The sequence below is a fragment of the Collinsella sp. AM34-10 genome (assembly GCF_003469185.1).
Taxonomy (GTDB): domain Bacteria; phylum Actinomycetota; class Coriobacteriia; order Coriobacteriales; family Coriobacteriaceae; genus Collinsella.
Genome location: NZ_QSIL01000003.1, coordinates 1 through 57,671 on the forward strand (window position 1 = coordinate 1; position 57,671 = coordinate 57,671).

Below are 57,671 nucleotides of genomic sequence, written 5' to 3' on the forward strand. Positions count from 1 at the left end.
CGGCCCGCGCTGCATGAGCATGCCCTTCTGGCGCGAGGACCTCTAAGTCTTTCCGTTTCCGGTGCGGTCCCCCTACAACCGCACCGGTTTCGCCCGTCAAACGGGCAACACTAATTACTTACGTAATTCATTTCTTCGAAAGGAAACGAACCATGGGTGTTAACCTCTCCGGCCGTAGCTTCCTCAAGCTCCTCGACCTCACCACCGAGGAGATCGAGTACCTGCTCAAGCTCTCCAAGAACTTCAAGGACATGAAGCGCGCTGGCGTTCCGCACCGCTATCTCGAGGGCAAGAACATCGTTCTGCTCTTCCAGAAGACCTCCACTCGTACCCGCTGCGCCTTCGAGGTCGGCGGCATGGATCTGGGCATGGGTGTCACCTACCTCGATCCGGGTTCGTCGCAGATGGGCAAGAAGGAGTCCATCGAGGACACCGCCCGCGTTCTCGGCCGCATGTATGACGGCATCGAGTTCCGTGGCTTTGCCCAGGACGATGTCGAGGAGCTCGCTGCTAAGTCCGGCGTGCCCGTGTGGAACGGCCTGACCACTGAGTGGCATCCCACCCAGATGCTCGCCGACATCCTGACCGTCCAGGAGAACTTCAACTACGACATCAAGGGCAAGACCCTCGTCTTCATGGGCGACTGCAAGAACAACGTTGCTCGCTCCCTCATGGTTGTCTGCTCCAAGCTTGGCATGAACTTCGTGGCCTGCGGCCCCGAGGAGTGCATGCCCGCTGACGACGTCATCGAGGCCTGCAAGCCCATCGCCGAGGCCAACGGCTGCACCATCAAGCTGACCACCGACGTCAAGGACGGCGTCACCGGTGCCGACGTTATCTACACCGACGTGTGGGTCTCCATGGGCGAGCCTGACGAGGTCTGGGCCGAGCGCATCGCTCAGCTCACCCCGTATCGTGTCACCTCCGAGGTCATGGCTATGGCCAACCCGGGTGCCATCTTCCTGCACTGCCTGCCCAGCTTCCACGACACCAACACCACGATTGGCGCCGAGAAGTGCGAGCAGTTCGGCATCACCGAGCAGGAGGTCACCGACGAGGTCTTCGAGAGCCCCGCTTCCAAGGTCTTCGACGAGGCCGAGAACCGCATGCACACCATCAAGGCCGTCATGTACGCCACGCTCAAGTAAGTGCATCTAGCATCTCGCTCGGGGTGTATTGTTGAACACCCCGAGCGGCTTTATCTGGTAAAAATCTCGATCGAGCGGCAGGCACGGCACGGAAGAGCCGCTTCGGGCGAGATCAGTAAATGATTTATGAAGGGGGGATGAGAACTATGACTGAGACCGCTAAGAAAAAGCGCGGTATGCCTTCATCGTTCACCATTCTTCTTGCTCTGCTGGCAATTGTTGCAGTGATTACCGTTATCGTCTCCGGCACGTCCGGCGGCGCGGTTACTGCCGCCCGTCTGAGCGATTTCTGCACCGCCCCGATCAAGGGCTTCGCTGACGCTCTGCCCGTCTGCCTCTTCGTTATGATCCTCGGCGGCTTCCTCGGTATGATGACCGAGACCGGCGCCCTGGACAACGGCATCGCCGTCCTGGTGCAGAAGCTTAAGGGTAACGAGATCATGCTCATTCCCGTGCTGATGCTCATCTTCTCCCTCGGTGGTACCACCTATGGTATGTGCGAGGAGACCGTTCCCTTCTACGCCCTGCTTGCCGCTACCATGATGGCCGCTGGCTTCGACCCGATGGTCGGTGCCGCCACCGTCCTGCTCGGCGCTGGCTGCGGCTGCCTGGGCTCCACGGTTAACCCGTTCGCCGTCGGCGCTGCCGTCGACGCTCTGACCGGCGTTGGCATTGAGGTCAACCAGTCCATCATCATCGGCCTCGGTGCCGTCCTGTGGATTGTTACCACTGCCATGTCCATCTTCTTCGTCATGAGCTATGCCAAGAAGGTCAAGGCTGACAAGGGTTCCACCATCCTGTCGATGCAGGAGCTCAAGGACGCCGAAGAGGCTCACGGCAAGGCTGCTTCCGAGGTTCACAATGAGGTCAAGCTCACTGGTCGTCAGAAGGGTGTTCTGATCGCCTTTGCCTTCACCTTCGTCGTCATGATCGTCGGCTTCATTCCGCTGGCCGACCTCAACGAGGGCGTCGCCAACTTCTTCGACGCTGGCGCTGTCTACGACGCCGACGGTAACGCCGTCGTCCAGGGCTGGTCTGCCCTGATCACCGGCCTGCCCATTGGTCAGTGGTACTTCGACGAGGCTTCCACCTGGTTCTTCCTCATGGCCGTCCTGATCGGTATCATCGGTGGCCTGTCCGAGAAGCAGATCGTTAACACCTTCATCACCGGCGCTGCCGACATGATGTCCGTTGTTCTCGTCATCGCCCTCGCCCGTGGTATCTCCGTCCTCATGGCTAACACCGGCCTCGACGTCTACGTCCTCGACGCTGCCGCCAATGCTCTGGCTGGCCTGTCCGGCGTGATCTTCGCTCCCATGAGCTTCCTGGTCTACTTCGGCCTGTCCTTCCTGATCCCCTCGACCTCTGGTATGGCTACCGTCTCCATGCCTATCATGGGACCGCTGGCTGTTAAGCTCGGCTTCTCGCCCGAGGTCATGGTCATGATCTTCTCCTCTGCCATCGGCGTTGTGAACCTGTTCACCCCGACCTCCGGCGCCATCATGGGCGGTCTCGCCCTGGCCAAGATCGAGTGGACGACCTGGCTCAAGTTTGCCCTTAAGCTCATCGTCGCTCTCTCCGTCGTCTGCGCCATCATCCTGACCGTCGCTTGCGTGATGCTCTAAGTACCCAACGGGTACCCCACGGAAACCTTGACGATCCTGTAAAGGATCACCTGGTCATCGTCTGTCCGGTGGGGTCAACCCACCGGTAGACTCCTACCTTTAGCCCCCTCCCGTTCCGTGCGCGGGAGGGGGCGCTTTTTTGTTCCGCGGTTTTACCAAACCGCGGAACCGGTCGACGCTGCAAACCCGCCAGAGCGGCAATCTGACGTTCAATCGTCGGGCATGGCCAAAAGGCCTATGCCCTCCTCTTTCACGTCACCTTGCTCGCTCTGACGGGCTTTCGCTGACTTATGCTCCACCTGCGACGTTCCCCTTGTTGGTGCAGGGGGAAGCTTGCTCGCTCTGGTGCCCGTTCGCTGGCTTCAGCTCTGCCTGCGACGTTTTCATTGTTGGTGCTGAGTGACTTGTTCCCCGTTCCAAACGAGCTGCCCCGGGTCCCCGGTGGTTGTGGTGAGCGTGTTTGGTTGGTGCCTGTTGATGGTCTGGGTATCGGGGAGGGCGGGCTCCGTTATAATCGCCTAGGACATTAAATGGAAACGGGACGGGAGCCACACATGCGCCAGGGTTTCGACAATGCGAAGTACATCGAGCTGCAGGCTGCTCACATTAAGGAGCGCATCTCGCAGTTTGGTGGCAAGCTCTATTTGGAGTTTGGCGGCAAGCTGTTTGACGACTATCATGCGAGTCGCGTGCTGCCGGGTTTTGAGCCGGACAGCAAGTTCCGCATGCTCAAGAGCATTGCCGACGACGTCGAGGTCATCATCGCAATCAATGCAAACCATATCGAGAAGAACAAGGCCCGTGGCGACCTGGGCATTACCTATGACGAGGACGTCTTGCGCCTGGTCGACCTGTTCCGCGGCAACGGTTTTGCTGTCGCGGCCGTGGTTATCACGCAGTATGCCGGTCAGCCCGCTGCCGACGTCTTCCGCAATCGTCTGAATGCACTCGGCATTCCCGCCAAGCTGCACTATCCCATTGAGGGCTATCCGCACGACGTCGATCTGATCGTTTCTGACGAAGGCTACGGCAAGAACGAGTTCGTCGAGACCACGCGTCCGCTCGTTGTCGTGACGGCGCCCGGCCCTGGCTCGGGCAAGCTCGCCACCTGCCTCTCACAGCTGTATCACGAGCATAAGCACGGCACCGCCGCCGGTTATGCCAAGTTTGAGACCTTCCCGGTCTGGAATCTTCCCCTGACGCATCCGGTCAATATTGCCTACGAGGCCGCCACGGCGGACCTCGACGATGCCAACATCATCGATTCCTTTCACCTTGAGGCCTACAACAAGACCACGGTCAACTACAACCGCGACGTCGAGGCCTTCCCGGTGGTCCGTGCCCTGATGGAAAAGATCCTAGGCAAGAGCCCCTACCAGAGTCCCACGGACATGGGCGTCAATATGGTCGGCTTTGCCATCACCGATGACGATGCCTGCCGCGACGCTTCCAAGATGGAGATCGTCCGCCGCTACTTTACCGCGGTCGAAAATGTGCGCCGTACCGGCGTGGGCGATGAGCAAGTCGACCGTCTCAAGATTATTATGAAGAAGGCCGGCATCGATAAGAACTACTCACCGGCGCGCTCGGCGGCCTTAACCAGGGAGCAACTGACGGGTGGTCCCGTGGGCGCCATGGTCATGCCGGACGGTTCCGTGGTGACCGGTAAGACCTCCACGCGCCTGGGCGCCGCAAGTTCGCTCATTATGAACGCTCTCAAGCATGTTTCGGGCGTCGACCTTGAGCTTGAAGTCATCAGCGACGAGGCGATCGAGCCCATCAGCAAGCTCAAGACGCATTTCCTGGGCAGCAAAAACCCGCGCCTTCACACCGACGAGACGCTTATGGCGCTGTCGATCACCTCGGCTACGAGCGAGACGGCCGCTCGTGTCCTTTCGGGCCTGGAGCAGCTGCGCGGTTGCGATGCCTTCTTTAGCGTGATTATCTCGCCGACGGACGAGACGGTGTTGCGTAAACTGGGCATCAACGTGTGCTGCGAGCCCAAGTTTGAGCGTCGTGGTTTCTTCCATCGCTAAGTTTGAAGTACCGCGGTAATTGCATCGCCTTTTGGCCGTATCGGGTTAGCGCCCGGTACGGCTTTTTGATCAATAAAGCGTCTATTTCGGCGAAAAATAGCCGTTTACCTGCCTAAAAACAATTTGGGCGGTATACAATAATCGTAACTGTTTCATCCTTAGCGGGATGCCGCATGATGGATATTACCTGCCATCGTGAGGTGTGTCGGTCGTGCACGGCGCGCTGGATGCTCGTGCTCGGTTAGAGGAGGCTGCCATGGCGGGCAAGGGTCGTGCGAGTGTCAACGATATGAAGCGTGTCGAAGTGCTGGTGTTGATGGAGATTGCCCAGCAATCCGAAAGTGGCGGGACATATGGCTTCTCGCGCAAAACGCTTGCGGAGCACGTTGGGGTGTCTCCGTATCGAGCCCGCGCCGCAATTGAGCGCTTGGATTCTGACGGTTTGATCGAGGTCGTTTCGCGTTATAGCGAGGATGGCGGCCAGCTTGCAAATGGTATTTGCCTTACCGAGCGTGGCGGGTGGTATCTGAAAGGCATCCGCGCGGGTATGCTCGTTCGGGATATGCTCAGGGACGAGCTTGCCGATCGGTAGCGATCTGCCGCCTAAGTTGTTGCTACGCCGCTCGGGTCCCGGGCGGCGTTTTGTTTCGAGATGGAGAAATGCAAGCACTTTGGTGAAAAATGGCGAACTGCTTCTTTCTCGAGTATTACAATGAAGACCCGTAAGATGTGTATGGACAACTTCTACGGGAAGCGCAGGTAATTCAATATGACTAAGCATGTGTTTGTGACCGGCGGCGTGGTTTCGTCTTTGGGCAAGGGCATTACCGCGGCATCGCTGGGCCGTTTGCTCAAGTCGCGCGGCTACAAGGTGACGATGCAGAAGGCCGACCCGTATCTGAACGTCGACCCCGGTACCATGAGCCCGTTCCAGCACGGTGAGGTCTTTGTGACCGAGGACGGCTACGAGTCCGATCTGGACCTGGGCCACTACGAGCGTTTTATTGACGAGAACCTGACCCGCGATTCTAACTTTACGACGGGCGCCATTTACAAGAGCCTGATTGCCCGCGAGCGTCGCGGTGACTTTTTGGGCGGTACCGTCCAGGTGATCCCGCATGTCACCAATGCTATCAAGGACAAATTCCGCCGCATTGAGGAGCAGACTGGCTCCGACGTTGTCATTACCGAGCTGGGTGGCACGATCGGCGACATCGAGTCGCAGCCGTTCGTGGAGGCTATCCGCCAGTACCGCAAGGAGGCCGGTCCCGAGAACGTCTGCTACATCCACGTATCGCTCGTTCCCTATATCGCCGCCGCCCACGAGGTTAAGACCAAGCCCACGCAGCACTCCGTCAAGGAGCTGCGCAGCTTTGGTATCCAGCCGGACATCATTGTGCTGCGCTCCGATCACCATATTGATGACGCTATCCGCGGCAAGATCGCGAGTTTCTGCGACGTCGACACCGACTGTGTCTTTACCAACGAGGATTGCGCGAGCATTTACGACGTGCCGCAGCTGCTCGCGGAGCAGGACTTTGACCTGCGCATTTGCGAGCGCCTTGGCCTCGATCCGCGCGAGCGCGATATGAGCGCATGGAATGAGTTCCTGCGCAAGCAAAACCATGCCAACCATCACGCCGATAAGGTTAAGGTTGCCGTCGTGGGAAAGTACACCCAGCTTCCCGATGCATATCTGTCGGTTATCGAGGCCCTGCATCACGCGGGCGTTTTCTACGATCGTCACGTAGATGTGCAGCTGGTCGATGGTGAGAGCCTCGATGCCGAAAACGTCAATGAGGTTCTGGGCGACGCATCGGGCATCCTGGTTCCCGGCGGCTTTGGCAAGCGCGCCCTGGAGGGCAAGATCCTTGCTGCCGAGTTTGCTCGCGAGCACAAGATTCCGTATCTGGGCATTTGCCTGGGTATGCAGGTTGCCGTGTGCGAGTTCGCCCGCAACGTTGTCGGCCTTGCCGGTGCCAGCTCCTCCGAGTTTGATCCGGACGGTCCGTTTAGCGTAATCGACCTGATGAGCTCGCAGGAGGACGTGACCGAGAAGGGCGGCACCATGCGCCTGGGCGCCTATCCGTGCAAGCTCGCTGCCGATACCCTCGCGCGTGAGGCGTATGGCGAGGAGCTTGTCTACGAGCGCCACCGTCACCGTTTTGAGTTCAACAATGCCTTCCGCGATCAGCTCGAGGACGCCGGTCTTGTCATCTCGGGTCTTTCGCCTGATGAGCGTCTGGTCGAGATGGTCGAGCTGCCGCGCGATGTGCACCCGTGGTTCGTGGCCACCCAGGCTCACCCCGAGTTTAAGAGCCGCCCCACCAATCCTCAGCCGCTATTCCGAGAGTTCGTGCGTGCCTCGATTGGCCAGCATGAGGGCGTCGATCGCCTGCAGGTGACGCCCATGAATCGTTCGACGGACTAAGGTTGCCGGCGAACCGGGAACATATCGGAGAAGCTCCTTCGCCGCTCGCTGTGGCGGCGGGGGAGTTTCTTGATTACCTTGCAGTCGAGCGGGGCTTGGCGCGTAACACGATTGCCGCCTATCGCCGAGACCTGACGACCTACTGTGCCTATCTGGAGCGGACGGGCATTGCGTCCTTTGAGGACGTGAGTCGGCGGGTCATTGAGGACTTTATCGCCGATCGGCGCGATGGGGGCTATTCCGATGCCTCGGTGGAGCGCGCGCTCGCTGCCGTCAAAGGCCTGCATGCCTTTTTGGTGCGCGATGGGGCCGTGACCCAAAATCCTACGGCGGCGTTGCGTTTGCCAAAAAAGGCCGAGCGCCTGCCGGAGTGCCTTTCGGTGGAGGATGTTTCGGCATTGCTCGACCAGGATTTTCCGGATGGTGAGATGGGTCTGCGCGATCGCGCTATCTTGGAAGTGCTGTATGGGTGCGGCCTGCGCGTGAGCGAGCTGGTGGGGCTCGATGTGAGTGATATCCATGCCGATGACGGCTTTGTGCTGGTTCGCGGCAAGGGCTCCAAGGAGCGTCTGGTCCCTTTGGTGGGAAGCGCGGCGCGTGCCCTGACGCACTATATATGTGATGGGCGCCGACTTCTGGCGGCTCATGCTCGTGGGACAGAGACGCCGGCGGTCTTTTTAAACAAGAACGGCGGGCGTCTGTCGCGTCAGGGTGTTCACGTCATATGCGAGCGCTACGGACGCCAGGTGGGGTTGGTGGGACTCCATCCGCACACGTTGCGCCATTCCTTTGCCACCCATATGCTCGCGGGCGGCGCGGACCTTCGCGTGCTGCAGGAGATCTTGGGACACGCCGATATATCGACGACGCAGGTCTACACGCATGTCGATCGTACGCAGCTGACTGAGGTTTACCTGGCGGCCCACCCGCTGGCACATCGCTAATACGCTGCTGAGCTGCGATTACATGCTATCCGAGGACGGACCCCCGATTGCTGGAACGTGCTGTTGCGCACGTTTTGGCAATCGGGGGTCCGTCCCATTTTGCGCCACCGGCCAATGGCGCGGCGGGGTGCACATGCCGCGCGTGGGAGAGTTTGGGGGCGATGTGAACGGGATGTAAAGGGACGTAAAAATCGCCTCAAGGTCAACTTGAAGGTTGAGGTTGAAAGGCGGGGTGCTACAGGTGGCATCCCGCCTTTGCGTTAAACACAACATATTGTGTTTTCGAACATATGCTCGGGGGTGGCGCCCAATAGTTAGGGGGTGGAGTGGTGGGGTAGGGTGGGGGAAGGGGTGGGGAAAGGTGTTGAAAAATGGGGCAGTTCCCCATATTATTAATGACGTCGACAGGCGGGGTGGTTCCCCGCGTACGTGCCATCTGAGTAACCGAGGGGAGGGCGCACATGGGAATGACTGGTGCATACGAGCGCAATCTCGATGCAAAAGGTCGTCTGTCCCTGCCTGCACCCCTTCGCGAGGAACTTGGAGAGCACGTTCGCGTGTTCAAAGCCCTGGATGTCGATGCTCTGTACGTGTTCTCTGCCGAGGCCTTCGATAAGTGGGTCGAAGGACTCTTCGCGGGTCGTGAGGGCCACGAGGGTTTTAACCCGCGTGACATCAACGACCAGAAGCTCATGAGGGCGATCAACAAGCGCACCACGTCGATGGATGTGGACAGCGCCGGTCGTATCGGTCTTTCTGAGTCTCTCCGCAAGCAGGCGAACCTTGACCGCGAGGTCACGGTTGTGGGCAACTACGACCACCTTGAGGTTTGGGACCGCGCCGCGGCCGATGAGGACGATGACGACGAGGCTCTGCTTGACCTCTTCTTCTCGTAAGGGCAAGGCACAAGTAACGGATGGAGCGTGGGATCTTGACACAAGAATATCGGCATGAACCTGTCATGCTCGGCGAAGTGCTTGAGTCGCTGCAGCTCAAGAGCGGCTCCGTTGTCTGCGATTGCACCCTTGGCGGTGCCGGTCATTCGGTAAAGATGGCCGCGCAGGTGGGGGAGACGGGCCTTTTGCTCGGCGTCGATCAGGACGACATGGCCCTCGAGGCCGCTGGCGCCCGTCTGGACCGCGAGGTTCCCGGCGTCCCGCACCAGCTGCTGAAGGGCAACTTCGGCGACTTGGACGAGCTGCTTTGCTCGGCCGAGGTGCCCGGGGTCGATGGCTTCCTGTTTGACTTGGGCGTTTCGTCACCGCAACTCGATATCCCTGGCAGGGGCTTTTCGTATAACGAAGATGCCCCATTGGACATGCGGATGGATCCGGGTAACAACACCCTAAACGCAGCTGAGGTCATCAACACCTATAACGAACACGACCTCGCCCGGATTCTACGCGTCTATGGCGAAGAGAAGTTCGCCTCGCAGATTGCGCGCGAGATCGTGCGCCGTCGCGAGCAAGAACCGATCGAAACCACCGGTCAATTTGTCGAGATCATCAAGGCTGGCATTCCGGCTGCCGCTCGTCGGCATGGTGGACACCCGGCCAAGAAGAGCTTCCAGGCCATTCGCATCGAGGTCAACCACGAGCTCGATGTGCTCGAGAGGGGGCTTGACGCCGCCACCAGGTGGCTCAACCCGGGCGGACGCATCTGCGTCATCTCGTATCACTCGCTCGAGGACCGTATCGTAAAGAACCACTTTAAGGAGATGAGCCAGGGGTGCACGTGTCCGCCGGAGATTCCGGTGTGCGTGTGCGGCAACGTGCCGATACTCAAGGTCATCACCCGCAAACCCTTGGTTGCCCAACCCGATGAGGTCGCGCGCAACCCTCGGGCGAGATCAGCCAAAATCCGCGTGGCGCAGCGCCTGTAGGCGCGACCGCGCGAAATTGGACCTCCCGCTCGCACCATAAACGAAGCTTAAACACACTACCAACGTACTCGGGATGGGAGGCGGCATATCATGGGCTATAACACCTCAAACGCAGCACTCGCCTATGATATGAACGCCATGCCCGCCTACCGCGAGGCACCGCAGGCGCCCGTTGCCCCTCGTGAGCAACGCACGCCGCGTTTTGATGTCTACACGGGCGCGGGCCGTCAGGCAAACCAGGCGGTAAGCCCGGTTTTCATGAGCGTTCTTAAAACGGTTTGCATCATTGCGGCTGTCTTCATGACGATCGGTGTCGCGCGCGTGGCGCTTGCCGGTGTTACGGCCCAGGTGCTTAACGGCAACGCAGAGCTTACCAACACGCTCGAGAAGGCGACCGACGAGAGTTCTAACCTTGAGGTCATGCATTCGGTCTATGGTGCCGACACGCGTATTCGCGATCTTGCGGGCGCCTATGGCATGGTGGAGCCCAGCGAGAGCGTTACGCTTGACTTTTCGCAGGATGCAGCCGCGGGCGCTAGCTCGACTGCGGCCGCTCAGTAAATAAGACGGTAGCTGAGTATGACAAATGACTATCGCCGCGGTTCCGACGGGGACCACGGGTCTGGACGTCCCTCCTCGCGGGGACGTTCTGGTTATCAAGGAACGGGTCGGCCATCTTACAACGCGGGGCCGTCCTATGGCAACGACCCTGCGTCGCGTCTTCGTGGTTCGGGCGGACCTCGGGTGCGCAATACGGGCGCGCGCAAGGGGTCGTCGTCTGAATGGGTTACGGGAACGCCGCTGCCTCGCCGCGATGTCGTTATGGGCTGTATCGGGGTTGGCCTTGCCGCGGGCGTCTTCCGTCTTGCCGAATACCAGATCGTGAATGCTGACAAGCTGCGCGAGCGCGCGGACGCGCGTCGTCTGCTTTCACAGACGCTCTATGCCAAACGTGGCACTATCTACGACCGCAACGGCAACGTGCTGACGTCGTCAGTCGAATGCCGCAATGTCGCCGTGAACCCTCAGCTTGTCGAGGACGTCGACAAGACGGTCTCGGCGCTGGTCAAGGCCACCGGTATCGATAAAAAGACCTGTCGCAAGCTGGTACTGTCTGATGGTTCCTGGGTGTATATCAAGCGCCAGGTCGACGAGGATGACGCTGCCGCCCTGGAAAAGAAGAATCTACCCGGCGTGCTCTTTGAGCAGGCGATGAAGCGGGTTTACCCGTATGGAAACCTGGCTTCTCAGGTGCTGGGCGTCGTGAACGTGGACAACGCTGGCCTGACTGGACTCGAAAAACAATACGATGAGCTTCTGACCGGAACGAATGGCTCTCTTGTGCGCGAGCGCGCAAGAGATGGCGGCTACATCGCGGGCGGTGCCTATAAAAAGGCTGCCGCGATTGATGGCGTGGATATCGTGACGACGATCGACGTCAACATTCAGCGCGCCGCGGAAGATGCCTTGGCCGAGGCGGTCGAGAAGACGAAGGCCAAAAACGGGTCGGCCCTGGTGACCGACCCGACGACTGGAGAGATCCTGGCCGCCTGCTCGTATCCGACCTACGACCAGACCAATTTGGAAAACGCCAAGACCGAGGACATGAACCTTCGTCTGGTGACGGATGCCTACGAGCCCGGCTCGGTCTTTAAGACGCTGGTTGCGGGCGCCGGATTTGATTTGGGCGTTGTGCGCCCGAGCACATCGTTTGAGGTTCCCGCGAGTATCAAGGTGGGCGACGATACCGTTACCGATGCCGACAAGCGTGACTACACCATGACAATGGACGTACGCGAGATGATGCGCCGTTCGTCCAATGTCGGTTTTGTCCTGGTGGGGCGCAAGATCGGTGCCGATGATTTTGCCACCTATGTGGACAAGTGGGGTATCGGTCATAGCTCCGGTGTCGATTTTCCGGGTGAGAGTCTGGGCATCGTCAAGGAGCGCGACCAGTACGATGGTGCCACCTTGGGTGCTATGAGCTTTGGCCAGGCGCTGTCCGTCTCGCCGATTGAGGTCGCACGTGCCGTGGGCGGCATCGCGAACGGCGGCGTGATGATGACTCCGCACTTCTATAAGTCGAGCAAGGGCGATGAAAAGGATTGGGGCGAGGGGGATCGCGCGATTTCCGAGGAGGCCGCCTCGCAGGTGACATCGTGTATGCAGACGGTCGTTGCCGAGGGAACGGGCGTTGGCGGCGCGGTGGACGGCTACGACGTGGCGGGCAAGACAGGTACGGCCGAGCGCGCCGATGAGAACGGCGGCTACCTCAAAGAGAACTACATGTCGTCTTTTATGGGGTTTGCCCCGGCGCAGTCGCCCAAGGTCCTGTGCTATATCACCCTTGACGGAACCCCGTCAGGCTCCGATGCCGCCGCAGTGCCGTTCCAGTCCATTATGGCCAGTGCGCTTGACGTGTTGGGTGTCCCGCGCACCAAGTAGGGGGTTACTATCTATGAAATGGCCAGTCGGTTAATCCGGGTTGTTCACACGCCCTGCACCACGCGTAGGCGGCGCTGGGATACAATACGCCGATAGCATTATTAGGTTTACAGGGGAGCTGCAATGATAGAGATCGCCGTCAACAATCTCGCGGCCGCAACAGGGGCCCGAACCGTGACGGGAGAAGCCGATCGGGTATGCCGCGGTTGCGTTATCGACTCGCGCCAGGTTGAGGAGGGCACGATATTCGTCGCCTTCCCGGGTGAAAAGGTCGACGGCAACGACTTTGCTTCCCGTGCCATCGAGTTGGGTGCCGGCGCCGTAGTGATGACGCGCGAGCCCGATGCCGAGCTGCTTTCGCTGGCCCATGAGAAGGGCTGCGCCATCCTGCATACCGATGACCCCGAGGAGTTTTTGCTGCGCCTGGCTCACGCTTATCGTTTGGAGCTTGGCTGCCTGGTAATTGGCATTACCGGCTCTATCGGCAAGACAACGACCAAGGACGTGCTCGCCGCGGTGCTCGCCAAGCGCTATCGCGTTTGGGCAACCAAGGGTAACTACAACAACCTGATCGGTATGCCGCTCACGGTGCTGGCGGCCCCTGCCGACACCGAGGTTCTGGTGCTCGAGATGGGCATGAACCATTTCCACGAGATTGAGCGCATGTCTCAGTCCGCCAATCCCAACCTTGCCATTGTGACCAAGATCGGCACCTCCCATATCGGTATTCTGGGCAGTCGCGAGAATATCGCTCGTGCCAAATCCGAGATTGTTGGCGGCATGTGCGCCGCCGGAGACCTTCTCCCGTTGCTGGTTTTGGGTGGTGAGGACGACTTTACTCCGTTCATCCGCGACACCTTTGCCGCGCCTGCGGGCGTCGACGTGATGCTTGCGGGCGTCTCGGACGACGATGAGGTCCGTGCGTGCGACATTCGCATTGATGACGAGGGGCGCCCGGTCTTTACGCTCGATTTTGGCTTGGGCGAGACTATCGACACACTGCTTGCCATTCCCGGCGCGCAGTCCGTTCCCAATGCCGTCAAGGCCGCGGCGGTTGCCTATCGTCTTGGCGTGACGCCCGAGCAGATCGATGCCGCCTTTAGGGGTCTTACGATTACCGGGCATCGCCAGGAAATCAAGCGCGCCAAGAGCGGCGCTCGCGTCATCGACGACTCATATAACGCCAGTGCCGAATCGATGGCAGCCGGCCTCGACCTGCTGTGTTCGCTTTCGTGCACGGGTTCGCGCATGGCGGTTCTGGGCGAGATGGGCGAGATGGGCGACGAGGCTCCTCGCATGCATGAGCTGGTGGGCGCCTATGCGGCGGCCAAGAAGCTCGATATGCTCGCATGTGTCGGCGGTGAGCTTGCCCAGCGTATGGCCGAGGCCGCGCGCATGATGGGTATGGATGAGGACCGCATTCAGGTGTTCTCCGACTATCAGCAGGTGCTCGACCGTATGGGCGGCGCTCTTGAGCAGCATGATGTCGTGCTGGTCAAGGGCTCACGCTTCGTTGAGCTCGATCGCTTTGTGGAAGGTGTGTGCTAGTCCATGTTCGGCAATCCTTCGTATCCTACGTACCAGGCATTTTTGGGGTTGGGCATCGCCGCCGTCATCGCGATGCTGCTTATGCCGTGGTGGATTAAGCTCCTGAAGGTCGAGGGCATCGGCCAGCAGGTTCGCGCCGATGGCCCCAAGCGCCATCTGATTAAGCAGGGCACGCCCACTATGGGCGGCGTCATCATCCTGGTCGCCGTTTCGCTGACGTGCCTTTTGATGGGTAAGCTCACCACCGAGCTCGTGCTTGTGCTGCTCGCCACGCTGGCAACCGGCGTTCTTGGCCTCATCGACGACCTGACTTCTGTCACGCACGGCCGCTCGCTCGGCCTGACGCCTCACGCCAAGATGATTGGCCTTACCCTCATCTGCGTTACCTTTACCGTGCTTGCTGTCAACTGGTGCGGCGTCGCCCCCGAGATTCGTTTCCCCGGTGGCCTGACGATCGACCTTGGTGTGCTCTCGACCACCATTTGCGGCCTCTCTTTTCCGTGGCTCTACCTTGTCTTTTGCTGGCTGATGATCGCGGGCCTTTCCAACGCCGTAAACCTCACCGACGGCTTGGACGGTCTTGCCGGCGGCACCTCCATGATCGCCATGCTGGCCATGGCCGCCATGGCGTTTTTGCACGGCGATGTGAACCTGTCCATCTTCTGCACGGCGTGCGCCGGCGCCTGCCTGGGCTTTTTGTGGTTCAACTGCTATCCGGCGAGCATCTTTATGGGCGATACCGGCTCGCTTGCCCTGGGTGCCGCTTTTGCCTGCACCTCCATCATGACCAACACCGAAGTCGTTTCCCTCATCATCGGCGGTCTGTTTATCGTCGAGACCCTGTCGGTCATGATCCAGGTTGTCTATTTCCACTTTACGCACAAGCGCGTCTTCCTTATGGCGCCCATTCATCATCATTTCGAAAAGAAGGGCTGGGCCGAGACCAAGGTCGTCATCCGTTTTTGGATTGTCGCCGCGGCCTTCGGAGCCCTGGGCCTCGCGTTGTTCTTCCAGTTGGGATAGTGGTCTTTCATGCCTCTTGCTGATGTCTTTAGCCTGCTCGTTTTGGGCCAGGGTAAGTCCGGTCTTGATGTCGCTCGCTGGGCGCTTGCACATCCCGAGCGTGTGAGTGCCGTTACCGTTTACGGTGGCGGCACGTCCGAGCCCAACGATGCCACGCGCTCGCTCGAGGCGCACGGGGCATCGTTTGTCTACGGAACCGAGCAGGTCGAGGGCGCGTTTGATGTATGCGTGACGTGTCCGGGCATCTCGGAGTTCTCGGCATTCTTTAAGGCTGGCCGTGATCACGCTGCCCAGATTATGGGTGAGCCCGAGTTTGCCTACCGTCTGTCTCCCCAAAATTGGATTGCCATTACGGGCACCAACGGCAAGACGACAACCACGTCACTGACCGATTACCTGCTTAAGGCAGCGGGCGAGGCGAGCGTTGCTGTCGGCAACATTGGCGAGCCTCCGGTGAACGAGATCGATGGCCGTGCGCATAACGAGTGGTTTGTGGCGGAGCTTTCGAGCTATCAGATCGCAACGACCCAGGAGCTTCACCCCCGTGTGGCGGTGCTGCTCAACATTACCCCCGACCATCTGGGCTGGCATAAGAGCCATAAGAACTATGCGCTCGCCAAGATTAAGCTCTTCGAGAATATGGTCGACGATGACCTGGTGATTGTTGACGTCGAGGATGCCGGTATCCACGAGTTCGATGAGTACATCTATGTTCCGGGCCGTCGCATCTGCAAGGTTGCTTTTGACGAGCCTGCGGGCGAGGACGCCGCATTTGTGCGCGATGGCAAGATGGTCGTTCGTCTGAAGGGCGTCGAGACCCCGCTCGTCAATACGTCCGAGCTTAAGATTTCGGGCCATCACAATGTAATCAATGCCCTGTGTGCTGCCACGGCGGCCCTGACGGTCGGCGCCGATGTTGACGGTGTGTGTCGCGGCCTGGTCTCGTTCCAGCCGCTGGAGCACCGCGTTGAGCCCTGTGGCGAGATCGATGGCGTGCGCTATGTCAACGATTCCAAGGCAACGAACACCGATGCGGTCGAAAAGGCCTTGACGGCGTTTCCCGATGACGATGTGATCTTGCTGCTCGGCGGTCACGATAAGGGCACGCCGCTCGATTCCTTTGCCCGCGTTGTGATGGATAACGTTCGCTCGGTGGTCTGCTTTGGCGACGCGTGCGAGCGCTTTACCGCCGCTATGGACGAGGCGGATGTCGACGGTGATGTCGATATCGCTCAGGCCGACGACCTGCGCGATGCCGTGGACGTTGCCCGTTCGCTCTCGAGCCGCGGCGATGTGATCTTACTGTCGCCCGCCTGCTCTTCGTTCGATGAGTTCTCGGGCTACGAGGAGCGCGGTCGCGTGTTTAAGGACTATGTGGCCCAGCTTGCAGCTGCGTCCAATACGCAAATGGAATAGGGGTTGCCGGTGAGAGAGGAGAGCCCCCGACAGAATATGAGGAGGCCCGACTCGGACCGTGCTTCCTCGCAGTGCATCACGCCGCGCGCCGGTCGTCGCACGCAGGGCATCGGCGAACGTTATATCGCCGGCGTCCCCGCACGTATCATGCGACCCCGCCTGGTCTTTTTGACCTGCCTGTTCTCGCTGGTCTGTTTTGGCCTGCTTATGGTGTACTCGGCTTCTTCAGTCGAGGCGCTTCACGAGAACGACTCCGCGACCTACTTTTTGTTCCGGCAGTTTATGTTCACTGTCGTCGGTGTTGCTGCCCTCGAGTTCATCGCGCGCGTTGCACCCGATAGCTGGTTTGGCGAAGGGGCGCTTAAACTTGCCCTTATCGCTATGATGATCTTGCTGCTTGCGGTGTTCCTCTTTGGTAGCGGCAGCCGTGGCGCTACGCGCTGGCTGAGCATTGCCGGCATTCAGTTTCAGCCATCGGAGTTTCTCAAGCCGTTTGCCATTGCCTATTCTGCCATCATGCTCGATCGCGTGTTTTCGCCCGGCGGTAACATCAATGAGTTCCTTAAGGGCATGGGCTTAAATTTGGGCATATCGCTCGTCTTGATTTTTATTCAGCCCGACTTTGGCACCATCCTGATTATTCTGTTGACGATCATGTGCATGGCGCTCTTTGCCGGCCTTGACCCAAAATTCATTATCGGTGCGATTCTTGCTGGCGTCGTCATCATCGTGATCGCTCTTGTCGTCGAGCCGTACCGTATGGTGCGCATTCAGGTTCTCTTGAACCCTTGGGCAGATGAATATGGAGACGGGTATCAGGCAACGCTTGCCATTATGGCGTTTGCTTCGGGTGGACTGTTCGGTCGCGGTATCGGCAACTCAACCATGAAGTACTCGTATTTGCCCGAGGCGCACAATGACTACATCCTGGCCATCATTGGCGAGGAAGTTGGCTTTTTGGGGACGCTGCTGTTATTCTTGGTGTTTGCGATGCTGATCTACTCGGCGTTTCGAATCGCCGAGCAGGCTACCGATCGTCGCGGGGCGCTCATGGCTTCGGGCTCTGCGGTTATCCTCGCGGTGCAGTTTTTGATCAACGCGCTGGGTATTCTCAACGTGTTTCCCATGACGGGTAAGCCGCTGCCGTTTATCAGCTATGGCGGCTCGTCGATTATCGTGTCGCTCATGCTCGCCGGGCTTATCTTGCGCGTTTCGCACGAGAGCGCTCGACGCGATGAATACGATCGTCGCCGAGATAGTTTTGCCGTTATGGACGAAAGCACTGCCGGTGTTCCCCATGCGCGTGGGGAGCGCTCATCGCGTGGCGGTTTTACCGTCTTGAACGGTTTTGCTTCGGAGTCGGATGCCCGTCCCCGGCCGCGCTCTGCGCCGCAGGGTCGCCCGCAACGACCGGCACCGCGCAATACGGGTGGCGGATATAATCGAATCGACTTGAATTCGGACCCGTCGGCGCGCTTGCGCACCGACGACCAGGGGCCGCGCGTACGAAGGGACTACCATGACCGATAAGATGACCGTTGCTATCGCAGCCGGCGGCACGGCGGGACATATCAACCCCGCACTCGCCTTGGCCGAGGAGCTACGTGACCGTGGCCACCACGTTGTGTTTGTGGGTCAGTCGCATAAGCTCGAGGGTCGTCTGGTTCCCGAGGCAGGGTTCGATTTTGTGCCGATTACGGTTACGGGCTTCGACCGCTCTCGCCCTTGGACGGCATTGAGCTCGCTGTGGCGTGTCTATAAGGCGAAGCGCACGCTCGGCAGCCATTTTTCTAAAGCCTGCAAGCCCGATGTCGCTATAGGTTTTGGCGCCTATGTCGAGGTCCCGCTTCTGGACTGGTGCAAAGACGCGGGCATTCCGTATCTGCTGCACGAACAGAACTCCGTTCCGGGCCTTGCTAACAAGATGATGAGTTCGCATGCCGCCCGCGTTTGCATCTCGGTGCCGGCAGCACGTTCCGTGTTTGAGCGCGAGGGCGATCCTGACCATGTGCTCATGACCGGCAACCCCGTGCGCCGTTCTGTGATCGAGGGGGATCGGGTTCGCGGTCGCAGGGCTCTCGACGTGCCTGAGGACGCCACACTCCTGCTGGTTTTTGGCGGCTCACTTGGTGCTCAACATCTTAATGAGCGCGTGGCTTCGCTTAAAAACGAGTTGCTCTCGCGCGATAATCTCTATGTTTTGCATTCGACGGGCGCCGATGGCTTCGAGGACACCGAGCGTGCTCTTGCCCTGATGCCCGAGGAGGCGAAGCGGTACCGCGTCCAGCCCTACATTGACAATATGGGCGATATGCTGGCCGCGGCCGATTTGGTCCTCTCGCGCTCGGGCGCTTCGAGCGTTGCCGAGATCGCGGCCCTTGCCACACCTTCGGTACTGGTGCCGTATCCTCATGCGACGGCCGATCATCAGACCACCAATGCCCGCTATCTGGTCGATGCCGGTGCTGGCGTGCTCTGCGCCGATGCCGATATCGATACCCAGGCGTTTGCCGATGAGCTGCTGCATCTTATCGATGATGCGCAGGCGCGCGATGCCATGCGCCAGGCGGCTCGCGGTTTGGCCCAGGACCGCGCTGCCGTCCTTTTGGCAGACGCGGTAGAAGGATTGCGTTAGTTAGACGGGATATCGCGGGCCGCCCTCGCGCGGATGCGGTAGGTGCGGTACAGTAGACGGGTTACAGGCAGTGTTTACGCAAGGAGTACACGAGCACATGGCTGATTCCCAGACTGCAACCTCCGCGCCCGATTTCAAGAGCGCCCATTTTATCGGTATCGGTGGCGCCGGCATGAGCGGCATCGCCCTCGTCCTTCACGAGCGCGGCTATGTCGTTACCGGCTCCGACCTTAAGACGTCGCGCTATATTCGCCAGCTTACCCGCGCCGGCGTGAAGGTGCATGTGGGCCATGAGGCCGCCACCATCGACGAGGTCAAGCCCGACGTCGTCGTGGTCTCTACCGCTATTCCCGAGTCCAACCCCGAGCTCGTCCGTGCGCGCGAGCTGGGTATTCCCGTGTGGCCTCGCGCCAAGATGCTCTCGGCTCTGGGCCACGGCTACACCACCGTCGCCGTCGCCGGTACTCATGGCAAGACCACGACCTCTTCGATGTGTGCCACCATGCTCGACCGCATGGGTCTGGACCCCAGCTTCCTGATCGGTGGCATTGTCGAGGGCTACGATACCAACGGCAAGAACGGCTCGGGCGACTATTTTGTCGCCGAGGCGGATGAGTCCGACAGCTCCTTCCTGTTCCTTAACCCCAATGTGGTCATCGTGACCAACGTCGAGGCCGACCATCTCGATCATTACTCGGGTATCGAGGAGATCGAGGCCACCTTCGCCAAGTTTATGAGTCTGGTGGGCGAGGACGGCACGGTCATCGTCTGTGGCGAGGACCCGCATCTGGTCGAGCTTGCCAAGTCGACGGGCCGTCATGTGCTTTCCTATGGCTTTGCCGAGACCAACGACATCGTCTGCGTGCATCCGGATGTCAAGGGCATCCAGAGCGACTTTATCGTTCGCTTTGAGGACGGCACCGAGCACGCTGTCGAGATTAAGAGCAACCCCGGTCGTCACAACATGCTCAACGCCACGGCCGTATTGACCGTCGCCCATGTCCTAGGCCTCGATATCGACGCCGCCGCTAAGGCACTTTCGAGTTTTGAAGGCGTCCGCCGTCGCTTTACCCACGTGGGCGATATCGACGGCATCACGGTGGTTGACGATTACGGCCATCATCCCACCGAGATCAAGGCGACGCTCGCTGCTGCCTCTTCGCTGGGCTACAAACATGTCGACGTCGTGTTCCAGCCGCACCGCTATTCGCGCCTGCAGGCTCTGTGCGATGACTTTGCCGACGCATTCGCCAATGCTGACAAGCTGCTGTTGATTGACGTGTTCTCTGCCGGCGAGATGCCCATCCCGGGCGTCACGTCCAAGATGCTTGCCGATACCGTGCGCGCCAAGCATCCCGGCAAGGAGGTCGTGTACTGCTCGAGCCGTCTTGAGCTCAATGAGGAGCTCGAGAAGATGGTGGGCGAGGGCGATCTGCTGCTTACCATGGGCGCCGGCGACGTCACGACGGTCGGCCCCGAGTTCATCGAGTATCTGACTGCCAAGAAAGACGCTTAAACCCCATGGGTCTGTTTAACGCCGTCATGGCGCTTTCGGGCATGATCGATACGGACATAATTGAGGATGAACGCCTCGCGCGCCATACGAGCTATCGTATCGGCGGCAAGGCGGACCTCTTTGTGACGTGTCACAGCTATCATGCCTTGCGTCGCGCCGTGGCGGTGCTCGATCGTGAGCAGGTGCCGTGGGTCATTATCGGCAAGGGATCTAATCTGCTTGTTGCCGATGCAGGCTATCGCGGCGCCGTCATTTCGTTGGGGCGTGAGTTCCAGCGTACGGTTGTCGCCGAAGACGGTTGTACGCTGACGGTCGGTGCGGGCGTGATATTCGCTCGCCTAGTCAACGACGCGCTGTCGCGCAGCCTTTCGGGCCTTGAGTTTGCGGTCGGTATTCCCGGCTCCGTTGGCGGCGCCGTGTCCATGAATGCCGGCACGCGAACCGAGTGGATTGGCTCGCTGGTCGAAGATGTCGTTACGTTTGACCCGAGCTCCGGCATCAAACATTACGCGGGCTCGGAGATCGCTTGGGGCTACCGTGAATGCAGCCTGCCGCGTAACGAGATCATTCTGGAGTGCGTGCTCAAGCTCAAACCTGCGCCCAAGGCCGATATCCGTGAACGTATGGAGCGGTACCTGACGCGGCGTAAGCGCACACAGCCCATGGGCTGTGCATCCTGCGGGTCGGTATTTCGCAACCCGCCCGATGCGAGCGTGGGCAAGCTTATCGAGGATTGTGGATTAAAGGGTTTTTCGGTTGGCGGCGCGGAAGTTTCGCCCGTACACGCTAATTTTATCGTTAATAACGGAACCGCCTCGGCCGATGACGTGGCCGCGGTTATCAGACATGTGCACGGAAAGGTGAGGGAGGCGTATGGCATCGAGCTCAGACCGGAAGTTAAATTCCTCGGCTTCTAGAGCATCGAAACCAACCTTCCGCCGCGCCGGAGGGCGTTCCGGCGCACCGTCTCAGCCTCAACGTAAATCCGTTATGCCTTCTAAGCCTGCTGGGTCCGTGCGGCCTGCCAAGCGTTCGACTGCCGGTTCGCAGCTTGGCGGACGCCCCGCGGCCAAAAATGTTGCTCGTCCGGTGGCACGTCCCTCGGTGACGCCCAAACCGGCGATGGGCGCCATACCTTCTCGCCCCATAGCGTCGCCCAAGCCCTCGTTGGGGGCAAAGGTGACGCGTCCCGGTCGCGCGCTGGGTGCATCTAAGCCACGTATGCTGACGTCGGTGTCGGCCTCCGCAAAACCGCAATCGGGCAAAAAGGGCTCTAATCCGTTGTCATCGATCGGCGCCCTGGCAAATCATGCGGCGGGTGCCGCTTCTGCCGTTAAGGGCAAGGGCAAAATCGCGGGCGGCATCCTTGCCGCTCTGGCAGCGCTTGCAGTCGTTGCCGTCGTCGTCATTAACTCTGGCCTGTTCGCCGCTACCGATATTCAGATCCAGGGCAGCGAGCATGTGACCAAGCACGATGCCATCCAGCTGATCGATCTGCCCGAGAACACGTCGCTGTTCAATGTGAATCCCGACCAGATCACCGAGGGCCTTAAGCAAAATCCGTGGGTCTCGGGCGTGGATGTCCAACGTCAATTTCCCCATACGCTCATCATCACGCCGACGGAACGCAAAGTTATCGCAATCGCCTACATTAGCTCCGACGATCTTGCCTGGGCGATCGGGGACGATGACACATGGATTGCACCACTGTCTACCTCGGTCGATGTTGACGACCAGGGCAATGTCATCACAACGGGGGAGGGTGCCAACACCCTAAACGGTATCGATGCCGCCCTGGCACTCGCTAAACATTACGGTGCCGTGCTGTTGACCGATGTCTCGGCCGATGTCGCACCGGTTTCGGGGCAAGCCGTAAATTCCAAGGCCGTCAAGGCCGGCCTGGATTACGTCCGCGGTTTCTCGAGCGAGTTCCTGGGCCAGGTCAAGGATATTTCCACGCCCTCGGTCGAGGCCATCTCGGCGAATCTCGATAACGGTATCGAGGTGTCGCTCGGAGATTCGGACGACATTGCCAAAAAGGAGCGTATCGTGACCAAGCTGCTTTCGCAGGTGGAGGGCGTGACGTATATCAACGTTCGATCTCCTGGCAACTATACGTTTAGGAACGCACCGACCTCGTAGCGTTTTCTCGCCTTTGTTGACGGGGCATACCGCGCCGTTTATCTGGTTTGTTTGGTTTTCACCGTCAATTATTTGACTGATACGTTCATAATGTGCAAACATAATACGGTTTACCTTTGCATTTACTTTCAACTTGAAGGTTAATGTGCGCAGGGGTCAACCCATGCTATGGCAATAACCTTTGTTCGGAGGACCGACATGCACGAGACAGAGATCAACAACTACCTTGCCGTCATTAAGGTGGTCGGCGTCGGCGGCGGCGGTACCAACGCGGTCAATCGAATGATCGAAGAGGGTATCCGCGGCGTCGAGTTTGTTGCCATCAACACCGATGCTCAGGCACTCGCGATCTCTGATGCCGATATCAAGGTGCACATCGGCACCGACCTGACCCGCGGCCTGGGCGCTGGCGCCAACCCCGAGGTCGGCCGTAAGGCCGCCGATGAGTCCCGCGACGACATCGCCGAGGCGCTCGCTGGCGCCGATATGGTGTTCATCACCTGCGGCGAGGGCGGCGGCACCGGTACCGGCGCTGCCCCCATCGTTGCCGATATCGCGATGAACGAGGTCGGCGCGCTGACCGTCGCCGTCGTGACCAAGCCCTTTACGTTTGAGGGCCGCAAGCGCAAGAAGAGCGCCGAAGAAGGCATTAAGACGCTTTCCGACTGCGTCGACACCATGATCGTTATCCCTAACGACAAGCTGCTCGACATCGCCGAGAAGAAGACCACCATGCTTGAGGCCTTCGCAATCGCCGATGGCGTCCTTTCCCAGGGCACCCAGGGCATCACCGACCTCATCACCGTCCCCGGTATCATCAACCTGGACTTCGCCGATGTTAAGACCATCATGAAGCAGGCCGGTACCGCCATGATGGGTATCGGTACCGCTTCTGGGGACACCCGTGCCGTCGACGCTGCCCAGCAGGCTATTTCCAGCCCGCTGCTCGAGAGCTCCATCGATGGCGCTACGCGCGTCCTGCTTTCCATTGCCGGTTCCAAGGACCTGGGTATTCAGGAGATCAGCGACGCTGCCGACGTTGTCGCCAACGCCGTCGACCCCGAGGCCAACATCATCTTCGGTACCGTTGTCGACGAGTCCCTGGGCGATCAGGTGCGTATTACCGTCATCGCTACGGGCTTCTCCGACTCCAACGTCAACCGTCAGGACGAGCTCTTCGCTGCACAGCAGTCCCAGAGCAAGGCCGCTGCTTCTACCGAGCCGCAGCGCACCGCTCCTGCCACGAGCCCGGCTCAGGCTGCCCCGACTCGCAACGTCGGTGGTACCGAGCTCCCCAACTTTGGCAACGACCAGTTTGAGCTTCCTGACTTCCTCAAGCGCGGCAGCTTCTAGTTCGTTTTTCTCAGCGACCTGTATGGGGTGCGTCCGATTGGGCGCACCCTTTTTGTTGTGTTTTGCCTTTGTAAACGAAAGCCTCCAATCTCCTTACGTTCCCCTTACGTTTAGCCCCTACCGCTGCGGGTATCCTTTTGATGAAGTATGGCAGCCGTGTGGCACGGACTGCTGCGGCGTCGCCGCGATACTTGTGTTATTAGGAGGCTTTAGTATGGCAGCACGTGCGGACAGCGTTTCGCGTGTCGACCATGATGGAGTTACGTTGGTAGAGGGCGCGACGCACGATGTTCGCTTTGCTTTTACCGAACGCGCCGGCGGTGTTTCCGAAGATGCGTACTCCTCACTCAATCTGGGCTCGCATGTTGGCGATGACCCCTTTGCCGTTCAAGAAAATCGTCGCCGCGCACTCGAGGCCTTGGGTGCCGCCGAGTGCGAGCACAACCTGCTTGTTCCCAATCAAGTACACGGTGACCATGTCGTGACGGTGACCTCGAACGGTGCTGATGATCTCGAGAACATTCGCGAGCAGATTGCCGAGGGCTGCGATGCCATCGTCTGCATGGCCCGTGAGGTACCCGTGATGCTCTGCTTTGCCGATTGCGTTCCCGTGGTGCTGGTGGCTCCCGGCGGCTTTGCCGTGGTGCACTCTGGCTGGAAGGGCACGATTGCGCGCATTTCCGCCAAGGCGTGCCAAGCGCTCTGCGAGGCGGCTGGCTGCAAGCCGGACGACATCTCTGCCTACATTGGGCCCCATATCCTGGGCGACGAGTACGAGGTGTCCCAAGAACTTATGGATCGCTTTGCCGCCGAGTTCGCGTGCATCGATGCCTCTGCTTCTCGTATGCTCGATCTTTCCGCCGCCATTCGCGAGGCGCTGATGGACGCCGGCGTCGAGGCGAGCAGCATTGTGGACACCAAGCTTTCCACCGTTCGTCAGAACGACCGCTTTTATTCCTACCGCAACGAGGGCGGCACCTGTGGGCGCCATGCTGCGATCGGCGTGATGCTATGAGAAAGATCGCATCGGTCCTGAGTGCTGCAGTGCTTACGCTCACGCTGTGTGCTTGCTCCTCGGGATCTTCCACATCTTCTATTACCGTGGCCGGCTCGACCACGTGCCTTCCCATTGCCGAGATCGCAGCCGAGGGCTTTAAGGAAGAGGCCGGCACCGATGTGCTCGTCTCCGGCCTTGGCTCCTCTGCGGGTATCGAGGCCGTCAGCAACGGCACGGCCGACATCGCCAGCTCGTCTCGTGGCCTCAATGCCGACGAACAAGACCTTGGCCTGACCCCGATCGTAATCGCGCACGACGGCATCGCAGTCATCGTGAACGACGACAACCCGGTCGACAATCTCTCGACCGAGCAGCTCCGCGATATTTACGCCGGCAAGATCACCAACTGGAAGGAAGTCGGCGGAGAGGACCTGAAGATTCAGGTTATCAACCGCGATGAGGCGTCCGGTACGCGCGAGGCCTTCCGTACCATCGTGATGGACGGCACGCCGTTCGATCGCCGCTCGGCCGTTCTTTCGGGTACGGGCCAAGTGCGCGACGTCGTGTCCCGCTCGCATGGCGCCATTGGCTACATCTCGCTGGGTTTTGTCGAGAGCCTCAACGCCACGACCTCGGTTAAGGCCGTTTCGGTCAACCATGTCGAGGCATCCGAGAAGACGGTCGCAAGTGGCGGCTATCCCATCTCGCGCGACCTTTACTTCTTTGTGAAGGGTACGCCTTCGCATCAGGCGCAGGACTACATTGACTATGTGACGTCCGAGAAGATGGACAAGCAGATTCGCGAGGCGGGCTTTATTCCCGTCACCAACGACGGAAAGGGGAGTGAGTAGCGTGGAAGCACAGGAAACCCCCCAGATTGAGCAGGAGGCTCAGACGCCCAAAAAGCGTGAGTTGGCGTTGGTGTCGCGTAGCACCTATCTCAAGGAGAAGGCGCTGCAGTGGATCTTCTTTGCCTGCGCGTTCTTGGCGGTCGTCACCGTTATCCTGATCTTTGTCTTTACCACGTACTCGGCGCTGCCCGTCTTTACCGACATCGGCCTGGCGGACTTCTTTAGCTTTACGTGGGCGCCATCCGAGGGCCACTACGGCATCATGTCGCTGCTGGCGGGCTCTGGTCTGGTGACGGTCGGTGCGCTCGCCATGGGCGTGCCCCTGGGTGTGGGCACGGCTGTATATCTGGTCGAGATCGCCAGCAAGCGCGTGCGCAGGCTCATCAGCCCCGCCGTCGACCTGCTGGCGGGCATCCCCTCCATCATCTACGGCTTCTTTGGCATGGTCATCATCCGCCCGTTTATCGCGCAGCTGACCGGCGGTCTTGGCTTTGGCGCGCTGACGGCGTGGTTTGTGCTTGCCATCATGATCGTTCCCACCATTACCACGCTCACGATCGATGCCCTCAATTCCATCCCCATGGGCATTCGCGAGGCGTCCTATGCCATGGGTGCCACCAAGTGGCAGACCATCTACAAGGTCGTGCTGCCTGCAGCCAAGCTGGGCATTGTCGATGCAATTGTCTTGGGTATGGGGCGTGCCATCGGTGAGACCATGGCCGTGCTGATGGTCGTGGGCAACGCCCCGGTCATTCCAGATAGCATCTCGAGCCCCATCTCGACGCTCACGAGTCAGATCGCACTCGACATGAGCTATTCCTCGGGCCTGCATCGCTCGGCTCTGTTTGGCATGGGCGTGGTCCTGTTTATCATCTCAGCTGCACTGGTGGGTATCGTTCGCCTGATTTCAAAGAAGAGGGGGTAGGCTATGTCCGATTCCGTTGACACGACGGTCGATACGACATCGTCGCGCGAGCTCATCAAGCGTGCCCTTTCCCATGGCAAGAAGGGCCGCATCAACAAGGACCTGTCCAACAAGATTATGCTCGGCGTGTTTCGCGCCGCGGCCTATATCACCACCCTGGTGTTGCTTGCCATCATCGCCTACGTGGTCATCAACGGTCTTCCGCATATCTCGCTCGACTTTATCTTCGGCTGGCCGCAGGGCGTAAACGCCGAGGGCGGCATTTGGCCCACGATCGTCTCGACTATCTACGTGACGGCACTCGCCATGCTCATCTGCACGCCGGTTGCCGTCTTGGCTGCGGTCTATCTGGCCGAATACGCCAAGCAGGGCAAGGTCGTCGACATCATTCGCTATGCTGCCGATGCCCTGGCCTCGGTGCCTTCCATCGTTATGGGCCTCTTTGGTTACGCCTTGTTTGTTGAGGCCATGGGCCTGGGCCTTTCGATGGTTTCGGCCGCTCTGGCGCTGGCGCTTCTGATGCTGCCCATCGTCATGCGCACCACCGAGGAGGCAATTCGCGCCGTTCCGCGCTATATCCGTTGGGGCGCATATGGCCTGGGCGCCACCAAGTGGCAGGTCGTCTCCAAGATCGTGCTTCCTTCTGCCTTTGGCCGCATTGCCACCGGCATCGTCCTTGCCATCGGTCGCGCCATCGGCGAGACCGCGGTGGTGCTCTACACCATGGGTCAGGCCATCAATCTGCCGATCTCGCCGCTCGATTCCGGTCGTCCCATGACCGTTCACCTCTATTTGCTTGCCAACGACGGCATCAACATGAACGCAGCCTACGGCACTGCGCTTTTGCTGATGGCGATTATTCTGGCCTTCAACCTGTTTGCGCGTTATCTGTCGCGCAAGCGCCGCTAGTTAAGGAGTCCCATGTCCGTCTATCAGTCCGCTCCCACGCCGGAGCAAGCGGCCATCACAGCCAAGGATTTCAACTTTTGGTACGGTGACTTTCATGCGCTGACGGGGCTCGACCTCAACATCGCCAAAAACGCCATCACCTCGTTTATCGGTCCTTCGGGCTGTGGTAAATCGACGTTTTTGCGCTGCATCAACCGTATGAACGACCTTATCGAGGGTACTCGCGTCGAGGGCACCATGACACTCGACGGCAACGATATCTATGCCGAGGGCGTCGACCCGGTCGACCTTCGTCGCCGCGTGGGCATGATTTTTCAGCAGCCCAACCCGTTTCCCAAATCCATCTACGAGAATGTCGCTTTTGGCCCTCGTCTGCAGGGCGTGACTAGCAAAAGCGACCTCGACGACATCGTGGAAGAATCGCTCAAGCGCGCCAACCTCTGGAAAGAGGTATCCAATCAGCTCAACAAGGATGGTTTGGCGCTCTCGGGCGGTCAACAGCAGCGTCTGTGCATCGCGCGTGTGCTTGCGGTGCAGCCCGATGTCCTTCTGATGGACGAGCCCTGCTCCGCCATCGACCCCACGTCCGTATCTAAGGTCGAGGATCTGATGGCCGAGCTGGCGCCCGAGATGACGATCATCATCGTCACGCATTCTATGCAGCAGGCCGCTCGCATTAGCGACTACACCGCATTTTTCTTGCAGGAAGTTGCCGGTGAGCCCGCCACGCTCATCGAGTATGGTCAAACCGACGCGATCTTCACCAGCCCGGTGGATTCGCGGACGGAAGACTATATCACCGGCCGCTTTGGCTGATCGGTGCGACTAGTCCCAAGCCGATCGGACCTGGTCCGGTGCGTATTCACTGTGCGGGCGGCATGACCGCACCCAACTGATTGGAGTGAACCATGCGCAAACTGTTTTCCCGTCAGCTCATCGAGGCCCGTCACGAGATGTTGAGCATCTACGAGGCCGTCGATCTTGCCCTTCACGACGCCGTGAAGGCCTATGTGACCGACGACCGCAAGCTCGCCACTAAGACCAAGAAGCGCACGCTTTCGATTGATGCTCGCTGCGCCAACTTGGAGGCCGTGTGCTACAACCTGATCGCTACGCAGTCGCCGGTCGCCTCCGACTTCCGTTTGCTGCAGACGATTATCTACGTCGACTTTAACCTGCAGCGCATGACCGATAAGGTTCGCCAGATCTGCCGCGCCACGCGTCACATGGTCAAGGCCGACATCTCGCTGCCTCAGGAGCTCGTCGGCACGGTTGAGGCCGAGGCCGAGGCCGTGTACCAGGTGCTGGGCTCGTCGCTGTCCGCGCTCGTCACCAACGACATGTCCATCATCTGCAACCTGGCCGTTGAGGATGAGCCGGTACATGCGGCGTACGAGAAGTTCTTCCGTACCTTTAACCGCATGGACACCGGCGATTTTATGGACGACGACAGCAACTATGACGACCTGCGCCGTGCCATCATGGTTTCGCGCTACCTCGATCGCATTGCCTCGATTTCCATCGATGCCGCCTGCCGTCTGACCTTCCTTTTGACCGGACAGCGTATGACTGCCGGCGATATCGCCTGTACGGATGAGGACGAGCTCGAGAGCATGCGCGTGCCTTCGGGCGAGGGCGTCATTATGAGGCCCGCCGTGGATGCACGCTTTGTTGCCAAGGTGCCCGCTAACGAGGTGAGCGAGGGTCTTCGCTACCTGTTGGATCATCTTGAGGACGAGGATGATGCCGAGGACGACGAGGACTAGGGCAGTCCCGTTCGTTGAGAGATTGTAAATACCTAAGGGTGCGCGGCCTTGCGGATGCGGGGCCGCGCTCTTGCGTTAGCATGGGACTACTTGTTGTGCTGTTAGCGGAGGCGATTGGCAATGGATAACTATTTGAATGTAATGCGCGCTCGCCGCGAGCAGATACTCGAGCGTTTCTATGCCGCGCTCGATCGCGCCGGGAGGTCCCGCGATGCCGCGCGTCTGATTGCCGTGTCCAAGACCGTCGGCGTCGATGAGACCATCACGGCCATCCAGGTGGGGTATCGCCATTTTGCCGAGAACCGCCCTCAAGAGCTCGTCCGCAAACTCGCAGGTTTGGCGGAGCATCCGGAGCTGCCCGAGGTACGCTTTGATATGATCGGCAACCTTCAGACCAACAAGATTAACGCGGTGTTGGGTTCGGCCGAGCTGATTCATTCGGTTGGTTCGCTTCATTTGGCGCAGGCGATCTCGAGCCGTGCCGTTCGCAAGATCGAAGCGGGCGAGCTTTCTGCTCCCCAACAGGTGCTGATCGAGGTCAACGTGAGCGGCGAGGAGTCCAAGGGCGGCTTTTCGCCCGATGAGATTCGTGGAGTTGCCGGCGAGCTTGCGGAACTTGAGGGAATTTGTGTGCAGGGCCTTATGACCATGGCCCCTCGCGGGAACAAGGATGTGGCACGTCGCACCTTTGCCGGGCTGCGAGAGCTGAGGGATGAGCTGGAGGCGGCGCATCCCGATCTGAGGCTGCCCGAGCTTTCTTGCGGCATGAGCGAGGACTTTGAGCCCGCCCTTGAGGAGGGCTCTACGCTCGTTCGCCTGGGCAGGGTAGTATTTAGCCCGGAGTTTGCAGTAAAATAGGGCTCTGAAGTGCGCACTGGTTTACAGAGCGCCTGCACTAAACCGTGAGAGGACACAACCATGGGCTTCCTTGACGAGATTAAAAATAAGATGCACCTGGGCGGCCAGCAAGGTTACGACCAGGGCTATGACCAGGATGACGACTACGGCTACGATGACGGCTACGATGATGGCTATCAGAACAACGGCTACAGCGGCGCCTCGGGCGAGGGCTTCTATACCCAGGACGAGCCGAGTAACGGCCTGCTGGGCCAGACACGCCGCGGTGAGGCCGAGTCGGTCGCCGTGTATACGCGCTCCGGCCAGCTGGTCGGCGATGACTCGCGTCATGCAACGACATACAATCCGCCGTCGCGTTCTCAGGATAGTGCCGCAGGCGGCTATCGCCCCGGCGCTTACGACACGCCGTCGAGCTATGCCGAGAGCGCCCGTGCTCGTGCCGCGGCACCTGCGCCCGCTTCTGCGCCGAGCGACGCCTCGGCCTATGCAAACAACATCATTAACGCCACGCCGCAGCTGCCTGCCTATGTCCTGCGCCCCGAGAGCTACGACGATGTCGAGACCGTTGTCCGCCGCGTGCGCACCAAGCAGCCCGTTGCGCTGATTTTTGTTGGCGTTCGCACCGAGGTCGCCAAACGCGTCTTGGACTTTAGCTATGGCTTTGCCTGCGGTCTGGGCGCTACGGTCAAAGAGGTGGGCGATCGCGTGTTTATGGTGCTGCCCGCCGGCTGCGAGGTCAAGGATTCGGACCTCAAGAAGCTGCGCGCCGACGGCTACCTTAAGTAAACCTAAGACGAGGAGATTCTCATCAACATCTACACCATTGTCCAGCTGGTCAACACGCTGTTCAACTTCTACTCCACACTTATTGTGGTCTATTGCTTTATGACGTGGATTCCCATGAAGCAGGGCGGCCTGCTGCAGGATATCGCCGCGGTGCTCGATAGCGTCTGCGGTCCGTGGCTCAACCTGTTTCGTCGGTTTATTCCGCCGATGGGCGGCGTTGATTTTTCGCCGGTCGTTGCGATTATTGCGTTGCAGTTGGTGCAGAGGCTGATTCTGCAGCTTCTTATAGGTATACTCGTATAGTACTGGCTCAGTAACTTACGTCGGGCGCCCGGCGCCAAGGCGATGATAAAGGAGAACTTGTTATGGCTATTACCCCTGCTGACATCCAGGCTCAGACTTTCTCTGAGGCCAAGCGCGGCTATGATCCCGCCGAGGTCGACGTCTTTTTGGAGACGCTGTCCTCCGAGGTTGACGCTATGCTTGCCAAGATTGTCGATCTTAAGGGTCGTCTGACTGCCACCGAGCAGCAGCTTGCCGACACGCAGGCCCAGCTTGCCCAGGCTCAGGACGCTGCCGCTCAGGCCGTTCCCGCCGCTCCTGTGGCCGCTCCCGCACCCGACTTCTCCGCTCAGGAGCGCCAGATCTCCGCTGCGCTGATTGCTGCCCAGCAGACCGCCGAGGGCATCGTCAACGATGCCAACGAGAACGCTGAGCGCATCCGCAACGAAGCCGACGCCAAGGCCCGCGAGGTCATCCGTCAGGCCCTGACCGAGAAGCAGGCCGAGCTCGAGGAGATCGACCGTCTGAAGGCTTCCCGTGAGGAGTTCAAAGCCGAGTACCTCAAGCTCATCCAGCACTTCATGGACGATGCGCAGAATTCCTTCCCGTCCGACCTTATGGCCTCCACGCCGGTCGGTTCTGCGGCTTCTCCTGCAGTGACCGTTCCCGCCGCCGAGCCGCTGCCTGTCGCTGATCCGGTTGTCCCCGTGGCTGACCCCTTCGCCCCGATCGACAACTTTGCCGCCGACGACCTGGACTAGCGCCAGAGCTACAATCTCGTGTCCTTAAGAGGAGCTCGCACCTGCGGGCTCCTTTTTTGTGGCTGCATACGGGTTGGGAAACAAAACGCCGAGCTCTGCGTACGATAGGGCAGAACTCGGCGAAAGGGTGCGCGGTAAAAGGTAGATTTTAGGGCATGTGCCAAAAACTACTTGAGGAGGAAGTCGGAGAGGGGAATGGTGCGGGCATCGCGATGCTCGGGATCGGCGATGTGGTCGGCAGGATAGCCGCAGACGAGCATGTGATAGGGATAGACGCCCTCGGGCAGGTTGAACCGCTCTCGGGCTAGCTCGGGCTTAAAATGGCATACCCAACACGTTCCCAGACCCTGCTCCTCGGCCTCCATCATCATTTGATCGCAAACAATCGAGGTGTCGATAGCGCTGGAGTTCATCTGGTCATAGGGGCGAACCCAAGCGTCGTCGGTAACGCTGCAAATGAGGAAGATGAGCGGAGCGCCAAAGATGGACCCATCACGAGCAAACCGAGGCTGACAAGCAGCCGCCTTCTCCAAAAGCTCGGGCGTATCCAACACCACCACACGGGTTGGATGATTATTACAAGCAGAAGGAGCAATACGCCCAGCCTCAACAATGGCATCCACCACAGCCTGCTCCACAGCCCGAGCCTCAAACAAACGACAAGAATACCGAGACCGAGCCAGATCCAAATACCCCATAACCAAACCCTCCAAAGTCAGCAAATCAATCCAAAGTAAAACAAAGGGTACCCAAAGCCCCATCCAGCCAAACGTTTAAGGCGGTCCCAAAGTTTCCAATCGGGCCCCAAGGCCCTGCCAACAAAAGCCCCATCGCTTTCAAAGTATCAGCCAAAGTTTCCAATGGTGGTACGTAAGGGAGCGGGCCCGACCACTAATAACCTTTTGAACGACTCTGCTTGCAGCCGGAGTGAAAAAGGTTATTAGTGGTCGGGCCCACGACCGCCGGGACACGTACCCCCAATTAACTGTTCTTCATGACAATCGAATCCACGACATCAGCCACATTCTCGCAGCAGTCGGCGCAGTACTCCAGGAAAGCGTAGACGTCACGCCAGGCGATGACCTCGAGCGGGTCCTTGCCATTGACGTGCAGGTTGCGCATAGCGTTGATGTAGAGCTCATCGGCCTCGGACTCAATGGTGTTGATCTGGATGACCAGCTCGCGCAGGGTCTTGGACTTGCGGTAATTAGGCAGCTCGACCATAAGGTCCTTCATGGCGCGGCAGGCGTCGGTCACCTTGTGGGCGATGACAATGGCATCGGGGTGGATGCTCTGGATGTTGGTGAAGTAGACGCGCTGCACGACGCCCTCGATACGGTCAAGCACGGTGTCGAGCGAGCAGCTCATCAGGTCCAGATCCTCGCGCTCAAGCGGGGTGATAAAGGCAGTGAGCAGGGCATCCTCGAGCTCATGGTGCTTCTTGTCGGCCGCATGCTCAATCGCATGCATCTCTTCGAGCATGCCGTGGATCTGCGCGGGATCAAAGTTCTCAAAAATCTTGATGAGCAACTCTGCGGCCTGGACAGCAAGGTCGGCGCAGGCGACGTAGTTGTCAAAGTAGAACGAATCGGGTTTCTTTGCCATGAGTGGGTCCTTTCGAGGCGAAGACGGGTGGGCGAGGTATTGCGGTCCGGATGGCCGTTCGGTTTGACTAGATGAACATCATGAACAGCTTGGCCATGACAAAGCTGATGAGTCCACAAGCGGGGAAGGTGAAGAACCACGTGAACATCATGTCCTTGACCACGCCGAAGTTGATGGCCGAGAGGCGCTTGACGGCGCCGACACCCATAATGGCGCAGGTTTTGATGTGGGTGGAGGATACGGGGATGCCGGTAAGGGTGGCAAGTAGCAGGTTCGCGGCGCCCGCCAGGTCGGCGGAGAAGCCCTGGTACTTTTCGAGCTTGACCATGCTCTGACCGACAGACTTGATGATGCGCTCACCGCCCACGCTGGTGCCGATACCCATAGTGGCCGAGCACAGCAGCATAATCCAGATGGGGATGCCGGCATCGCCGACGCTCGTCTGGCCGCTGGCGAAGGCCACTCCTAAAAAGAGCACGCCGATGAACTTCTGTCCATCCTGCGCGCCGTGCATGAAGCTCATGGCCGCAGCGCTCGCGATCTGAGCGTATTTAAAGAAGACGTTGGCACGTCGCCTGTTGGCGGCGGCGAAAAGAATCGAGACGAGCTTGCACAGGACCCAGCCCATGACAAAGCCCAGGCCGATGGAGAGCGCCAAGCCGTAGATGACCTTCATCCACTCGTGGACGTTGACGCTGCTCGCGCCGCCGAGGGCGATTGCGGCACCGGTCAGGCCGGCGATAAGGCTGTGGCTTTGCGAGGTAGGGATGCCAAAACGCGATGCCGTGGCGCCGTAGACGACGATGGAGAACAGCGCCGCGCAGAGGCATGCGAGCGCCATGGTGCTGTTTCCGCCAAAGTCGACGATATGTGAGATGGTGTTGGCGACGCTCGCGTTAAAGTGCGTCATGATGAGCACGCCGAGGAAGTTGAATGCGGCGCTCATGAGAATGGCGGCGCGGGCGGGCATGCAGCGCGTGGTGACACAGGTCGCGATGGCGTTGGGCGCGTCGGTCCATCCGTTGACGAAGATAGCGCCGAGTGCGAGGATCACGGTGACGGCAAGGACTGGGTTCGACACAATTTGGCCGAGGAAGGCTGAGAACGTTACGTCCATATATGGGCTTTCTCGAAGTTTGCAGGCACGTTACAAAAACATGATAAATCGTATCACCTCCTGCGGGTTTCTTTACCGAGTTCTGATGGGAGAAGTGAATTTTTTGGCACTAACATTGAATATTTGCCCTGTTGACCGCGGGTGTTCTTTTTGCTAGCACGCCATGAGGACACGTGCGCGCCCCAACATCCCAAAACCACAGCCTGTTCGCTTTACAATGTGCAAACATGCGTTCGATAATAGGAGGCATGGAATATCGACAGACAGATGGTAAAACTCGACGCGTGCACAAGCAGTATGTGGACGTCGTGGCTCGCATCCTCGCGGGCGGACAGGTCGTGCCGGTTACCGTCTGCTGGGTCGATGGTCGTTGCTTTACGATTGACGAGATTGTCTCGTCCACCGGTTTTGGCCTGACGGTCCACGGCATTCGTACGGCGACTTATAAGGTTCGTTTTGGCGGACATGCGACCGAACTGTATCTGGAAGAACAGGCACGCGAGCGACCGGATGGCTCGCAGACTCATCTGATGCGTTGGTGGGTGTGGGCGTTCGACCGGACGCTCGAGAGCGAGCGTCGCAGGTAAGAACGCGTGGCGTTCGGGTACAATGGCAGGAAACTTGTCAGCTACGGCGCCGTCGCGGCGCTTTTTGAAAGGACGAAGTATGAACGATATCCAGGGCTATCAGAACGGCCCCATCGAAACCGGCGCAAGCCGTGCCAAGGAGATGTCGCCGCGCGCGTACAACCTTGTCATGTCTGCCCTGATCTTTTTGGGCTTTTGCGCCATGGGCGCCGGTGCCTACTTTACGAGCACCATGTCGTTTGCGCGCATGATGATGAGCGGCGCCGCTTTGCCGCTGGTCTTTGGCTCATTTATTTTGACCATCGTCGGCATGGTCATGATGTCGGCTGCTGCCAGCAAACAGTCCGTGGGCCTGTCGCTCGTGGGCTACGTGGTCTTTGCGAGCACCTTTGGCCTGACGGCGTCGTTTGGCCTTGCCAACTACGACCTGCCTACCATTAACACCGCCTTTATCGCCACGGCCGCCATCACCTTTGTCTTTGGTGCGCTGGGCGTAACCTTTCCCAAGTTCTTCCAGCGTGTGTACGGCATTGGTTTTGGCATCCTACTTGCCACGATTCTGGTCGAGATCGTGCTGATGTTCATGGGCGTCTCGCAGTCCATCACCGACCTGATCGTGATCGTGGTGTTCGCCGGCTTTATTGGCTATGACACCTATGTGGCCACGACGGTGCCGCCCACGCTGCCCAACGCCGTGCTCATGGCATCCAACCTGTTCGTGGACATCATCAACGTGTTCCTGCGCATCCTGAATATCCTTGGTCGTCGCGATTAAAGCGCGGCATTGCGACGCTTCCTGCCGGACACGGTAAAACGATGCGAAAGGCGGTCCTTCGGGGCCGTCTTTTTTGTGCGCGGCGGGGTATGATGGATGGGAAAAAGCCGATAGCGGCAGCGACAGGAAAGGTGGCCACGAATGGCAGATGTCGACAACAGGAACCGTAACCGCAGGTCTAACCGAGCGGGTCAGCCCAATCCCAAGCGCGAGGCGCGTGCCAAGGCCGCCGAGCGCCATGTGGTGGCTGTGTCCGAGGCCTGCGCCAAGGACACCGAGCGTTCGATTGCCGGCGTGCGCGAGTTCGATGGTATGCCTGCCGGATTTGTCGCGGCGATGAAGGCCAAGGCCCAAGCGGCCGACGCTGCCGAGGAACAGGTTGCTGAGGAGTCTGAGGCCGCCGAGGAGCCCGAGGTCGAGGCCGCCGAGGTTGCATCCGCCGAGACCGAGGTTGCGGCCGAGCTTGCACCCGCCGAGGAGGCCACGGAGGCCGAGTCCGCGCCTGCCGCCGAAAAGCCCGCTCCGGTCCTGCCCGAGGTCACCGTGCTCGACGCCTCTGCCACGCAGGCCATTCTGGATAACGGCCGAGGCTACGCGCAGTTCTGTGACATGGCCGTGCTTGCCTTTGCCTCGTTCACCAACCCGGGCGGTGGCTACATCCAGGGCTATCTGGGCCAGGAGGCCACGCTCTGTGCCGATTCGTACCTGTACAACGTGCTCGATAAGCAGCGTAAATGGTACGGTGAGAACCGTCGCCGCAACATCAACTGTGAGCTGTACCGCAACCGTGCGCTGGTGGTGCCCGCGGTGCGCTTCGAGCGCAAGCATGTGCACGCCTATGCCGACGTGATCGTGGCCGCCGCGCCCAACGTCAAGCGTGCCCGCCAGGAGTATCGCGTGAGCGACGATGCTCTGCTGGATGCCCTGCGCGACCGCATCCGCTTTGTGCTCGCCATCTGCGACGAGTTGGGTCGCGAGAAGCTCGTGCTGGGCGCATGGGGCTGCGACAACAACGGCTTTGATGCCGAGGCCGTGGCCGAGCTCTTCCGCAAGGAGCTCGCATCGGGCGACTTCAAGGTCAAGCAGGTCTTCTTTGCCGTGCCCTCTACGCGCTGGGACGAGGACTTCGCCAAATTCGAGCACGTGCTGGCAAACTTCCCCGAGCGAAACGAGGAGTCCTATGCTCAGGTTGCCGCCCGCGCCGCAGCCGCCCGTGCCGCCGAGCAGGCTCAGGCCGCTGCCGAGGACGATGAGGATGACGACGACTGGCGCAAGTACCTGTAAACGGTGCACGTGATGCGACATGCCGAGCCGACGGGGGCTGCTCCCGTCGGCTTTTTATTGAGTGGGGAGCTTACGATGAAAAACGTTCTGTGCTTTGGTGACAGCAACACCTATGGCTATGATCCGGCTGGTATGCGCGATGGCATTTCGGTGCGCTATGCGCAGGATGTGCGCTGGTGTGGCGTGGCCCAACGTGATTTAGGCGAGGGCTGGCATGTAATTGAAGAAGGCCTCAACGGCCGCACGACGGTACGCGACGATATGTGCCATCTGGACACCAATCTTAACGGCATCCGCGCGCTGCCGATGCTGCTCGAGGCTCATAAGCCGCTGGATGCGATCGTTATTATGCTGGGAACTAACGATTGCAAGACGGTCTTTGGTGTGACGGCCTCCGATATTGCCCGTGGCACCATGGCGCTGATTCGCGCGGTGCGTGCATTTCCCTGGACCAATGCCGCACCCTGCCCGCGTATTCTGCTGATGGCACCTATCAAGATCAAGCCCCAAATCGCCGATGTATATATGACCGATTTTGACGAGCGTTCCGTCGAGGCCTCGGAGCATTTTGCTGAATACTATGCGCACGTAGCTGAGCAGTTTGGCTGCGACTTTTTGAATGCCGCCGAGTTTGCCGAGCCGGGCGATATCGACTATCTGCATATGATGCCCGAAAGCCACGAGAGCTTGGGACATGCCGTGGCAGCCAAGCTCCAAGAGATGCTCGGTGAGTAGCGCGACCCCAAGCCACCACAAAAGTTCCCCTTGCGGGGGGCTTGTTTTGTTTGCTTGTCTTGATCTGTAACAGTTCTAAGGCCGAAAACGGGTTAGATGTTACAGATTGAGATTATTTAGGTCGATACCGATTGTTTGTCTCGATCTGTAACATCTAGGGTCGATTTTGCCGAGTTACTGTTACAGATCGAGATATTTGTGGGAACCACCGCAAAAGGTGCCTGTCCCCTTTGCGGTGGTTTTGGGCTGCGAATCTTAATACTGCCACATGTGGTTAACGGGGCCGGAGCCTTTGCCCATGTTCAGGCCGGCGGCCAGAGCGCCTGTCAGGTAGGCCTTGCCAGCGTTGACGGCGTCGGCAAGATCCATGCCCTGCGCCAATGCGCAGGCGATGGCGGATGAAAGCGTGCAGCCGGTGCCATGCGTGTTGCCGGTCTCGATGCGCTTGTGGCGGAACCACGTGGTGAGCGGATCGCCCAGATGGTTGCCCTCGTCATCGAGTGGCGCGGGTTCGGCCAATACATCGTTGGCCTCGTTGACAAGATGCCCACCCTTAACGAGGGATGCGCAACCAAAGCGGCGGGTGAGGAGCATGGCGGCATTTTGCTGTGTGCGCTCGGAGTCGACCTCGTAGTCGAGCAGGGCCATGGCCTCGGGAATATTGGGCGTGATAACCGTCGCCAGCGGGAACAGGCGGCGGGTGAGCGCCTCGGCGGCATCTTCGGCGATGAGGCGGGCGCCCGAGGTGGCGACCATAACGGGGTCGACGACGATATTTGTCGCGTCCCAGGCGCTCAGGCGGTCGGCGATAACCTCGATAATCTCGGCGGAGGAGACCATGCCGATCTTGACGGCGCTGGGGCGGATATCGTCAAAGACGGCATCGATCTGCGCCGCGACAATGTCCGGGGAGATGTTCTGCACGGCGGTGACGCCCAGGGTGTTCTGTGCGGTGATGGCCGTGATGGCCGTCTCGGCATACAGACGGTGTGCCGTGATGGTCTTAATATCGGCCTGAATGCCGGCGCCGCCGCTGGAATCGGATCCTGCGATGGACAGGACGGCAGGTACGTTACTACGATCCATGTTCGCTCTCTTGTTCGGTCGGATTCAAATGGGTCTTCTACCTGCATTATAAAGTTGTCCGGGCCGGCTATATGCCGATCCCGGGCGGGCGGTGCAATCTTTACGTAAATATAAACAAATGTTCACATGTCAACAATTGACGAGCACCTTGTTGCCGATTGTGGCTCCAGTGACGCGTTAATCCTCCATGCCAAGATCGATCGTCGTGCCCTCGAACACCTTGTTGACGGTACGGACGGCGCACATCTTGCCACACATGGTGCAGGTGCCCTCGGTGGCGGCGGGGGATTCCTCGTAGCGCTTCTTACCGGTGACCGGATCGAGAGCACACTTCCACATGGCATCCCAGTCGAGCTTGCGACGTGCCTGGCCCATCTTGTCATCCATGTCGCGGGCGTGCGGCACCTTCTTGGCGATATCGGCGGCGTGCGCGGCAATCTTGGTGGCCATGAGGCCATCGAGCACGTCCTGGGCGTTGGGCAGGCACAAGTGCTCGGCCGGCGTCACGTAGCACAGGAAGTCGGCGCCGGAGCTGGCGGAGATGGCGCCGCCGATGGCAGCGGTGATGTGGTCGTAACCCACGCCGATATCGGTCACCAGCGGCCCGAGCACATAGAACGGGGCGTTGTGGCACAGACGCTTCTGCAGTTTCATGTTGGCGGCGATCTCGTCGAGCGCCATGTGGCCCGGGCCCTCGACCATGACCTGGACGCCGGCGGCCCAGGCGCGCTTGCACAGCTTGCCCAGCTCGATCATCTCGGCGGTCTCGGTGGCGTCGTTGGAGTCGTAGAGACAGCCCGGGCGGCAGGAGTCGCCGAGCGAGATCGTCACATCGTACTCGTGGCAGATCTCGAGCACCTCGTCGTAAAACTCGTAGAAGGGGTTCTCGTTGCCGGTGACCTCCATCCAGCCAAACAGCAGCGAGCCGCCGCGGCTGACGATGTTCATCAGGCGGCCGGTCTCCTTAAAGGTCTTGATGACCGATTTGTTGATGCCGCAGTGGATGGTCATAAAGTCCACGCCGTCCTCGGCGTGTGCGCGCACGACCTCGAGCAGGTCGTCCTTGGTAAGCTTGACCAGCGGCTTTTCCATGTAGCCGATGGCGTCGTACATGGGCACCGTGCCCACCATGAGCGGCGTCTCGTCGATGAGCTGCTGGCGGAACTGGCGCGTCTTGCCCGAGTTGGAGAGGTCCATGATGGCGTCGGCGCCAAAGTCCTCGGCGATCTTGACCTTCTTCCACTCCTCGGCGGCATCGGCCTTGTCGCCCGAGATGCCCAGGTTGACGTTGACCTTGGTGGCCAGGCCCTCGCCGACACCAAAGGCGCGCATGCCCTTTTTGATATGCACGATGTTGGCGGGAATGGCGATGCGGCCGTCGGCCACGCGCTCGCGGATGTACTCGGGGTCGCGATGCTCGCGCTCGGCGACCTCCTTCATCTGCGGTGTGATCTGCCCAGCGCGGGCGAAGTCGATTTGTGTGACGAGCTTGGGCTCGGTCTGTGTGCTCATTGGCACGGCTCCCTTCGTTGGCATTACCCATATCAGGTTTGCGGGTCAGGGCGGGCGCGCCCAATCTCAGCCTGTCGTCTTGTCCTGCAAGCTCCCCGTTATGTCATGGGCTCAAGTATAGCCTGAATGGGTACGATTGGGCCAACGAGCGTGCCTGTGGGGAGGCGAACATGGAAGACAAGCATCTATATCGAGAGACGCAATGGGATGTATCGGCCGAGGAAAGCCGTGCGCACCATGGCCTTGTCGCGATTGGTTTTGCGGTGCTTGCCGTGCTGGTGATTGCCTTTTTTATCTGGACGTTTGGCGGTCACGGCGGCGCTGCATGGGAGTTCGAGGCCGACGATGCCCTGCCGATCATGACAGTGAAGGTTACGGGCGGCAATACCGTTGCCGCGCCGGGCGACTATTGGTATTCGCGCGATGGATTTGTCCAGCTTCAGCTGAGCGGTGGGTCTATTCCTGGTGAGGAAATCGAACGCGTGACGTATGATGCGGCGCTCAAAACGCTGACGGTGAAGCTCAAGAATCAGGGCGACGTGCCTACGACTATGGATATCGCGCTGACGGAATGGCGCTTGGAGCCCCCATCGGGTGTTGCGGTGTCCGAGGTAGAGCACGTTAAGATTACCTACCAAGATGGCTCGACAAACGAAGTTGCCAAAGCCGACGGCTTGGCGGAATAGACGCCGTGCCTAGGCAGCACATTCAAAAGTAGCGGTGGTCCTACAAGGTCTGTTCGTTCAGGAAGACCAAAGTGTTCTTATTTGAAAGCTCGGGAAAGTGACGATAACCAACGTCAAACGCGGTGAGCCCGCTTGCATCCTCGAGCTTGTTTTCTGCCATCCAGCGCACCATGGAACCACGTGCCTTTTTGCTGGCGGTCGAGCGCTGGATGGGCTTGCCGTTGCGGATGCCTTCGCCAAAGAGGCACGTGACGACCGTGGCGTCGCCCGCGAGATGGGGCAGAACGGCTTTGGCGTACTCTACGCTGGCGAGGTTGACGATCGTGGTGTTTGAGCCTGCCGGGGCGATAGCCCGCGCGAGCTTGTCGCTCCAAAACGCATAGAGGTCTCGGGCATCGTCAACGGCGAGCTTCGCGCCCATCTCCAGCCGATATGGTTCGACGGCATGAAAGGGGCGAACGCACCCGTAGAGGCCAGAGAGGATCCACAGGTGGCTTTGCAGCCATGCGAGCTGCGCGGAATCCATCACCTCGGGCGCCATGCTCTGGTATTGAATGCCGTGGTAGGACATGACGGCAGGGGAGAGGTGACAGGCGAGTGCGGGATTGTCGAGATCGCCGTTTTTCAGGATGGGCCCGAACTCATGCAGGGTGTTGAGGCAAGGCCCTAGCAGTTTGTCACTCACGTTCCATAGCGCCTGCAGGCTGTCGCTGCCTTCATTCCGCTCGATATCTAGCAGCGCGCGGTGGAGGCGAGCCGTCTCGCGCGCAAAGGGTGGAATGCCCAGGACTTCAAAAGCATCTTGGGCCGCGCGCATCTGCTTGGCGGGCGAAATGACGACCTGCAGCATGGACTCTCCTCTGCCAAAAAGGAAGTTGCGGTGGAATACGGTCTGTTTTGGCCGTTTATGGGCCAGTTTAGTCTGTATTTCACCGCAACTGATGAAGGGTTGGTTACGCGCGCTCGATGAAGGCCTTGTAGCCGCGATAGGCCTCGTAGATATCGGCCTTGTTAGCGACCTCCCACAGGGCGTGCATGGACAGGACGGCAACGCCAGAGTCGATGACGTTCATGCCGTACTTAGCCATGATGTATGCGATGGTGCCGCCGCCGCCCGCGTTGACGCGACCGAGCTCGCAGGTCTGGAAGTCCACGCCGGCCTCGTCCATGATGTCGCGGATGAGGGCCACATACTCGGCGTCGGCGTCGTTAGAGCCGCCCTTGCCGCGGCTGCCCGTGTACTTGTTAAAGCACAGGCCGCGACCCATGAAGGCTGCGTTCTTGGTTTCGAACTTGCCGGCGTAGCCCGGGTCGAAGCCGGCGGACACGTCGGAGGAGAGCATGCGGCTGCGGGCGAGCGCGCGGCGCAGGGCCAGCGGGCTATCCTCGCCGGCGAGCGTCATGATCTCGGCGACGGTGTTCTCGAAGAAGCGGCTCGTCATGCCGGTGGCACCCACGGAACCGATCTCCTCCTTGTCGACGATGAGTGTGATGCTCGTGCGCTCCACGTTGGCGACGTTGATCTGGGCGAGCATGGACGGATAGGCGCAGACACGGTCGTCGTGGCCATAGCCCAGAATCATGGAGCGGTCGAGGCCCATGTCACGGGCGGGGCCGGCGGGCACGACCTCGATCTCGGCGGAGAGGAAGTCCTCCTCCTCGACGTCGTACTGCTCCTTGAGGATATCCAGGAACATCTGCTTGACGGGCTCCTTGGGAGCGTCCTTGTCGTCCTCGTCAAACTTGACGGGGCGGCCGCCCACGATCACGTCGAGGATCTCGGCGTCGACGGCGTCCTTGGCGGGCTTGGCCATCTGCTCGCTCGAGAGGTGGATCAGCAGGTCGGAGATGGTAAAGACCGGGTCGTCGGCCTTGTCACCGATGTTGATGTCGACGGTGGTGCCGTCCTTTTTGCAGATGACGCCCACGAGTGCGAGCGGGGAAGCGACCCAGTGGTAGCTCTTGACGCCGCCATAGTAGTGCGTGTCGAGATAAGCCATGTCGCCGGCCTCGAAGGCGGGGTTCTGCTTGAGGTCCAGGCGCGGCGAGTCCACGTGGGCGCCCAGGATGTTAAAGCCCTGCTCGAGCGGGGCGGTGCCCAGGTTGACGAGCATGAGGTCCTTGCCGTGGTTGGCGGCGTACACCTTGTCGCCGGCCTTGAGCGCGCGGCCCTCGGCGATCACGGTCTCCAGATTGACGTAGCCCGCCTCCTCGGCCATCTTGATACCGGCCTTGACGCACAGGCGCTCGGTCTTGTTCTCACTCAAAAACTGCTTATAGCCGCGGCAAAGCTCCTCGAGCTCCTCGATCTGCTGTGGCGTGTACTTTTTCCATGCGCTGGGACGCTCCATGACGCAGGCTCCTTTCGGATCGATCGTGCTGGTTGATGTACCGTGAGCCATCGTATCACGCGCGGGCCCGCGGCGGCAGGGAAGCCTGATGTGCGGTGGCCGCGGGGCGGGGAGCGTGTAAACTGGTGTGAGCAAACCGTGCCCAGCCCAAAGCGAGGTATTCAATATGTCTGAAAAGCGCCGTACCTTTGCCGTCATCGACGGCAACTCGCTCATGCATCGCGCCTTCCACGCCGTGCCGCCGACCATGAACGCGCCGGACGGTCGCCCCACCAACGCGATCTTTGGTTTTCTGAACATGTTTCTTAAGATGATCGACGCCTTTAACCCCGACGGCGTCGTCGTGGCGTTTGACAAGGGCAAGCCGCGCGTGCGTATGGAGATGCTGCCGCAGTATAAGGCGCAGCGTCCGCCCATGGACCCCGATCTGCACGCGCAGTTCCCTATGATCAAGGAGCTGCTCGCCGCGCTCAACGTGCCGATTCTGCAGTCCGAGGGCTGGGAAGGCGATGACATCCTGGGTACTATGGCGCGCCTGGGCGAGCAGGCCGGCTGTGATATGCTGCTGGTGACCGGTGATCGCGACATGTATCAGCTTGTTACCGAGCACGTCAACGTGGTCTCGACCCGTAAGGGCCTGTCCGACGTGGCGATCATGACACCCGAGAGCGTGGACGATCTGTATCACGGCATTACGCCGGCGCTCGTGCCCGACTTTTATGGTCTGAAGGGCGACACGTCCGATAACATCCCCGGCGTGCCGGGCATCGGCCCCAAAAAGGCGAGCGCGCTCATTGCGCAGTACGGTAGCCTGGACGAGGTCATCGCACACGCCGATGAGGTTAAGGGCAAGATGGGCGAGAACCTGCGTGCGCACATCGACGATGCGCTGCTGAGCCGCAAGGTCGCGACCATCCGCACCGATGCGCCTGTTGAGCTCGACTTTGAGGCGACGTCCTTCCCGGCGTTTTCTGCCGACGAGGTGTCTGCGGCGCTGGGCACGCTCGGCATTACGGCCATGCAGAACCGTTTCTTGGCGCTGATCAGCGGCGAGGGCGGGGCTGCTGCTTCCAGCACGTTTGAGATGCCCGCCGTCTCGCGTGCCGCTGCCGACGATGCCGAGGCGCTTGCTGCCGCTGCCGTCGAGATCGCTCGCGCGATTGATGCGGGTGAGTGGATTGCCGCCGTGGTGGATGATGACAAGGAGGAGGGCGCGCTTTTTGGTCTGACGCGCACGCTGTGGCTGGCGACGTCCAAGGGGCTGTTTGCTCTTGAGGAGGGCGACGGCGGTGCGTCTGCCGTGGTCGATGGCTTTAACGTTGCCCACGGCCTGATCGCCGGCGTGCTTGCGCGCCTGTTTATGGAGGGCCGCGTGGCGAGCCCGGATATGAAGGCGCTGCTGCATGAGCTTTCGCCCATCGATTCTTCCGAGCCCGAGCTCATGGATCCGCTGGTCGTCGATTCCACGCGCATCTTCGATACCGTTGTCGCCGCCTACCTGTTGGATTCCGACCGCTCCGAGTTTGATGAGGCGTATCTGGCCGATACCTATCTGCAGATGACGCTGCCTGCGGCACGTGGCGCAGAAGGCGCTGGCGAGGACGCTCCTGCGCCCGCCGCTCGCACGGCGGCCTTGACGCTGGCGCTGGTCGCACCGCTGCGTGACCGCATGGCCCGCGAGAACGCCGCCAACGTGTTCGATGGGATCGAGATGCCGCTCGTGCCGGTGCTTGCCAAGATGGAACGCGCGGGCATGCTCGTAGACCCCGACCGTCTGCATAGTCTGTCCGAGGGACTTGCTACCCAGATCACCGATGTCGAGCGCAGTATTCGCGACCTAGCGGGTGACGAGACCTTTAACGTCGGCAGCCCCATGCAGCTCTCGCACGTGCTGTTTGATGTGATGGGGCTTCCGACCAAGGGCCTCAAAAAGACCAAGCGCGGCTATTATTCGACCAACGCCAAGGTGCTGAGCGACCTTGCCCGCGACCACGAGATCGTACGCCTTATTTTGGACTGGCGTGAGAAGTCCAAGATTAAGTCGACCTATCTGGACACGCTAGGTCCGCTGCGCCGTGGTGACGGGCGTGTGCACACCACGTACAACCAGACCATCACCGCGACGGGGCGTCTGTCTTCGAGCGACCCCAATCTGCAAAACATTCCGACGCGCTCGGAGCTGGGACGCACCGTCAAGACGGCGTTCTCGGCGGGCGAGGGCAGCGTCTTTTTGGCAGTGGACTACTCGCAGATCGAGCTGCGTCTGCTGGCGCATCTCTCGGGCGATGAGCATCTGGTGCGCGCCTTTAACGAGGGCGAGGACTTCCATGCCGAGACGGCCGCGCGCGTATTTGGCGTGCCGGTGTCCGAGGTGACGCCCGACCTGCGCAGCCGCGCCAAGGCCGTGAACTTCGGCATCGTGTATGGTCAGCAGGCTTACGGTCTGTCGCAGTCGCTGCATATCTCGATGGCCGAGGCGCGCGACATGATTGACCGCTACTACGAGGCATACCCGGGCGTGCGCACGTTCCTCGACAACGTGGTGGCGCGTGCCAAGCAGACGGGTTACGCCGAGACCATGTACGGCCGTCGTCGTCATATTCCGGAGCTCAAGGCCAAAAACCCACAGCTCCGCGGCTTTGGTGAGCGCACGGCCATGAACCATCCCATGCAGGGCACCGCGGCCGACGTCATCAAGATCGCCATGGCCCGCGTAAGCCGCCGCCTGGAAGAAGAGGGCTTTGCCGCCCACATGATCTTACAGGTGCACGACGAACTGGACTTTGAGTGCCCCGTCGACGAAGTCGAGCGCCTCACCGCCATGGTCCGCGACGTCATGGAACACGTAGTAGACCTCCGCGTACCGTTGATCGCCGAAGCCAGCACCGGCATAACCTGGGCCGACGCGAAATAGGGAAGCACTCCGTAAGGCAAGCTCGCCCAAGACGCAAGCCCCCACATACTTAAGATTTGGGACAAACACTACTGATTAATTTGTCCCACAGTAACCAAAACAGAGGGGAGCCCCTTCCAACAAGGGGCTCCCCTCTGCTCAAATCATTTCAGCTAAGTATCTAGACACTCAAGACGCCATCTTGGCGGCAGGAAAGTAAACCTAGGACCTGGCCGGGCGGCGCGGATTAGTTTTTCGTAGATTCCGCACGAGCCGGAAAGCACTTAATGTGCTTTCCGAGCGAGCCCAGGACCTGACCGAACGAAAAACTAATCCGCGCCGCCCGGCCAGGTCCGACGAGCCACGTTACCGAGCCGCCAGGATGGCGTCGATGAGCGTCAGTACGCCCCCGTCGTTGTTGCTCGGAATGCGCCACTTGGCATGCGCGTTCATGTGCTCCTCGGCATTGTCCACGATAAAGCTGTGACCGACGCGCTCCAGCATGGGGATATCGTTGTAGGTATCGCCCACGGCAGCGGCGTCGGCGATATCGATGCCCAGGTGCTCGCACAGGTGCGCGACGCCGGCGCCCTTGTCGACGCCCAGGTTCATAAAGTCGATCCACTCGCGCCCGGCGTTGGTGACGTAGAGCTTGTCCGAGAACTCGGGGCTATAGGTCTCGCGGAATGCAGGCTCGGCATCATAGGCGGGGAAGAAGATCGAGATCTTATTGGACTCGATATCAATGCCCTCAAAGCTATCGACGTAGTTGATTGTGTTGTAGTAGACGCTGATCTCGTCGTGGTATTGATGGTCGCGGGCAAGCACGTAGAACTCGTCGAAGCAGCACAGGACGGGGACAGCGCGAGGATCCTCCGAGGCGCGCTTCAAGACCTGCTGGTACAGCTCCACGTCGATATTACTCTTATAGATATAGCTGCCGCGATAGATCACGCACGCTCCGTTGTCGGGACAAAAGGCGAGGCGGTTCTTGATGTCCTCGAACATCTCCTCGAGCTTGGGGGCGGGGCGTCCGCTGGCGGGGCAGAATACGATGCCGGCGTCAGCGAGCTTGTCCAGACGCTCGTCGAGACCCTGGGGCAGCACGCGCTCGTCGGTCAGCAGCGTCTTGTCCATGTCGACGGCGATGAGTTTAATGTTGCCGATGTTAGCGTCTGATTCATAAGTCTGCATAAATGCGCCTTTCCGTTTCCAGATTGTTTCGGGCGTAATGACCCTCTGCTATGTAATCGAGCGTATTTTCGCAGGAATGGTGCGTACTTGCACTGCAATTCACAAACTAATGAAAAAACTTTTCAGAAATTTGAATTTGTCGCTTGTACAGCAGGCACTTTAGCGTAATATAGCGAGCATCGAAAACGGAGACGGAAAAAGACCCGTTTACCGAGGAAAAGGTACCGTTTGCGATATTTGAATTGCGCTCGGCGATATGTGAAAGGAGAGGCAGATGCAGTTCGTAAAGATCATCACCACTGCAGACAATGCCATCCGACGCCAGCGCGCAATTTCCCGACGACGATAACAATCGTCTCTGTCCGCATGGGGCGAATTGCCTCAACAGAGTCATTTTGAGGTCGTTGGGTTTAGCACGACATAGCTACATGTTTCTAGGGCATGTATGTGCTGTTTTTTACTATTTAACCTGATATTGCACGGTATTTGACCTTGAAATGACTTGCAACTGACCGATGCTCTAATTAGCTACCAAGGGCGAAAGGAAACAGCCATGAGCAAGGAAAAAGTCGTTCTCGCATATTCCGGTGGCCTTGATACATCTGTATGTGTCAAGTGGCTCCAGGACGAGAAGAATCTCGATGTCGTTTGTGTCTGCGGCAACGTGGGCCAGGAGGAGACCGGCCTGGATGCCAAGAAGCAGAAGGCGCTCGACTTGGGCGTTCTCGATTGCCAGGTGCTCGACCTGCGCGATGAGTTTTCCGATGAGTTCCTAATCAAGGCCATCGCCGCCAACTCCATGTACGAGAACAAGTACCCGCTGCTCTCCGCCCTGTCTCGTCCGCTGCTCGCCAAGAAGCTTGTTGAGGTCGCTCACGAGTTTGGCGCGACCTACGTCGCCCACGGCTGCACCGGCAAGGGTAACGACCAGGTTCGTTTTGAGGCTGCCGTCAAGGCCCTCGACCCCGAGCTTAAGGTTATCGCCCCGGTTCGCGAGTGGGACCTGAAGTGTCGTCCCGACGAGGTCGCCTATGCTCACGCCCACAACGTGCCGGTTCCCGAGGGTGCCAACGACAACCCCTATTCCATCGATGATAACCTGTGGGGTCGTGCCATCGAGTGCGGTCACCTGGAGGATCCCTGGAACGAGCCGCTCGACGACGCCTGGGTTATGACCAAGAACCCCGAGGACACGCCCGACACTCCGACTTACACCGAGATTGAGTTTGAGGCCGGCAAGCCCGTCGCCGTCGACGGCAAGAAGATGAAGCTCTCCGAGATCGTCATCGCCCTCAACAAGATCTCTGGTGACAACGGCTTTGGCCGTCTCGATCTGGTCGAGGACCGTCTAGTGGGCCTCAAGAGCCGCGAGTGCTATGAGGTTCCCGGCGCCCTGACGCTCATCACCGCCCACAAGGCGCTTGAGGACATTTGCGTCGAGGGCGACCTGCTCAAGGCCAAGATTAAGCTCGAGCAGGATTGGGCCACCGCCGTGTACAACGGCCAGTGGTACAGCCCGCTCAAAAACGCGCTCGATGCCTTTATGGCCGACACCCAGAAGTTCGTGACCGGCACCGTCCGTCTGAAGTTCTTTAAGGGCAACTGCCATGTCGTCGGCCGCAAGAGCCCGTTTAGCCTGTATGACTACGGTCTGGCTACCTACGACCGCGACACTACGTTTGACGAGAAGGCCAGCGCCGGCTTTATCGAGATCGATACGCTGTCGCTCAAGACGTGGGCTAAGGTCCAGGGCCCCAGCTCTGCTGCCGCCCAGGCCTAGCGCCTCCTTCCTTTGGTATCCGCGCGGCCCATCCGCGTGATACATAACGGGCGCATGGGGTCCCCACCTTTCGTTATGCTTGCTGACACTTCTTAACATCGGTGGCCCCTACGTTCCGCCCGCATATATGATGCCGCGTCTGCGGCTGAGTCCGAGCCCCGCCGGGGTTGTCCGGCGGGGCTCCTCCTATCAATTTGACGGCCCTGCGCCTATATATATGGGGAGTATCCATTATGTTCAATGCTATCGCGCATGCTTTACTTGCCCTCGCGCCCGAGTTCGATGCTGCAAAGGTCGAGGACGTTCCTATGAGCCTAAAGGCCTGGATCGATGGTTCGCAGGGCAACATTCGGAGGGAGACGTTGGGCGCCAAGTGCATGGCGCGTCACTTCTTTGCAAATTAGCAATATGGCCTCGCACATGGTGGGGAATATGCAAAACTAGCGGTTGAGAAATCGCTTTAGCGACAGGGCGCATTGCTTTGGGCGCTTGTTTTGGGATTTGATGAAAGGGGACGGTTCCATGGCTCTTTGGGGCGGTCGTTTTGAGGCGGGCGTGGCCGAGGTCACGCAGGAGTTTGGCGCGTCGTTGCCGGTTGACAAACATCTCTATAAGCAGGATATCGCCGGATCTAAGGCACATGCCAAGATGCTGGCGGCCCAGGGCATTATCAGCGCCGAGGACGAGCAGGCGATTGCCGAGGGCCTGACCGGAATCGAACAGGATATCGATGCCGGCAACTTCACCTTTGATATCAACGACGAGGACATTCATATGTCCATCGAAAGCGAGCTGACGCGTCGTATCGGCGAGGCTGGCAAGCGCTTGCATACTGGGCGTTCGCGCAACGACCAGGTGGCGACCGATACGCGCCTGGGCGTCAAGGCGCTGGCCAAGGAGCTCATGGAGGCCAATCTTGAGCTGCGCCATGTGCTGGTGGATGCGGCCAAGAAGTACGACAAGGTGATTCTTCCGGGCTACACGCATATGCAGCACGCTCAGCCCGTGCTGCTCTCGCATCATCTGCTGGCGTATTCCTGGATGTTCGCGCGCGACTTTACGCGCCTGAAGGCCGCCTTTGATGCCGCCGACAACTGCCCGCTGGGTGCTGCCGCGCTTGCCGGTACGAGCTATCCGCTCGATCGCCAGATGACGGCTGCCGAACTTGGCTTTGCGGGCGTGATTCCCAACTCGCTCGATGCGGTTTCCGACCGTGATTTCCTGCTCGATCTGCATTACGCCGGATCCGTCATGGCGATGCACCTGTCGCGTCTTTCCGAGGAGATCGTGCTGTGGTCGAGCTCCGAATTTGGCTTTATCACGCTTTCAGACTCCTACTCCACCGGCTCGTCCATCATGCCGCAGAAGAAGAATCCCGACTTTGCCGAGCTTATCCGCGGTAAGAGCGGTCGCGTGTACGGCAACCTGGTGCAGCTGCTGGTAACCATGAAGGGCCTGCCGCTCGCTTATAACAAGGACTTGCAGGAGGACAAGGAGGGCGCGCTCGATACCGCTCACACGCTCATGCAGTGCCTGTCCGTTATGGCCGGAATGATTTCGACCTGGACCGTCAACGAGGATGCCATGGCGCGCGAGTGCGGCGTGGGGCACCTTGCCGCCACCGATGTTGCCGATTACCTGGCAAAGCGCGGTCTACCGTTCCGCGAGGCACATGCCGTGGTGGGGCACCTGGTCCTGATGTGTGAGAAGCGCGGCTGCAGCCTTGAGGACCTGCCGTTTGAGGTGTTCCAGGAGGCAAGCCCGCTCTTTGAGCGCGATATTACCGAGGCGCTCGATATCCCGTCGATTGTCGCCGCGCGCACGGCCGAGGGCGGTACCGCCCCTGCCGCCGTTGCCGTGCAGCTGCAGCGTGCCGAGGCACAGCTCGTGGCCGACGAGGGCGTGTTTGGATCGCTGACCAAGGTCGTCGAGATGGGCCACGGGATAAAGTAAGGGTTTGGCCGAAGCTGTTTTTGCCATTTATTGAGGAATCATTTTTTGCTTTACGGACGTCTGCTGATGTGAGCGTCCGTATTTTGTTGCTATGGGGGAGGGGCTTGTCGAGAAGTTCTGTAGGACCTTTGGGCAGGTTGTGAAGGGGGTACGTTCGCGGGCGGCAACCGACCGTCTGCTCTGCTCGATGCGGTTGATGGGCAGTCGGATGGTACTCTAATCGAGCTTCGAAACAGAAGTGACACATATGGAACGCTTTAATAAATTGCAACGTTTCAATAAACAGCTTTTTGTTTAACTGCAGCTAAAACTCTGTTACGATGCAGTCCAGGCGGGTGCCGGAATGGGACTTGGGCACGCGCGAACCTACTTGAAAGGCTACCTTATGGCTATCGAGAAGACCTTCATCATGATTAAGCCCGACGCCGTGCGCGACCGCAAGATCGGCGAGATTGTTGCTCGCATCGAGCGCAGCGGCCTTGTCATCGAGCGCATGGAGATGACCACGCTCGAGCGCGCTACCGTCGAGGAGCACTACGCCCATCTGGCCGACAAGCCCTTCTTTGGCGGTCTCTGCGACTTTATGACGAGCGGTCCGGTTGTCAAGATGGTTGTTTCCGGTCTCTCCGCTGTTGCTAAGATGCGCACCCTCATGGGCGCTACTAATCCGCTTGACGCTGCTCCTGGTACCATCCGCGGCGACTTTGCCGTCGATGTCAACGCCAACGTGATCCACGGCTCCGACTGCCTGGAGAACGCCGAGATTGAGATCAAGCGCTTCTTTGGCTAAACCAGCTTTGACTCCTTAAAGCTGTTAGCGTGTGGCTTGGGCGCCGCGGAACTCCATCCGCGGCGCCCTTTTATTCCAAAATCTATGAAGGGGCCCGTTCGGTCATGAGTTCCGAGCGGGCCCCTGCTGTTAGCTTGTGGCACTGAGATGTTTAGGCCTCGTCGACGACCTTGAGGCCGCGCGTGTGGTCGATCTCGTTGAGGAGGTTAACGCGACGCTCGTGACGACCGCCCTCAAACTCGGCGTCGAGCCACTCGTCGACAATCATCTTGGCGAGCTCGGAGCCCACGACGCGGGCGCCAAAGGCGAGCACGTTGGTATTGTTGTGCATGCGGGAGAGCTTGGCGCTGAAGGGCTCGGAGCACACGACGGCGCGTACGCCCTCGACCTTGTTGGCAGCCAAGCTAATCCCGACACCGGTGCCACAGATGAGGATGCCCAGGTCGACGTCGCCGTTGGCAACGGCCTTACCCACCTTGTAGCCGGCGATGGGGTAGTCAAAGCTCTCGGAGGTGTCGGTGCCAAAGTTCACGACCTCGCAGCCGCGCTCCTTCAGGTGCTCGGAAATGATGTTCTTGAGCTCGACGGCGGCGTGGTCGTTACCGATACCGATCTTCATGGATGGTTCCTCTCTGGTCTGTGCGGCGCAAATGCTAAAGGTGTTTACCGCGTTCGACTGCATGATAGCGCGACTTTTGCGTAAACGCTCGGGCGTTTTTTGGTCAAACGCTTTAGCATGCAACAAGACCGGCTTCTCATGAATGAATGCTGTCAGTTTGTGCTTGAGCGCCGTCCGCCGGAACCATGGTTGCGGTTTTTGATGCATTGTTATCAAATAAAGGAACTAACCATTCTTGAGAGCCCAGCCCGTTATGCAAGCAGGAGATACCTATGCCTACCGATTCCATCCGTGATGCCGCGTTTTGCGATGTTTTGAACCGCGAGCTTGTCTGCGCACTCGGCTGTACCGAGCCCATTGCCGTTGCCTATGCAGCAGCGCTGGCGAGCCAGACGCTCGGTTGCGAACCCGATCATATGGATGTCGCCTGCTCGGGCAACATCATCAAGAACGTCAAGAGCGTGACCGTGCCCAACTCGGGCGGTATGCACGGTATTGAAGCCGCGGCCGTGCTGGGTGCCGTGGGCGGCGACGCTAAGAGTGCTCTCGAGGTGCTCGAGAGCGTTGACGATGAAGACCGTGCTCGCGTGACCGAGCTCCTCGCCGACGCCGGCTACTGCGATGTGTCGCTTGTCGAGGGTGTGCCCAACCTCTACATCAAGGTGACTGCGACGGCCGGGGGCCATACCGCGGTCGTCGAGATTACCGACCACCACACCAATGTCACGTGCCATACCCTCGACGGTATTCCGGTGTGCGGCAAGTCGGCGGGGGAGTGTGCCGCCTGCGCCGAGCGCGTCGTGGCCGAGCGGGCGGCAGATAACGCCGATACGCCCATGTCGATTGAGACCATCATCGACTTTATCGAGGACGGTGACATTGAGGACGCCTGCGCTGCCGTTGAGCGTCAGATTGAGCTGAACGGTGCGATCAGTGCCGAGGGCCTGGCGCACGCTTGGGGCGCCGAGGTTGGCCGTACGCTGTTGGGCGCTCGTGCCGATGACGTCGCCTGCCGTGCCCGTGCCCGTGCAGCCGCCGGGTCCGACGCCCGCATGAACGGCTGCGCGCTGCCGGTCGCCATCGTGTGCGGCTCGGGCAATCAGGGCATTACCTGCGCGCTGCCTGTTATGGAGTATGCCGAGTATTTGCGCTGCGACCATGATCGCCTGGTTCGCGCCGTGATGCTGTCCGATCTGATCGCCGTGCATATCAAGAGCTATATTGGTGCGCTCTCGGCGTTTTGCGGTGCTATTTGCGCCGCATGCGGTGCCGGTGCCGCGATTACCTGGCTGTGCGGTGGCACGCGTGAGCAGATTGGCGCGACGGTCTCGAACACGCTCGGCAACGTGGGCGGCATCGTGTGCGATGGCGCCAAGGCGAGTTGCGCGGCTAAGATTTCGGCAGCCGTGGACGCTGCGATTCTGGGCCACGATATGGCTATGCAGGGCCGTGGCTTCCGTGCCGGCGAGGGCCTGATCCAGGATACCGTCGAGCAGACGATCGCCAGCATGGGCTACGTGGGCCGTGTGGGTATGAAGGATACCGACGTCGAGATCCTCAACATCATGATCGGCAAAACCCAGGTCTGTTAAGACAGTTCGTCGGCTACTTGGTGTTCGTAGAAGGCTTCTACTACGGCGTTGAAATCGCGGGCGAAGTCTTCCATGGTTCCGTGCCAGGTGGCTCGGCCGGGTTTTCCCTGGCCAACATAGGCAGTTTGAATGCCGCAGGCGGGGCTAGGGAAGTCGCGCTTGGGATCGTTGCCCACCATAAGGACCTCGTGTGGGTCGAGTCCCATCACCTGAAGCTGCTCGAGATAGTAGGTGGCATCGGGCTTGCAGCGGGTGGTGTTTCCCATGTGCGTGACGAGCTCAAAGGGGGCGTCGGCCAGGTCGCCCCAACCCATGCGGCACTCGATGGCCCCCTGGGGAAAGCTGGGGTTGGTAAAGAGCGCGCAGCGCAGTCCTGCGTCCTGTACGGCCTGGAGAGCGGCGTGTGCGCCCGGCATGGCGTGGGCGTTGATGACATCGTCGTTCTTGTACGGAAGCACTTCGCGGTCGTAGTAGGTAAACGCCTCGTAGATGAGGGGATCGGAGAGGCAGATGCCGCATCGGCGCTCGACCTCGGTGCGGTAAAATTCAAGATTGGTGCGGTTGTCCGTGCCGCTTCGGCGGTTGGCGTTGAGGTCGACCAGAATGGTGCCGAGGCGCGCCATCGTGCCACCGCGGCTGCGGCGTCCGATATCCGCGAGCATCGACGAGACATCCTTAAAATAGCGAAGGATGAACGCGTTGAGGTTGATGCTAAGAAGCGTCTCGTCCATATCGAAAACGACTGCTTTGAGCACGCGGGCACCTTTCTCGATAAATCGTTCCAGAATCGTTGCTCCGGATACTTTACCCCAAAGCCGTATGCCTAACTGCCTATCGTCAACTTATGGGGACGGTCGTCCACAAGATTGCGAAAAAGTCTCCATACGAGTAAAAAATCGCAGTTCACGCTTGAAATCGAAATGATTTCCCCGTAACCTATACGAACGTGATTGCATAAGCGTCACATTAGTATCTGTCGGCTCCCGAGTGTTCCTAAACGTTGTGTGCTTGTCGCACCCTTCTGTAGGTCCTAGCAATCGGGGCCCCGTAGTTCGAAAGGGGTCCACCTTTGAGTGAGATTCAGAACTCGTCCATTTTCTCTCTTGACGATGTCAACGAGGAGGAGATGAACAACCTCATCGACGGTACGATTACCGACTTTGATGAGGGCGATCTCGTTAACGGCACTGTCGTTAAGATCGAGCATGACGAGGTGCTCGTTGACATCGGATTCAAGTCCGAGGGCGTTATCCCGGTCCGCGAGCTGTCCATCCGCAAGGACGCTAACCCTGCAGACATCGTTGCACTCGGTGATCCCATCGAGGCTCTGGTTCTCCAGAAGGAGGACAAGGATGGTCGTCTGGTACTGTCCAAGAAGCGTGCCGAGTACGAGCGTGCTTGGAACCGCATCGAGGAGAAGTTCAACTCCGGCGAGAACGTCGAGGGCGAGGTTATCGAAGTTGTCAAGGGCGGCCTGATCCTCGACATCGGCCTGCGTGGCTTCCTGCCCGCTTCCCTCGTCGACCTCCGTCGCGTCAAGGACCTCACCTCCTACATGGGCACCCGCATCGAGGCCCGCGTCATCGAGATGGACCGCAACCGCAACAACGTCGTCCTCTCCCGTCGCGTCGTGCTCGAGGAGTCCCGTAAGGCTGAGCGCTCCGAGATCCTGTCCAAGCTCAAGTCTGGTATGCGTCTCCAGGGCACCGTTTCCTCCATCGTCGACTTCGGCGCCTTCGTCGACCTCGGCGGTATCGACGGCCTCATCCACATCTCCGAGCTCTCCTGGAACCACGTCAACCATCCTTCCGAGGTTGTCAAGGTCGGCCAGGAGGTCGAGGTCGAGGTTCTCGACGTCGATCTCAACCGCGAGCGCATCTCCCTGGGTCTCAAGCAGACCACCGAGGATCCGTGGCGCGCACTGGTCAAGAAGTACCCCGTCGGCGCCATCGTCGAGGGCACTGTGACCAAGCTTGTCCCGTTCGGCGCTTTCGTCGACCTGGGCGAGGGCATCGAGGGCCTGGTGCACATCTCCGAGATGGCCAACAAGCACGTCGATCAGCCTTCTCAGGTCACCCATGTGGGCGACAAGGTTCAGGTCAAGGTCATGGAGATCGACCTCGACCGTCGTCGTATCTCCCTGTCCATGAAGTCTGCTGCTGAGACTCTGGGCGTCGAGATCGAGGTTACCCCGCTGCCTTCCGAGAAGAAGGACGAGGAGACCGACGCCGAGTAAATCGGTTTGACGATCACTTGTTTAAGGGATCCGTCCGTAATGGACGGATCCCTTTTTGCATTTGGCGCCGAGATGCGCAATGCTGCCGGGCTGTCCACAGGCTATTGGGTTGTCGGTGCATGAAAAATGCCGACATCCCGCCTCGGGGAGGAGGCGGGAACACACCGAGTAGACGGAGGGGTGCGGAGCGCGGTCGCGTCTCGACTGACGACGTTGCCCATCGACAGGACCATTGTAACGCATGGCGGTTCTTGGTTTATCGTGTCGAACGCTTGTGTTGTGCCATTGCCTGCGGCAACGGTGTGCTACACTCTTGCACTGCTGAGTGGGCCAGACGGTCGCGCGATGTGCTGCTTGCAACACGCGTGAGGAAAGTCCGGGCTCCAGAGGGCGGGATGCCGGCTAACGGCCGGGCGGAGTGATCCGACGGAAAGCGCCGCAGAAAAGAAGACTCCCACCTGCGCCGCAAGGCGTAAAGGGAAAAGCTGAAACGGTGGTGTAAGAGACCACCAGCGTCGTGGCAACACGGCGGCTTGGCAAGCCCCATCCGGAGCAAGCGCGAATAGGAACGCTATGGACCGGCCCGGTCCGCGTTCG

51 protein-coding genes, 1 other RNA gene and 1 riboswitch (1 of these 53 running past the window's edge) are annotated in these 57,671 nt (G+C 59.7%); of the genes, 42 read left to right on the forward strand and 10 right to left on the reverse strand.

What is annotated here, in order from left to right; genetic code table 11:
- Positions 1-152: 152 nt before the first annotated feature.
- From argF to DW823_RS03510, 29 genes are all read left to right on the forward strand, one after another.
- The gene (argF, locus tag DW823_RS03370; RefSeq protein ID WP_006234279.1) at positions 153-1,148 is read left to right on the forward strand and encodes an ornithine carbamoyltransferase; all 996 of its coding nucleotides are present in this window, start codon (positions 153-155) and stop codon (positions 1,146-1,148) included.
- 137 nt (positions 1,149-1,285) lie between these two features.
- The gene (locus DW823_RS03375) at positions 1,286-2,773 is read left to right on the forward strand and encodes a YfcC family protein (protein ID WP_369831688.1); all 1,488 of its coding nucleotides are present in this window, start codon (positions 1,286-1,288) and stop codon (positions 2,771-2,773) included.
- Positions 2,774-3,327: 554 nt separating this feature from the next.
- The gene (locus DW823_RS03380; protein WP_022094206.1) at positions 3,328-4,809 is read left to right on the forward strand and encodes a DUF1846 domain-containing protein; all 1,482 of its coding nucleotides are present in this window, start codon (positions 3,328-3,330) and stop codon (positions 4,807-4,809) included.
- Positions 4,810-5,065: 256 nt separating this feature from the next.
- A complete protein-coding gene (locus DW823_RS03385) occupies positions 5,066-5,401 on the forward strand; it encodes a hypothetical protein (RefSeq protein WP_118080324.1) in 336 nt (111 codons plus the stop codon).
- A gap of 177 nt (positions 5,402-5,578) precedes the next feature.
- Positions 5,579-7,240, forward strand: coding sequence for a CTP synthase (locus DW823_RS03390; RefSeq protein WP_118080326.1), 1,662 nt, complete (start codon positions 5,579-5,581; stop codon positions 7,238-7,240).
- A 95-nt stretch (positions 7,241-7,335) separates the two neighbouring features.
- Positions 7,336-8,184, forward strand: a complete 849-nt coding sequence (locus tag DW823_RS03395; protein ID WP_369831689.1) for a site-specific tyrosine recombinase — start codon at positions 7,336-7,338, stop codon at positions 8,182-8,184.
- 461 nt (positions 8,185-8,645) lie between these two features.
- Positions 8,646-9,080 (forward strand): division/cell wall cluster transcriptional repressor MraZ, encoded by a 435-nt coding sequence (locus tag DW823_RS03400; protein ID WP_006234269.1) that lies wholly within the window; start codon positions 8,646-8,648, stop codon positions 9,078-9,080.
- A gap of 20 nt (positions 9,081-9,100) precedes the next feature.
- A complete protein-coding gene (rsmH, locus tag DW823_RS03405; RefSeq protein WP_117840379.1) occupies positions 9,101-10,066 on the forward strand; it encodes a 16S rRNA (cytosine(1402)-N(4))-methyltransferase RsmH in 966 nt (321 codons plus the stop codon).
- A 90-nt stretch (positions 10,067-10,156) separates the two neighbouring features.
- The gene (locus DW823_RS03410) at positions 10,157-10,627 is read left to right on the forward strand and encodes a hypothetical protein (RefSeq protein WP_118080330.1); all 471 of its coding nucleotides are present in this window, start codon (positions 10,157-10,159) and stop codon (positions 10,625-10,627) included.
- 261 nt (positions 10,628-10,888) lie between these two features.
- On the forward strand, positions 10,889-12,511 hold the full coding sequence (locus DW823_RS03415; protein WP_118080332.1) for a penicillin-binding protein 2: 1,623 nt from the start codon (positions 10,889-10,891) through the stop codon (positions 12,509-12,511).
- A 123-nt stretch (positions 12,512-12,634) separates the two neighbouring features.
- On the forward strand, positions 12,635-14,059 hold the full coding sequence (gene murF, locus DW823_RS03420; protein ID WP_118080335.1) for a UDP-N-acetylmuramoyl-tripeptide--D-alanyl-D-alanine ligase: 1,425 nt from the start codon (positions 12,635-12,637) through the stop codon (positions 14,057-14,059).
- 3 nt (positions 14,060-14,062) lie between these two features.
- Complete coding sequence (gene mraY / locus DW823_RS03425; protein WP_118080337.1) at positions 14,063-15,082, forward strand: phospho-N-acetylmuramoyl-pentapeptide-transferase; 1,020 nt, start codon at positions 14,063-14,065, stop codon at positions 15,080-15,082.
- Between the two features lie 9 nt (positions 15,083-15,091).
- Positions 15,092-16,498, forward strand: a complete 1,407-nt coding sequence (gene murD, locus DW823_RS03430) for a UDP-N-acetylmuramoyl-L-alanine--D-glutamate ligase (protein ID WP_118080339.1) — start codon at positions 15,092-15,094, stop codon at positions 16,496-16,498.
- Positions 16,499-16,507: 9 nt separating this feature from the next.
- The gene (gene ftsW / locus DW823_RS03435; protein ID WP_147350644.1) at positions 16,508-18,028 is read left to right on the forward strand and encodes a putative lipid II flippase FtsW; all 1,521 of its coding nucleotides are present in this window, start codon (positions 16,508-16,510) and stop codon (positions 18,026-18,028) included.
- A complete protein-coding gene (murG, locus tag DW823_RS03440; protein WP_118080343.1) occupies positions 18,018-19,133 on the forward strand; it encodes an undecaprenyldiphospho-muramoylpentapeptide beta-N-acetylglucosaminyltransferase in 1,116 nt (371 codons plus the stop codon). The genes ftsW and murG overlap by 11 nt, the downstream gene beginning before the upstream one ends.
- 97 nt (positions 19,134-19,230) lie before the next feature.
- Entirely contained in the window at positions 19,231-20,649 is a 1,419-nt protein-coding gene (gene murC, locus DW823_RS03445; protein ID WP_118080345.1) for a UDP-N-acetylmuramate--L-alanine ligase, read from the forward strand.
- 5 nt (positions 20,650-20,654) lie between these two features.
- Entirely contained in the window at positions 20,655-21,566 is a 912-nt protein-coding gene (gene murB, locus DW823_RS03450; protein WP_118080347.1) for a UDP-N-acetylmuramate dehydrogenase, read from the forward strand.
- 262 nt (positions 21,567-21,828) lie between these two features.
- The gene (locus DW823_RS03455) at positions 21,829-22,791 is read left to right on the forward strand and encodes a cell division protein FtsQ/DivIB (protein ID WP_233542974.1); all 963 of its coding nucleotides are present in this window, start codon (positions 21,829-21,831) and stop codon (positions 22,789-22,791) included.
- A 198-nt stretch (positions 22,792-22,989) separates the two neighbouring features.
- Complete coding sequence (gene ftsZ / locus DW823_RS03460) at positions 22,990-24,144, forward strand: cell division protein FtsZ (RefSeq protein WP_118080350.1); 1,155 nt, start codon at positions 22,990-22,992, stop codon at positions 24,142-24,144.
- Positions 24,145-24,358: 214 nt separating this feature from the next.
- Positions 24,359-25,159, forward strand: coding sequence for a polyphenol oxidase family protein (locus DW823_RS03465; RefSeq protein WP_118080352.1), 801 nt, complete (start codon positions 24,359-24,361; stop codon positions 25,157-25,159).
- Positions 25,156-25,992 (forward strand): phosphate ABC transporter substrate-binding protein, encoded by an 837-nt coding sequence (locus DW823_RS03470; RefSeq protein ID WP_118080354.1) that lies wholly within the window; start codon positions 25,156-25,158, stop codon positions 25,990-25,992. Before DW823_RS03465 ends, DW823_RS03470 begins: the two co-directional genes overlap by 4 nt.
- Before the next feature lies 1 nt (position 25,993).
- A complete protein-coding gene (gene pstC / locus DW823_RS03475; protein WP_118080356.1) occupies positions 25,994-26,917 on the forward strand; it encodes a phosphate ABC transporter permease subunit PstC in 924 nt (307 codons plus the stop codon).
- Positions 26,918-26,920: 3 nt separating this feature from the next.
- Positions 26,921-27,826: a phosphate ABC transporter permease PstA gene (gene pstA, locus DW823_RS03480; protein ID WP_118080358.1), complete on the forward strand. Its 906-nt coding sequence runs from the start codon at positions 26,921-26,923 to the stop codon at positions 27,824-27,826.
- A gap of 12 nt (positions 27,827-27,838) precedes the next feature.
- On the forward strand, positions 27,839-28,642 hold the full coding sequence (gene pstB, locus DW823_RS03485; RefSeq protein ID WP_035137966.1) for a phosphate ABC transporter ATP-binding protein PstB: 804 nt from the start codon (positions 27,839-27,841) through the stop codon (positions 28,640-28,642).
- Between the two features lie 92 nt (positions 28,643-28,734).
- Positions 28,735-29,592 (forward strand): PhoU domain-containing protein, encoded by an 858-nt coding sequence (locus DW823_RS03490; RefSeq protein ID WP_118080360.1) that lies wholly within the window; start codon positions 28,735-28,737, stop codon positions 29,590-29,592.
- Between the two features lie 120 nt (positions 29,593-29,712).
- Positions 29,713-30,450, forward strand: a complete 738-nt coding sequence (locus tag DW823_RS03495) for a YggS family pyridoxal phosphate-dependent enzyme (protein ID WP_118080362.1) — start codon at positions 29,713-29,715, stop codon at positions 30,448-30,450.
- A 60-nt stretch (positions 30,451-30,510) separates the two neighbouring features.
- Positions 30,511-31,236, forward strand: coding sequence for a cell division protein SepF (locus DW823_RS03500; protein WP_118080364.1), 726 nt, complete (start codon positions 30,511-30,513; stop codon positions 31,234-31,236).
- Positions 31,237-31,293: 57 nt separating this feature from the next.
- A complete protein-coding gene (locus DW823_RS03505; RefSeq protein WP_255360343.1) occupies positions 31,294-31,539 on the forward strand; it encodes a YggT family protein in 246 nt (81 codons plus the stop codon).
- Positions 31,540-31,601: 62 nt separating this feature from the next.
- Positions 31,602-32,279: a DivIVA domain-containing protein gene (locus tag DW823_RS03510; protein WP_118080366.1), complete on the forward strand. Its 678-nt coding sequence runs from the start codon at positions 31,602-31,604 to the stop codon at positions 32,277-32,279.
- 167 nt (positions 32,280-32,446) lie between these two features.
- Here DW823_RS03510 and DW823_RS03515 read toward each other — a convergent pair whose 3' ends face one another.
- The 3 genes from DW823_RS03515 to DW823_RS03525 form a co-directional block, all read right to left on the reverse strand.
- On the reverse strand, positions 32,447-32,977 hold the full coding sequence (locus DW823_RS03515; protein WP_118080368.1) for a nitroreductase family protein: 531 nt from the start codon (positions 32,975-32,977) through the stop codon (positions 32,447-32,449).
- A 283-nt stretch (positions 32,978-33,260) separates the two neighbouring features.
- Positions 33,261-33,884 (reverse strand): DUF47 domain-containing protein, encoded by a 624-nt coding sequence (locus tag DW823_RS03520; protein WP_118080370.1) that lies wholly within the window; start codon positions 33,882-33,884, stop codon positions 33,261-33,263.
- Positions 33,885-33,951: 67 nt separating this feature from the next.
- A complete protein-coding gene (locus tag DW823_RS03525) occupies positions 33,952-35,001 on the reverse strand; it encodes an inorganic phosphate transporter (RefSeq protein ID WP_118080373.1) in 1,050 nt (349 codons plus the stop codon).
- A gap of 248 nt (positions 35,002-35,249) precedes the next feature.
- On the opposite strand from DW823_RS03525, the gene DW823_RS03530 reads away from it, so the two are divergent.
- The 4 genes from DW823_RS03530 to DW823_RS03545 all read left to right on the forward strand — a co-directional run bounded on the left by DW823_RS03530 (position 35,250) and on the right by DW823_RS03545 (position 38,382).
- On the forward strand, positions 35,250-35,588 hold the full coding sequence (locus tag DW823_RS03530) for a hypothetical protein (protein WP_118377353.1): 339 nt from the start codon (positions 35,250-35,252) through the stop codon (positions 35,586-35,588).
- A gap of 79 nt (positions 35,589-35,667) precedes the next feature.
- Positions 35,668-36,363, forward strand: coding sequence for a Bax inhibitor-1 family protein (locus DW823_RS03535; protein ID WP_117757011.1), 696 nt, complete (start codon positions 35,668-35,670; stop codon positions 36,361-36,363).
- 141 nt (positions 36,364-36,504) lie between these two features.
- Positions 36,505-37,647, forward strand: coding sequence for a TIGR02452 family protein (locus tag DW823_RS03540; RefSeq protein WP_118080377.1), 1,143 nt, complete (start codon positions 36,505-36,507; stop codon positions 37,645-37,647).
- A gap of 75 nt (positions 37,648-37,722) precedes the next feature.
- On the forward strand, positions 37,723-38,382 hold the full coding sequence (locus DW823_RS03545; protein WP_158550991.1) for an SGNH/GDSL hydrolase family protein: 660 nt from the start codon (positions 37,723-37,725) through the stop codon (positions 38,380-38,382).
- A 255-nt stretch (positions 38,383-38,637) separates the two neighbouring features.
- On the opposite strand, the gene thiD is transcribed toward DW823_RS03545, so the two are convergent.
- Together thiD and thiC are read right to left on the reverse strand one after the other, a co-directional pair.
- Positions 38,638-39,468 carry a bifunctional hydroxymethylpyrimidine kinase/phosphomethylpyrimidine kinase gene (thiD, locus tag DW823_RS03550; RefSeq protein ID WP_118080379.1) on the reverse strand — a complete coding sequence of 277 codons (831 nt, stop codon included), beginning with the start codon at positions 39,466-39,468 and terminating at the stop codon, positions 38,638-38,640.
- Positions 39,469-39,645: 177 nt separating this feature from the next.
- The gene (thiC, locus tag DW823_RS03555) at positions 39,646-40,980 is read right to left on the reverse strand and encodes a phosphomethylpyrimidine synthase ThiC (RefSeq protein ID WP_117564630.1); all 1,335 of its coding nucleotides are present in this window, start codon (positions 40,978-40,980) and stop codon (positions 39,646-39,648) included.
- A riboswitch (TPP riboswitch) is annotated at positions 40,972-41,088 on the reverse strand. It overlaps the preceding gene by 9 nt.
- A 62-nt stretch (positions 41,089-41,150) precedes the next feature.
- Between thiC and DW823_RS03560 the strand changes: the two genes are divergently transcribed.
- A complete protein-coding gene (locus tag DW823_RS03560) occupies positions 41,151-41,666 on the forward strand; it encodes a hypothetical protein (RefSeq protein WP_118080382.1) in 516 nt (171 codons plus the stop codon).
- A gap of 40 nt (positions 41,667-41,706) precedes the next feature.
- Here the strand turns inward: DW823_RS03560 and DW823_RS03565 are convergent, their stop codons facing one another.
- Both DW823_RS03565 and DW823_RS03570 read right to left on the reverse strand, forming a co-directional pair.
- The gene (locus tag DW823_RS03565) at positions 41,707-42,516 is read right to left on the reverse strand and encodes a YaaA family protein (RefSeq protein ID WP_118080384.1); all 810 of its coding nucleotides are present in this window, start codon (positions 42,514-42,516) and stop codon (positions 41,707-41,709) included.
- Between the two features lie 103 nt (positions 42,517-42,619).
- Entirely contained in the window at positions 42,620-44,017 is a 1,398-nt protein-coding gene (locus DW823_RS03570) for an aminopeptidase (protein WP_117655131.1), read from the reverse strand.
- Between the two features lie 166 nt (positions 44,018-44,183).
- Between DW823_RS03570 and polA the strand changes: the two genes are divergently transcribed.
- Entirely contained in the window at positions 44,184-46,931 is a 2,748-nt protein-coding gene (gene polA, locus DW823_RS03575) for a DNA polymerase I (RefSeq protein ID WP_118080386.1), read from the forward strand.
- A 345-nt stretch (positions 46,932-47,276) separates the two neighbouring features.
- Here the strand turns inward: polA and DW823_RS03580 are convergent, their stop codons facing one another.
- Complete coding sequence (locus tag DW823_RS03580; RefSeq protein ID WP_118080388.1) at positions 47,277-48,104, reverse strand: Cof-type HAD-IIB family hydrolase; 828 nt, start codon at positions 48,102-48,104, stop codon at positions 47,277-47,279.
- A gap of 553 nt (positions 48,105-48,657) precedes the next feature.
- Between DW823_RS03580 and DW823_RS03585 the strand changes: the two genes are divergently transcribed.
- From DW823_RS03585 to ndk, 4 genes are all read left to right on the forward strand, one after another.
- Positions 48,658-49,884 carry an argininosuccinate synthase gene (locus tag DW823_RS03585; protein ID WP_118080390.1) on the forward strand — a complete coding sequence of 409 codons (1,227 nt, stop codon included), beginning with the start codon at positions 48,658-48,660 and terminating at the stop codon, positions 49,882-49,884.
- Positions 49,885-50,117: 233 nt separating this feature from the next.
- Complete coding sequence (locus DW823_RS09770) at positions 50,118-50,288, forward strand: hypothetical protein (RefSeq protein WP_156058436.1); 171 nt, start codon at positions 50,118-50,120, stop codon at positions 50,286-50,288.
- 118 nt (positions 50,289-50,406) lie between these two features.
- Positions 50,407-51,837: an argininosuccinate lyase gene (argH, locus tag DW823_RS03590; RefSeq protein ID WP_118080392.1), complete on the forward strand. Its 1,431-nt coding sequence runs from the start codon at positions 50,407-50,409 to the stop codon at positions 51,835-51,837.
- Positions 51,838-52,222: 385 nt separating this feature from the next.
- Positions 52,223-52,627 carry a nucleoside-diphosphate kinase gene (ndk, locus tag DW823_RS03595; protein ID WP_006234152.1) on the forward strand — a complete coding sequence of 135 codons (405 nt, stop codon included), beginning with the start codon at positions 52,223-52,225 and terminating at the stop codon, positions 52,625-52,627.
- Between the two features lie 151 nt (positions 52,628-52,778).
- Here ndk and rpiB read toward each other — a convergent pair whose 3' ends face one another.
- Positions 52,779-53,246 carry a ribose 5-phosphate isomerase B gene (rpiB, locus tag DW823_RS03600; protein ID WP_006234151.1) on the reverse strand — a complete coding sequence of 156 codons (468 nt, stop codon included), beginning with the start codon at positions 53,244-53,246 and terminating at the stop codon, positions 52,779-52,781.
- A gap of 272 nt (positions 53,247-53,518) precedes the next feature.
- Here rpiB and DW823_RS03605 point away from each other — a divergent pair, with 272 nt between their 5' ends.
- A complete protein-coding gene (locus DW823_RS03605; protein WP_117758710.1) occupies positions 53,519-54,838 on the forward strand; it encodes a serine dehydratase subunit alpha family protein in 1,320 nt (439 codons plus the stop codon).
- On the opposite strand, the gene DW823_RS03610 is transcribed toward DW823_RS03605, so the two are convergent.
- On the reverse strand, positions 54,835-55,593 hold the full coding sequence (locus DW823_RS03610) for an HAD family hydrolase (RefSeq protein WP_118080394.1): 759 nt from the start codon (positions 55,591-55,593) through the stop codon (positions 54,835-54,837). The two genes, DW823_RS03605 and DW823_RS03610, sit on opposite strands and share 4 nt — an antisense overlap.
- A gap of 314 nt (positions 55,594-55,907) precedes the next feature.
- On the opposite strand from DW823_RS03610, the gene rpsA reads away from it, so the two are divergent.
- Both rpsA and rnpB read left to right on the forward strand, forming a co-directional pair.
- A complete protein-coding gene (gene rpsA / locus DW823_RS03615) occupies positions 55,908-57,074 on the forward strand; it encodes a 30S ribosomal protein S1 (RefSeq protein WP_022095232.1) in 1,167 nt (388 codons plus the stop codon).
- A 322-nt stretch (positions 57,075-57,396) separates the two neighbouring features.
- Positions 57,397-57,671, forward strand: an RNA gene (gene rnpB, locus DW823_RS03620) — RNase P RNA component class A (it continues 87 nt past the right edge of the window).

Bases quoted from the DNA above. Each gene is read 5' to 3' on its own strand.
- argF (WP_006234279.1), top strand. From the start codon at position 153: ATGGGTGTTAACCTCTCCGGCCGTAGCTTCCTCAAGCTCCTCGACCTC.
- DW823_RS03375 (WP_369831688.1), top strand. From the start codon at position 1,286: ATGAGAACTATGACTGAGACCGCTAAGAAAAAGCGCGGTATGCCTTCA.
- DW823_RS03380 (WP_022094206.1), top strand. From the start codon at position 3,328: ATGCGCCAGGGTTTCGACAATGCGAAGTACATCGAGCTGCAGGCTGCT.
- DW823_RS03385 (WP_118080324.1), top strand. From the start codon at position 5,066: ATGGCGGGCAAGGGTCGTGCGAGTGTCAACGATATGAAGCGTGTCGAA.
- DW823_RS03390 (WP_118080326.1), top strand. From the start codon at position 5,579: ATGACTAAGCATGTGTTTGTGACCGGCGGCGTGGTTTCGTCTTTGGGC.
- DW823_RS03400 (WP_006234269.1), top strand. From the start codon at position 8,646: ATGGGAATGACTGGTGCATACGAGCGCAATCTCGATGCAAAAGGTCGT.
- rsmH (WP_117840379.1), top strand. From the start codon at position 9,101: ATGGAGCGTGGGATCTTGACACAAGAATATCGGCATGAACCTGTCATG.
- DW823_RS03410 (WP_118080330.1), top strand. From the start codon at position 10,157: ATGGGCTATAACACCTCAAACGCAGCACTCGCCTATGATATGAACGCC.
- DW823_RS03415 (WP_118080332.1), top strand. From the start codon at position 10,889: ATGGGCTGTATCGGGGTTGGCCTTGCCGCGGGCGTCTTCCGTCTTGCC.
- murF (WP_118080335.1), top strand. From the start codon at position 12,635: ATGATAGAGATCGCCGTCAACAATCTCGCGGCCGCAACAGGGGCCCGA.
- mraY (WP_118080337.1), top strand. From the start codon at position 14,063: ATGTTCGGCAATCCTTCGTATCCTACGTACCAGGCATTTTTGGGGTTG.
- murD (WP_118080339.1), top strand. From the start codon at position 15,092: ATGCCTCTTGCTGATGTCTTTAGCCTGCTCGTTTTGGGCCAGGGTAAG.
- murG (WP_118080343.1), top strand. From the start codon at position 18,018: ATGACCGATAAGATGACCGTTGCTATCGCAGCCGGCGGCACGGCGGGA.
- murC (WP_118080345.1), top strand. From the start codon at position 19,231: ATGGCTGATTCCCAGACTGCAACCTCCGCGCCCGATTTCAAGAGCGCC.
- murB (WP_118080347.1), top strand. From the start codon at position 20,655: ATGGGTCTGTTTAACGCCGTCATGGCGCTTTCGGGCATGATCGATACG.
- ftsZ (WP_118080350.1), top strand. From the start codon at position 22,990: ATGCACGAGACAGAGATCAACAACTACCTTGCCGTCATTAAGGTGGTC.
- DW823_RS03465 (WP_118080352.1), top strand. From the start codon at position 24,359: ATGGCAGCACGTGCGGACAGCGTTTCGCGTGTCGACCATGATGGAGTT.
- DW823_RS03470 (WP_118080354.1), top strand. From the start codon at position 25,156: ATGAGAAAGATCGCATCGGTCCTGAGTGCTGCAGTGCTTACGCTCACG.
- pstA (WP_118080358.1), top strand. From the start codon at position 26,921: ATGTCCGATTCCGTTGACACGACGGTCGATACGACATCGTCGCGCGAG.
- pstB (WP_035137966.1), top strand. From the start codon at position 27,839: ATGTCCGTCTATCAGTCCGCTCCCACGCCGGAGCAAGCGGCCATCACA.
- DW823_RS03490 (WP_118080360.1), top strand. From the start codon at position 28,735: ATGCGCAAACTGTTTTCCCGTCAGCTCATCGAGGCCCGTCACGAGATG.
- DW823_RS03495 (WP_118080362.1), top strand. From the start codon at position 29,713: ATGGATAACTATTTGAATGTAATGCGCGCTCGCCGCGAGCAGATACTC.
- DW823_RS03500 (WP_118080364.1), top strand. From the start codon at position 30,511: ATGGGCTTCCTTGACGAGATTAAAAATAAGATGCACCTGGGCGGCCAG.
- DW823_RS03510 (WP_118080366.1), top strand. From the start codon at position 31,602: ATGGCTATTACCCCTGCTGACATCCAGGCTCAGACTTTCTCTGAGGCC.
- DW823_RS03515 (WP_118080368.1), bottom strand. From the start codon at position 32,977: ATGGGGTATTTGGATCTGGCTCGGTCTCGGTATTCTTGTCGTTTGTTT.
- DW823_RS03520 (WP_118080370.1), bottom strand. From the start codon at position 33,884: ATGGCAAAGAAACCCGATTCGTTCTACTTTGACAACTACGTCGCCTGC.
- DW823_RS03525 (WP_118080373.1), bottom strand. From the start codon at position 35,001: ATGGACGTAACGTTCTCAGCCTTCCTCGGCCAAATTGTGTCGAACCCA.
- DW823_RS03530 (WP_118377353.1), top strand. From the start codon at position 35,250: ATGGAATATCGACAGACAGATGGTAAAACTCGACGCGTGCACAAGCAG.
- DW823_RS03535 (WP_117757011.1), top strand. From the start codon at position 35,668: ATGAACGATATCCAGGGCTATCAGAACGGCCCCATCGAAACCGGCGCA.
- DW823_RS03540 (WP_118080377.1), top strand. From the start codon at position 36,505: ATGGCAGATGTCGACAACAGGAACCGTAACCGCAGGTCTAACCGAGCG.
- DW823_RS03545 (WP_158550991.1), top strand. From the start codon at position 37,723: ATGAAAAACGTTCTGTGCTTTGGTGACAGCAACACCTATGGCTATGAT.
- thiD (WP_118080379.1), bottom strand. From the start codon at position 39,468: ATGGATCGTAGTAACGTACCTGCCGTCCTGTCCATCGCAGGATCCGAT.
- thiC (WP_117564630.1), bottom strand. From the start codon at position 40,980: ATGAGCACACAGACCGAGCCCAAGCTCGTCACACAAATCGACTTCGCC.
- DW823_RS03560 (WP_118080382.1), top strand. From the start codon at position 41,151: ATGGAAGACAAGCATCTATATCGAGAGACGCAATGGGATGTATCGGCC.
- DW823_RS03565 (WP_118080384.1), bottom strand. From the start codon at position 42,516: ATGCTGCAGGTCGTCATTTCGCCCGCCAAGCAGATGCGCGCGGCCCAA.
- DW823_RS03570 (WP_117655131.1), bottom strand. From the start codon at position 44,017: ATGGAGCGTCCCAGCGCATGGAAAAAGTACACGCCACAGCAGATCGAG.
- polA (WP_118080386.1), top strand. From the start codon at position 44,184: ATGTCTGAAAAGCGCCGTACCTTTGCCGTCATCGACGGCAACTCGCTC.
- DW823_RS03580 (WP_118080388.1), bottom strand. From the start codon at position 48,104: ATGCAGACTTATGAATCAGACGCTAACATCGGCAACATTAAACTCATC.
- DW823_RS03585 (WP_118080390.1), top strand. From the start codon at position 48,658: ATGAGCAAGGAAAAAGTCGTTCTCGCATATTCCGGTGGCCTTGATACA.
- DW823_RS09770 (WP_156058436.1), top strand. From the start codon at position 50,118: ATGTTCAATGCTATCGCGCATGCTTTACTTGCCCTCGCGCCCGAGTTC.
- argH (WP_118080392.1), top strand. From the start codon at position 50,407: ATGGCTCTTTGGGGCGGTCGTTTTGAGGCGGGCGTGGCCGAGGTCACG.
- ndk (WP_006234152.1), top strand. From the start codon at position 52,223: ATGGCTATCGAGAAGACCTTCATCATGATTAAGCCCGACGCCGTGCGC.
- rpiB (WP_006234151.1), bottom strand. From the start codon at position 53,246: ATGAAGATCGGTATCGGTAACGACCACGCCGCCGTCGAGCTCAAGAAC.
- DW823_RS03605 (WP_117758710.1), top strand. From the start codon at position 53,519: ATGCCTACCGATTCCATCCGTGATGCCGCGTTTTGCGATGTTTTGAAC.